Raw genomic sequence first — 57,671 nt, forward strand, 5'->3', positions numbered from 1 at the left:
TGCTACTGGTGATACTTGTTGATTCGGCTTTCCGGTTGCTACTGGTGATCCTTGTTTATTCGGCTTCCCAATTGTTACAGGCGATACTTGTTGATTTGGTTTTCCTGTTGCTACTGGTGACACTTGTTGATTTGGTTTTCCTGTTTCCACAGGCGATACTTGCGAATTCGGATTTGGTGTTGTTGGAGAAACCAATGATCCTGGGAAGTAGTTCTTTTTCTCTGACATGCTTTGTCCTCCCTTGGTATTCACATTTGATTTATTATCAATTGTCGGGATTTTAACTGCCACTGGCGAAACAACTTGCGGTTTGTTCGCATTTGGTTTTCCAGTTTGAACAGGAGATACTTGTTGATTCGCATTATTTGTCGCAGGTGATACAGTCGGTTTTGCAGGTGGAATAGGTACCTGAATTACTGGTTTTACTGTCGGTGAAACCTCTACATTAATATTAAGATTTTTTTCAGGCTTAGTAGTCGGTTGGACAGCAGGTTTTGGTTGTTCAGCTGCAGGTTGAACAACAGGCTGTGGTTGTTCAGCTGTAGGTTGAACAACAGGCTGTGGTTGAGCTACAGGTTGAACTTGTTTTTCCTTTTTAGAACCTAATGGAGCTGGTTTCTCGCTTCTTTCTGGCACTTTTATTTTCATGCCAGGATAAATCATATTTGGATTACTTAGTTGGGCATTTAATTTAACTAACTCTTCATATTCAGTATTATATTTTTGAGCAATGCTCTTAAGGGTATCGCCCTTTAGAACTATGTGAATTCTCACCTTTTCCCCTCCTGACCAATTGCCTCTACGTTGGATTGTACATTAGTACCTCACAACAATGTATGTCTGAATATTTATATTTATGATAGGAGGAAATGTAAATTGCATGAGTAGGCTCGTATAAATATTTACTTTTTTCTTGCTTTTTCTATTAAGAAAAATCGCCAATTGGCGAGCCTCTAAGCGAAGACAGAGGTATAGTTGCCCAAATACTTATAATTACAATTGGTAAAACGTCGATTTTTCTTTACCGCTATTTATTTAACTTTTTTAATTTGCAAAAAAAAATCATTTAGCTCAAATGAACTAAATGATCTTTACTTGATTGAAACTAATTATTATTTAAGCAAGCTCAAGCATTTTATCTAACGCTTTAATTGCATCTTTAGCAGTTTGTTTATCTACTTTAATAATATTTTGGATCGTACCTTTTTCGATATTTTCTAATGACCATAATAAATGTGGTAAGTCAATTCGATTCATCGTTAAACAAGGACACATAAATGGATTTAAAGAAATAATTTCTTTATCTGAATGATTTTTTATTATTCTTTGTACTAAATTCATTTCAGTTCCAATCGCCCATTTACTTCCAGCAGGAGCTGCCTCAATTTGGTCAATAATATATTTTGTTGATCCATTATCATCACTTGCTGCTACTACTTCTCTAGAGCACTCAGGATGCACAATAATTCTCATATCAGGATGATTCTTTCGCACATTCTCAATATTTTTAACGGTAAAGTTCTCATGAACCGAGCAGTGACCTTTCCAAAGAATAACTTTGATGTTATTAATATCACCATCATATTCTAAAGTGTCGTTTATCGGATTCCAAATCGCCATATGCTCTAATGGTACACCTAATTCAAACGCAGTATTTCGGCCTAAATGTTGATCTGGTAAAAATAATATACGCTCTTTTTGTGTAAACGCCCAAGAAACAACCTTTTTAGCGTTAGATGATGTTACAGTTGCACCATCATTTCGGCCAACAAACGCTTTAATTGCAGCAGTTGAATTAACATATGTTAGCGGTAAAATTGTGTCTCCGAACAGCTTTTGTAATTCTACCCATGCACGATCAGTTTGATGATGATCGGCCATATCTGCCATTGAACAGCCCGCTCTCATATCCGGTAAGATAACAACCTGTTCTTCTTCAGTTAAAATGTCTGCTGTTTCTGCCATAAAATGTACACCACAGAAAACTATATATTTTGCTTTTTTATTATTAGCTGCCACTTGTGCTAATTGAAGAGAGTCACCAGTTGAGTCTGAAAAAACGACAACTTCTTCTTTTTGGTAATGATGACCAGGAATGAAAAGTTCTTCACCTAATCTCTCTTTAATTTCTCTTACTCTTTTTTCCATTTCCTCAGTTGATAATTTATAGTACTCATCAGGAATTTGATATCCCTCATTTTTTTGAATCATATCTAAAACGTTCATTATCCCCACTCCAATCCCTTTTCTATTATAAATAGAAGCTTATATCTAATGCTTTTGCCGAATGTGTTAAACAACCTAAAGAAATAACATTTACACCACAGTTTTGAAAACTAGCTAAATTTTCTAACGTTATACCACCTGATGCTTCCGTTACAATTGATTCTGGTACAAGCTTAACAAATTCTTTAATTTCATCAGGAGTTCGATTATCAAACATAATTACATCCGCGCCAGCTTCAATTGCTTGAATTACTTGATCTTTATTTTCAGTCTCAACTTCAATTTTGACCATGTGACCTAATTTATTTCGTAATGCGTCAACTGCATTATTTATAGAACCTGCATACGCAATATGATTATCTTTAAGCATTACAGCATCGTATAGACCGAATCGGTGATTTGCTCCACCACCACAAGTAACTGCATATTTATCGAATAAACGTAAACCAGGCATCGTTTTTCTTGTATCTACTAATTTTATTTTCTCATCGTTCAGTGTTTCTACAGCTTGTGAAGTAAGTGTTGCAATTCCGCTCATTCTTTGTAAAAGATTTAGCATAACTCGTTCCCCAGATAATAAAACTTGAACAGGTCCTTCTACTTCAGCAAGCAATTGGCCTGCTTTAACTAACTCACCATCTTGTACATGTAGATTAACTGAAACATTTTCATGAAGTAGTTTATAAGTGATCTCGATTAATTCCGTTCCAGCAATTACCCCATCTGCTTTTGCAAGAACTTTTCCAGTTGTTCGTTCATGCATAGGAAAAATATGAATGGAAGATAAGTCGCCTTCTCCGATATCTTCTAATAAAAATTGCTCAATCATTTTTTTAGCTTTTAATGTATTCATTATATTCTCTCCTCAAATAGTAGCTGGTTGATCTATATATTCTATAAAATGTGAGCCGATGCTTTCTTTTCTCCCCAATGCCGCTTCTGCAATTAATTTTCCAGTAGTTAACATATTGTATCTTTCTAACTCATCTTTGCTCATTGGTCGAGAATCTAATGTTTCAGATTCTAAGTAATAAGAAAAGTACGAGATTGCCTTCTCTAAATCTACTTCATTTCTTACTATGCCGATGTATTTCATCATTTTTTCTTTAATTTCGTCCTTTGTTGGTAAGGACCTATGTCGTGGAATCATGTATTTTTGTTCATTCGCATTAGTAGAAGTAGACTGAAGGTTAGCAATAAACTTAGCAACTTTTTTCCCAAACACAATCCCTTCTAATAAGGAGTTACTAGCAAGTCGATTTGCACCGTGAACACCTGTACAAGCCACCTCACCCACCGCATACAATCCAGGAATTGTTGTTTCTCCGTTTGTAGATGTCTTTACTCCACCCATATGGAAATGTGCGCCTGGAACAACGGGAATTAAACCTTTTTTCAGATCAATTCCATTATTAATAAGATTTGATGTAATTGTCGGGAAACGTTTTTCAAATCCATTAATCATTTCGATTGATAAATAAATTTCTTCTCCATTTTGCATTTCATTAAATATTGCCCTACTAACAACGTCTCTAGGTGCTAAATCTTCAAAAGGATGTAGTCCTTTCATAATGCGACGACCAGATTTAGTGACTAAACAAGCTCCTTCTCCTCTAACAGCTTCTGACACAAGCCCTTTACATGCCCCGTTAATATAAAGCATTGTAGGGTGGAATTGAATAAATTCAAGATCTGCCATCTCGCATCCAGCTCGATAAGCCATCGCAATTCCATCCCCTGTTATGGACTTATTATTAGAACTAAATTGATACATTGCCCCAATCCCACCTGTTGCAAGTAGAGTCGTGCTAGCAACGTAAGAAATTATTTCACCAGCTTCGTTAAGAGTAAAGACGCCTTTGCATTTTCCATCTTGAATCATTAAATCGATTGCCATTTCATCTTCAATGATTGTAATTTTATCTTTTATCCGCTCATAAACAGTTTCAACTAAGTGCTTACCTGTAGCATCTCCGCCAGCATGTAAAATTCTATTTTTACGATGCGCTCCTTCTCTACCGAGATGAAACTGGCCAGTCTCATCTTTATCAAATACCATACCAATAGAAACAAGATCTTTCATAGACATTGTTCCGTTTTTAACAAGCTCTTCTACAGCTTCTATATTATTTACATTACAACCAGCAATGAGTGTATCTTCTTTATGAATTTCCCATGAATCGTCTTCTGACATGACTGCAGCAATTCCACCTTGAGCTAGCATAGAATTACTGTCCCAAATTTTCTTCTTTGTGAATAGAATCACATTTTTAGACTGACAAATTTCCTCAGCAGCCATTAAAGCAGCTATTCCACTGCCAATAATGACAACATCTGCATTTCGCATAGTTGCCCCCTCCATTTTCAGTACATCAATTTAACTTTTTATCATACAGATAAAAAAGCTGTCTTGACACCTATATTTACATATATTTAAACTAATGACAAGAAATATTTTTTTAATGTAAATAAAAGGAGGCTTCAAATTGATTTATTTAGACTATGCTGCTACAACTCCAATGAGTGACGAAGCATTGGAGACATTTGTAACTGCCTCTAAAAATTACTTTGGTAATGAGCGAAGCTTGCATGATATTGGCTCAAATGCATCACTACTACTCGAAGCTTGCCGCAAACAATTAGCGGAATTTATAAAGGCTAGCCCTGCATCAATTTACTTTACAAGTGGCGGAACTGAATCAAATTTAATTGCAATCCAAACACTGCTGAAAAGTACAAAAAAAGTCGGAAAACATATTTTAACAACAACATTAGAGCATTCTTCAATTGGTAATTATTTACAAGTTTTGAAAGAACAAGGATATGAAATAACTTATTTACCTGTTACAAATAATGGTAATATTTCATTAGAACAAATTTCAAACGCAATTCGTGAAGATACTATTTTAGGCATTTTCCAACATGTAAATTCTGAAATAGGTGCAATTCAACCTATAGACGAAATCGCTAATTTATTTAAACGCTCAAATATTTTACTTCATTGTGACTGTGTACAATCATTTGGAAAATTAGAAATTGATGTATCAAATTCAGAAATCTCTAGTATAAGTATTTCAAGCCATAAATTATATGGCCCAAAAGGTGTAGGAGCTCTTTATTTAAATCCTAAACTAACGTGCCAACCAATCTATCCTGGTACATCTCATGAGAGCGGAATCCGTCCAGGTACAGTTAACGTGCCGGCGATCGCTTCATTTGTCACTGCAGCCGGTCATTTAATAAAAAATCGATCAGAAGAGCAAGCGAGATATCACCGTTTAAAAAAATTATTAAAATCTCAATTACAAGACGTTCAACATCTTGTGAAATTTGAAGGCTCAGATGAAGAATGTATCCCAAATATAATTGGAATGAGGATTATTGGACTTGAAGGACAATTTGTTATGTTAGAATGTAATCGACATCAATTTGCCATTTCAACAGGAAGTGCTTGTGCAATAGGTATGCAAAAACCTTCAGAAACAATGCTTGCTATAGGAAGAAATCAACATGAGGCTAAACAATTTTTCAGAATTTCAATCGGTAAACTTACAACGGAAGAAGATTTAAAGCAATTTTCGTCTGTATTAAAATTAATTATTAACCAAAATCTTTAATCGAGGAATTTAAAAATGAATAAGAAACTTTTAGGAGAAGAAAGAAGAAACAAAGTACTACAATGGCTAAAGGAATCTGAGGCACCCTTATCAGGCAATTCTTTAGCTAAAAGAGCCAATGTCAGTCGGCAAGTAGTTGTAGGTGATATTACACTATTAAAAGCGAAAAATGAGCCTATATTAGCAACTGCTCAAGGATATATTTATATTCATCCTAATAAAGAAACTGACAAAATTACAAAAGTGATTATTTGTCACCATACATCTGAAGATACCCAAAGAGAACTAGAAATTTTAGTCGATCATGGCGTAACTGTTAAAGACGTAATGGTTGAACATCCTGTCTACGGATACATCACAGCCCAATTACAAATTACAAATCGTTATGATATTAACTTATTTCTTCAAAAAATGGCAGAGACAAGGTCCGTCCCTCTGTCTAACTTAACAAACGGAACTCATCTTCATACAATCGAGGCAGATAGTGAAAATCAGATAGAAAGTGCGATCTTACAATTGAAAAATGCAGGTTTTTTGGTAGATATGCCTTAGAGGTAATTAGGAGAAGTTGTCCTGAGTAGCAGGTTCTTAGGAAATTCTGCTTATTATGATATAGCTGGTACTTAGTACGACGAGTTCTGATCAATTTAGGAATTTTAGTTCATTTAGAATGGGGCGTCTTGTAGGTCAGAGTCATTGACTACGAGTGCCCTTTTTTAATTGTAATAGTAGCTTGAGCGGGGGTATCTCTGCGTTGCACTTTCTTTTGAAGTTAATATTTTACACAATTTACATGTCATAATCCCCTAACCGGTATGGGTATTACTTCAATTTATTTGCGATTCCCGAGGTTTTAATTGCGATTTTGTGGTTTTAATTGCGATTCGATAATTTTATTTGCGATTGATCATTATTTAATTGCACCAAAACCACACTTATTTGCAGTTCTACTTCCTCCAATTTGTAGCTTGATTCCACTATACTTCACTTTTCTGAGATACTAATAACTCCATTTGCAGTTTCTTATTTGTAACTAAAAAAAAGAAGGTATCTTTTAAGACACCCTCTTTTAATATTGAAATGATTAATCGATAAACTCGAATTCATATTCAGAAATTTTAACGATATCTCCATTTTTCGCACCGCGCTCACGTAATGCTTCATCGATACCCATACCACGCATTTGACGAGCAAATCGACGAATCGATTCTTCACGTTCAAAGTTAGTCATTTTGAATACCTTCTCAAGTTCTTCACCTTTAACGACAAACGTTCCATCACTTTCACGAGTAATTTCGAAACTTGGCGCTTCTTTTTGGTATTTATAAAGAACACGTAATGGTTTGTCTTCCTCTTCATCATGAAGTGGGAATTCTGGAGTTGTTTCAACTAAATCTGCAACAGTAAATAATAAGTCACGTAATCCTTGGCGTGTTACTGCTGAAATTGGGAAAATTTGAACCTCATCCCCAACTTGTTCCTTAAATTTAGCTAAGTTTTCTTCAGATTCTGGAATATCCATTTTATTTGCAACGACTACTTGAGGTCGTTCAGTTAAACGTAGATTGTATTCTTTAAGCTCTTGATTGATTGTTAAGTAATCTTCATAAGGATCTCTACCTTCAAGACCTGACATATCAATAACATGAACAATTACACGTGTTCTTTCGATATGACGTAAGAATTGATGTCCAAGTCCTACACCTTGATGGGCTCCTTCGATTAATCCAGGTAAATCAGCCATTACGAAGCTACGACTATCTTCAGTTTCGACTACACCTAAGTTCGGAACAATTGTTGTAAAATGATATTCAGCGATTTTTGGTCTAGCAGAACTTACAACAGATAATAATGTTGATTTACCAACGCTTGGGAAACCAACTAATCCAACATCAGCTAAAACTTTAAGTTCTAGTTGAATGTTTCTTTCTTTACCTGGCTCACCATTTTCAGCAATTTCTGGAGCTGGATTTGCAGGAGTAGCAAATCGACTATTCCCACGGCCTCCACGGCCTCCTCTTGCAATAATAGCTGTTTGACCATCCATTGTAAGGTCGGCTATTAATTCGCCAGTATCAGCGTCTGTAACGATTGTTCCAGGTGGTACCTTTACAATCATATCATCTGCGCCTTTACCATGTTGACTTTTTGACATACCGTGTTGACCACGGTCTGCTTTAAAATGACGTTTATAACGGAAATCCATTAATGTTCTTAATCCTTCATCTACTCTAAAAACAACATTAGCACCTTTACCACCGTCGCCACCAGCTGGGCCACCTTTTGGTACATACTTCTCACGACGGAAGGCTACCATACCATTTCCGCCGTCACCACCTTTTACATATATCTTGACTTGATCAATAAACATAAATCCACCACTCTTTATTTTTCCATTTTAAATTCGATACTGCACTCATCTGTTTCACAAAAATATGACATCATTCTTATTTTCGAGCTGTCATTTGATGATGAAACAATCCACTTCAACATTTCTTCTTTCTTAGTTAGTTTACCTCTGAAGTCAAAAAAGAAACTAACTGTTTTATCATTTATTTCAATTGTTAAACTAACAAAATTTTCCTCATAAATATGTACCCAAGATTCTAGCTTTTCTAAAAAAATTTGAATCCATTCTGTCATCACTTGATCCAAATTTTTTAGCGAACATGGTTCACCTAAAATTTCATAATCTAGCACAATTGTACGAGGCTTCCAGTTATACGTAATAATAAATTCTGCAAACTCTGGAATTTTTAACGAACAAATTTTTGCTTCATTTAAAGAATCAGCGACTATTTTCGTCATCGTTTCTTCTAATTGTTCGGCTTGACCAGTGGCCATATATCCTTTTATTAATTGAATTCGATTTAACCAATCATGACGTGAATGTCTTAATACCTCTAGAACGTCCCATTTCTCCTGCATTGTATTTCTCCTATAGGTTTACATTTTTGGTATTTATGAAGGTAAAATTATTAAATAGACTCGGCATTTTGGTAATTCATTTTGAACGTCCCAAACTAGTTTTTAACCAGTACAATGCCGAGTCTCGGAGCATATTGTTTGAGAGGTTGCTGTGATCAACTCTTTTTGAAGTTGAAAAGCAATTTATTAGAAATTAAGAAATTAAAATTTCTTGTGTAAAGAAAAACTCTAACCTAAAAGGTTAGAGTTTCTAAGTTAGTTTCTTAAGCTTCTTGAGCTACAGGGTATACACTTACTTGTTTGCGGTCACGGCCTAAACGTTCGAATTTAACTACGCCATCAACCTTCGCAAATAATGTGTCATCTCCACCACGACCAACGTTTACACCTGGATAAATCTTAGTGCCGCGTTGACGGTAAAGAATTGAACCACCAGTTACGAATTGTCCATCAGCACGTTTAGCGCCAAGACGTTTTGACATTGAGTCACGACCGTTTTTTGTAGAACCTACTCCCTTTTTAGAAGCAAATAACTGAAGATTTAATTTTAACATGGTTACACCTCCTGTTTTACTCGTTTATAGTGACAAAGTCACCGTAACTTGCAGCGATAGTTTGTAAAGATACGATCATCGCTTCAAGGATAAGTTGCGCTTTTTGCATATTTTCATCGTTTAAATCAATTGGTAATTGATACTTCAAGATTGCTCTCTTTTCATCAATAACCGTATTTAATTCAGAAGCTATATGACAAATTGCTTCCAATGCATTAATAGTTCCAATCGAAACTGCTGAAATACCCGCACAGACAATGTCAGTACCAGAATCAGCAAAAAATGCATGTCCACTTATTTTAAAGGACCCTATACGTCCATCTTTTAAACGTTCAATTGTTATTTTAGTCATCACTTAAAATTAAGCGTTGATTTTTTCGATAACAACTTTAGTGTAAGGTTGACGATGACCTTGCTTACGACGGTAGTTCTTTTTAGATTTGTATTTGAATACAAGAATCTTTTTAGCTTTACCGTTCTTTTCAACTTTTGCAGTTACAGTAGCTCCTTCAACAGTTGGGCTACCAACTTTGATGTTTTCGCCACCTACGAATAAAACTTTGTCGAATGTTACAGTTTCACCTGCGTTAGTATCAAGTTTTTCGATGTAGATTACTTGACCTTCTTCAACTTTGATTTGTTTACCACCAGTTTCAATAATTGCGTACATAATTGCACCTCCTCAATAGTCTAAGACTCGCCAAAAGTAGGCATGCTATAAAGCAATTTAATACCCACAATGAGCGGTTGTAGCACGGGTGCGCTACAAACAATAACATTATGATGTTACCATGATGCATGTCGAATGTCAATAACTTCTTTAACTATTAGCTGCTTCTAAATAAAGCTTCATTTCATTGGTCGTACCTGTTCTAACAATTTCGTAAAATGGTGTTTTAGAAGAACTAATCTTTAAAAATATCTTTAGAAACATTGCTTTTTCTAGTCTTTGAATATGATTATTTTGCTCTCCATTCAACGCATTTGCAACTTCTTCGTTACATTCAACAAGTATTGCCTCTACATCGTTTGCTGAAAGTTCCCAAAGTGCTCTTTCTAGTTCAAAAACAGTCTGTACTGTATTTTTCACAAGTCCACTTCCGTTACACACAGGACATTTCTGATGTGTTGCTTCAATATGTGAATGTGCCGTTCTCTTTCGAGTGAGCTCAAATAAGCCGAGGTCAGTAAATCCAAATAGCTTCGTATATGCTCGATCACCTTTAAAAGATTCCTTTAGTAGATCAAAAATACTTTTTTGTTTCTCGGTAGTTTTCATATTTATAAAATCAATAATAATCATTCCGCCAATATCTCGAAGTCTTAATTGGCGAGCAATTTCAATCGCAGCAAGCTGATTCGTTTTGTATACAGTATCTTCCCGATCATTTTTCCCACCAAACTTACCGGTATTAACATCAATAACTGTCATTGCTTCTGTTTGTTCTATTATTAGAAAGGAGCCATTCTTTAACCAGACTATTTGTTTAAATGATTTTTCGATTTGATCCTCAATCTTGAATGCCTCGAATATATTTTCGATCCCTCTATAACTTGTAACTTGTATTTCGGCTGGCAAATAATTTTGGTAAGAGACTAGATCATCAATTATCAATTCACATATCGTATCTTTAGGATGCAGTTTAAAAAATTTTGTAAATAGCGAATTTGCTTCCCATACACAAGAAATTTTTTTATAATCTTGGCTTTTTAGTGACTCATATAATGACTGAAAAGCTTTCAGTTCGCTTAATATTTCATCCGTTATTGCATTATCACAAGAAGATCTGAAAATCACTCCGTCATGTTCATTTGTATACTCTCTACCTAACGAATATAATTTATTTCGTTTTGATTCTTTTTTGATCTTATTTGAAACTGCTACTTGTTTTGTAAGTGGAAAATAAACTACATAATCACCTGAAATCTCTATATTATTAGTTAACTTTGGACCCTTCTCATCAAATGCATCCTTAATGACTTGAACTAAAATATATTGACCTTTGTGGAATTTTTGTCTAATTACGGATTCGATCTTTATGTCAGATTCCATACCTTCAATTGTATCTTCAAATCGCAAAAAACCGTTTTTATTTAAGCCTATATTTACAAAAATGGCATTCAATTTTGGCATTACTTCTTGGACTTGCCCTATATATATATTTCCTACATGTGTATTCTTATCTGCTGATGAAAACCATTCTACTAGCTGGTCATCCTCAATTACAGCAATTCTCTTCTCTGAATGTTTAACATTCATAATAACTTTCTTCAAACTCATCTTCCTAACTATGTATAGTATCTATCATTTTATTCATTTAAATAGAAAAAAGCTAGTTAATATATTCCAAATTGTCTACTCACATGAATATTAAAAATTGAATATTATATTTCTATATAACTGAAGTCATATTTTAATTTTGAATTCCTAAACTTAACAAGAATTGGAGTGATTAAATGAATATTGTTCTTTCAATTCTTATTCCAACTGTACCTGAAAGAATGGACTATTTGAAGCGTATTGTTGACGAATTGGAAAATCAGTGTAAACCATATCCTGTTGAAATATTGGTTCTTTTAGAAAATAAAAAAAGAACTACTGGAGAAAAAAGAAATGTTTTAATCGAGCAGGCAAAAGGAGAATACGTAGTATTTATCGATGATGATGATCGTATTGCATCAAATTATATAGAATTATTATGCCAAGCAATTTGTGAAACACCAAAGGTAGATTGTATCGTTTTTGATGTTTTAGTAAATTTTAACAACCAATATTCAAAGATTTGTAAATATGGGAAAGAGTTTGAACATGGGGAAGATGACAATTATTATTACCGGAAACCTAATCATTTAATGTGCTATTCTAAACAGATCGCATCTTCACATAAATTTCTCAATATCAGTTTTGGAGAAGACGATGAATGGGGAAGAAGAGTTTCAAATGATATAAAAAATCAAAAAAGAATAGATTCTATACTGTATTATTATGATTATATTCCAAAAGACCCTTCTTGGTATGTTTAGCTATATAAAAAAATGGCCTCACGTAGAGACCATCTTTTTTGTTTAAACTTATCTTTTAGGAAATAGTAATTGTGCCAAGAGTCTATAACTAACTGATCAGTTCTTCAAGCGAATAAGTTGCTTTCTTCTCGGTAAAGTACGCATGTAATAATTCATTTTCATCTAGCATTTGTTGGTTCTTTCTATCTAATGTAAAAACCACATTGTATTTATAGCCTTTTTGAAAATTAGAAAAGACTTGAAATAATTTTGTTTCTTTATTTAAGGAAATTGATTTAATTTTTTGGATATATGGTTTGTTTCCATAAAATCGTTCCATTAAAAAACGAATAACTACAAAATGCCTATTTTTCCATTCTCCCCATAAAGAAACAATTAAAAATAATAGACAAACCCATATTGTAATATTCATTGGTTGTATTAAAATTGTAATGATTGAACTTAAAACTAAAAAGACAAATGAAGAGTATAAACTATATAGATGAGCTTTTACGAATGGAAAAATTAATGAAAATAACTGATTGATTAATTTTCCACCGTCCAATGGCCAAATTGGTAATAAATTAAAACAAAGAATACTAACATTAAAATTAATAAAAAGATTATATAAATTTTCAGGCAGAAAATTCATTTGAAAAAGTATGTTAGCAATAATATATAACGTTAAATGTTGAATAGGTCCAGCGATTGTAACAATAAATTCCTCGTAGGTTGGTCTATTTCCGTGTTCATCTAGATCGACGACACCTCCAAAGGGAAGAAGTGTAATTTTGTTAATCCGCCAATTAAATGAAGTAGCTGCTATTGCGTGTCCTAATTCATGACAGAAAATAATAATCGAAACAAACAATACGGACCAAAAGTTTGCGGTCAAAATTCCAATACATGCTATTAATAAATAGAGTGGATGAACTGAAATTTTAGATGGAAGAGCAAGCCATTTATTCAAATGGAATCACCTGTTTCGGATCAATAAATTTTTCCCCCATTTTAATTGCAAAGTAATAAGTTCCTAGATTCCCATCATCATTAGTAGATACCGTTCCGATCACTTTTTTACTATCTACTTCATCATAAACTTTTACATTTGTGGAGCCCAACTTTCCGTACCATGATTCTGAGCCATCTGCATGTTGAATGATAACTGTATTTCCTAAATTATCTTTCTTTCCTACAAATATAACCCGACCTTTTTTAATTGAATCTACCTTTTGATTTGCTTCTGTTTGAATTAATATTCCTTGACCATCCGTTTTAAAACTTTGTAGTACTTTCCCACTAGCGGGAACAGCGTAATTATCACTACCAACATTTTCTTTTTTATCATTTAATTGGGGTAAAAAAGCTAGTGGAGTTCCAAAACGATCTTCGTACCACTTTTGTAGTGAAGCAAATTGAAATTCACTATTATAAACTTGTGAAAGACCTTGCCGAACCTGAGAGGCAATAGGTGAGCTACTTTTTAAAATGATTGCTAAAGCAAGTACTATAATCGCAGCTAACAAACTCCTAAACATAAAGTTCGAGTTTGTCATTATCTTTTTCCCTTGCTCTTCTACCAAATCATCATAAGTGTAAGTGTATCCGCCCTCAGCATTTTGTACTTCCTTTACCGGAAATTTGTTCATCATTTGATTCTGATTTCCCCATTTTTCCTCTTGTTCTCGCCGTTTAGCGATCCGCTTTCTTATATCGTCTACGCGCTTACTCAAAGTGTGTGTCACCTCTCCTCGTAATCTTATTAATTCATTTATATGAGTCGATAGGACAACTTATGAGTAGATAATTTGAAAAGTAATCCAAGGCGTAAAAGCATAATTTCTTAGTCGGTAAGGGCTAAAAAAAAGAAAAACACTTCGCATGTTTACGAAGTGTTATCGAATACCAAATAATTTTTTTACTTTAAAGAAAATACTCTTATCTGTTTCTAATGATTGCAATGGTACCGACTCACCTAGCACTCTTCTTGCGATATTTCTATATGCAATTGAAGCTTTTGAATTTGGATTCATTGCAACAGGTTCACCACTATTAGTTGCCTTAAGAACGTTTTCATCATCTTGGACAATACCGATTAAATCGACAGCTAACATTGATGTAATATCATCAACATCTAAACTATCTTTATTTTCCATCATGTGGCTTCTAATACGGTTGATTACTAGTTTTGGAGGTTCAATATCCTCTTGATCTAATAATCCTATAATACGATCTGCATCACGAATTGAAGAAACTTCTGGCGTCGTGACAACAATCGCTTTATCCGCACCTGCTACTGCATTTTTATATCCTTGTTCAATACCAGCAGGGCAGTCTATTAATATATAATCATAGTCTTTTTTCAATTCATCAACTAGCTCTTTCATTTGTTCAGGAGAAACAGCAGTTTTATCACTTGTTTGAGCAGCAGGTAATAAGTATAAGCATTCAAAGCGCTTATCTTTTATTAGTGCCTGGTGCGTTTTACAGCGGCCTTCAACAACGTCTACTAAATCATAGACAATACGATTTTCTAAACCCATTACAACATCTAAGTTACGTAGGCCTATATCAGTGTCAATTAAACACACTTTTTTACCAAACATTGCTAAAGCTGTTCCCAAATTTGCTGATGTTGTTGTTTTACCAACTCCACCTTTACCAGATGTAATTACTATAGCCTCTCCCACAGTTACATCATGCCCCTTTCTAACCTTGTCAAACTAGGTCTAAGATGAGTCAGAAATTGTATGCGATCGACAATGATTTGGCCGTCTTCATTTATATAAGCACATTCCATTTCATTGCCTTCATCACCATAATGATCCGGTGCTCTGTTCATTATGCTGCAAATTCTCAACTGCATTGGCCTCATTATTGATGCCGCAATGACTGCCTCCTTATTACCATTAAAACCGGCATGAGCAGTACCTCTTAGAGCACCCATAATAAAGATATTTCCACCCGCAATAACAGTTCCACCTGGGTTAACATCACCGATTAACAGTAAATCACCTTTCACTTGGAGAATCTGACCGGATCTTACCATTCTACAAATAGGTACAATTTCCTCCCTTTTCATCCATTCAATAGCATCTTGCTTCGAAATAACATTACTTTCGATTGTCTCGACAACAAGATTATTCTTTTTACGAACAATTGAACGAATTATTTCATCTTGTTCGGGAGATAAAAAACGATTTCCTATTTTTAAACGAACTGCAAGTAAGGGACGATCATTGCTCTCAAACAAGTGGGTAGACAGTCTTTCTTCAATTTCATCTACTAAAATCTGAAAAGAACATGTATCATCGAGGTGCAGTGTTAGACCATCTTTCGTTCCTTTAATTGTAACATATTGTTGCCTCTGTTCCATGATAAGTGTTCACCCCGATTGTATAATTCGACATGCACCCGAAAAATCCTTTATTTTTCCTCATTATTTTCACGAATCGTTCTTAATAATGATGAGAAAGGATAAGCAAAAATTAATATAAATAGTGCATTCAGTAATAATGTCGGAAATAATCGATGATTCATAAAGTATGTATTATTCATATTTGTAAATCCGAATAAAGCATTTAACCCGTATACTAAATATTCTAATGCTGCAGTCCATATTAAAACAAGAATACTTCGAACGAATAAATTCGCGTATAGTATTTTCATCGCTTGACTTATTAAGAAAATAAATAAAGGAAAAGCAGCCAAATAAATACCAATAACCTCTGTATAAACAATATCATAAACAAATCCAAAGATAACACCATAAATCAGTGCTTTTTTCGGATTATAATATAACGTCATAAATAATAATCCAAAAAATAAAAAATGTGGAACAACTGTCGCATCGTGACCAAGAATATTTGGCGATACAGTTGAAACATAAATATTTTCTAATATAAAAAGAAGTGATAAAAGCAGAGGTAAACCATACTTACTCATTTACTCCCTACTCTCCTTTCTTTGGCTGATCGATTGAACGTTTAACAGCAAGTACGTGATCAATATCATTAAAATCCGCTTGTGGCTTGATATACGCTGTTTGTGTTAGCCCATGTTCATCAGGAACAACCTCTTCAACTTTTCCTATTACTAAATTAGCCGGAAAAACACCACCTAGACCCGAAGTCACGACTGTTTGTCCTTTTTTTACTTTTGCAGTTGAAGGAATTCGTTTGAATAATAAAGCCTGTTTCTCAACATCATAACCTTCAATCAAACCAAAAACCGTGTTTTTGTCTTGGATTTTAGCAGAAATTCGATTCGTTCGATCTGAAGAACTTAATAATTGTACAGTTGATGAAAATTTAGAAACATTCTTCACTTTTCCTATTAAGCCTTTTGCAGTAATAACAGCCATTTCTTTTTCTATTCCGCTTAACGATCCTTTATCAATTGTTATTATTTGTTGCCATTTATCAGGATCTCTAATCGTTACAGTAGCTTGAAATGTATCATAATCGCTTAGACTTTTGTCAATTCCCATCATGTCTTTTAATTCTTTATTTTCTTTTTCTAAAGCCTTCTCATGTACAGATAATTCAACATACTTATCAAGTTTACTTTTCAACACTTTATTTTCATCGTATGTATCTTTTAAATCCGCAATATTATTAAAGAAACCCGCAATAAGTTGTGCGGGTTTATTAAATACTTTTTCAGTCAAACTTACTGTATCTTTAATAAACTGCTCGGGAATTGAAAGGTTTCTGTTACTTCTTAAAGAATAGCCTAAAAGTGCCACTAGTAAGATAATAGCAGCTAGGACAATCATTAAACGTTTATTTTGAAAAAATTGTGGCATTCTTACACCCTCTTATAACATTTCAACTTTTATTCCAATGTATTCATGCGTGTAATCCTCACTAATACTAGTGAGGATTACACATTTTTTGCTAATCTTCTTATTAAAGAACTTTCTTTAGGAGCTATTTCTTTTAGAAAACTAGCGAATTTTTTAACACTGCCACTAAAAATTTATCGATATGAATTTGAAGTAAAATTCTTTTTGAATATATCGATATTGTCTAATGCTTTACCTGTACCCATTGCTACACAATCAAGAGGGTCTTCCGCAACAATTACAGGCATATTTGTTTCTTGTGCAATTACTTTATCAAGATTACGAAGAAGTGCTCCGCCACCTGTTAAAACAATTCCACGATCAATAATATCAGCTGCTAGTTCAGGTGGAGTTTTCTCTAAAGTATTTTTCACAGATTCAACAATTGCATCAACTGTATCGCTTAATGCAGCCGCAACTTCTTCTCCATGAATCGTAATTGTTTTAGGTAAACCTGAAATTAAGTCTCGACCACGAATATCCATTTTTTCATCTGTATCAGTATTGATAGCAGAACCAATTTCAAGCTTTAATTGCTCGGCAGTTCGTTCACCGATTGATAAGTTATAGTTCTTTTTAATATATTGAATGATCGCTTCGTCCATATCATCACCGGCAGTACGGATTGACTGACTTGTAACAATTCCACCAAGTGAAATAATTGCAACTTCAGTTGTTCCTCCACCAATATCAACAACCATACTTCCAGTCGGTTCCATAACTGGTAAATTAGCTCCAATTGCAGCAGCAAAAGGTTCTTCAATTAAGAATGCATCACGTGCACCAGCTTGTCTAGTCGCATCAATAACAGCTCTTTTTTCAACAGCAGTAATACCTGAAGGTACACAAACCATTACATAAGGTTTACGTGAGAAAAATCCGTTACTCTTTTGAGCTTGATCAATATAGTGTTTCATCATCGTTGCTGTTGTTTCAAAATCAGCAATTACCCCATCTTTCATTGGTCTAGTTGCAACAACATTTCCTGGAGTACGACCAATCATAAGTTTTGCTGAATTACCTACAGCAACAATTTGTTTTGTATCTGTCTTTAAAGCAACAACAGATGGTTCTCTAACCACAATTCCTTTTCCTTTTACAAAGACTAAAGTATTTGCAGTACCTAAGTCTATTCCTAAATCTCGTGTAAATCCGCCTAATCCAAACATATGTATCTTCCTTTCTAAAACGTACAACTTAAATTCATATTTAAAGTATCTATACTATATTTTCTTATCGTTAGTAAATAACAGGTTTTTATCCATAACTTACATTATAAAACAATTAGCCACTAATGAACACCCTTAAAAGCAACCTTTTTCTTTTAAACTGACATACTTATGTTCACCAATTATGATGTGGTCTAGTAATTCAATTCCAATTATTTTTCCACATTCGACTAATCGTTTGGTCACTTCAATATCTTCTCTACTTGGAGTTGGATCCCCACTTGGATGATTGTGTAGACAAATAATCGAGCTTGCTGATCTTCGGAATGCTTCTTTAAATATTTCGCGTGGATGAACAATTGAAGCATTTAAACTCCCCTTAAAAATTGTTTCGCGGGCAATAACTTGATTTTTCGTATTTAAGTATAAACATACAAAATGCTCTTGTTCAAGAAATCTCATTTCATCCATCATAAATTTAGCACAATCATCTGGACTTTTTATCATAAATCTTTCGTCGTATTGAAGTCTATTTATTCTTTTTCCTAACTCAAAGGCAGCAATTAATTGAACAGCTTTCGCTTCACCGATTCCTTTAATATTAGAAATTTCTTCTACAGACGCGTTCATTAATAATCTTAGTCCATCAAATTTTAATAAAAGTTCGTTCGAAACGTTTAAAACCGATTCATTTTTTGTTCCAGTTCTTAACAAAATTGCCAATAATTCTTGGTTTGTCAAACTACCTGGACCAAATTTCAACAATCTCTCTCTAGGCCGCTCATCTTTCGGAAAATCTCTAATGAGAAGCGAATTTGACATGGTACCACCTCAAATCAATAGTTAAAAATTTAATTCCTTAAGTTTTTTCTTAACCTTATTGATCGGAAGTCCTACAACAGAGTAATAGTCGCCGTCTATTTTCTCTACGAATGTACCACCATATCCTTGAATGCCGTAAGCGCCAGCTTTATCCATCGGTTCATTTGTATTGATATAATCAATTATTTCTTGATCACTAAGCTCACTGAAAGTAATTTTTGTACATTGATAAAAACTACTATTTATACCTTCATTTATAATTGAAACACCAGTATAAACCTCATGTGTATTTCCTGATAGCATTTTTAACATCGCAAAAGCATCTTCTTTTGACGTAGGCTTACCTAGTTTTTTGTCTTTATAAGTAACGATTGTATCAGCACCGATTATAACAGCATTTGTAAATTTAGTTGATACATCTGTTGCCTTTTCTTCCGCCAATTTTAATACAATCTCTGAAGACGACAAGTTCTGCTCCATTACTTCTTCAACATCACTAGTTTCAATGATAAAAGGGATATTTAACATACTAAGAAGTTCTTTTCGTCGAGGAGATGCAGAGGCCAATATAAGTTTTTTCATTTCATTCACCTATTATTTAATTTTAAAAGGAAGGATACAAGACTATCCTACCCAGATAATCACTATAACACAAATTAGCAAAAAACACTTTCCGTTGCCTATTCGTTACTAAAATGTAATATTAATGAAAGTTTTGTTATGTATTAAAATACCCTAATATTAAAATTTCATTTTTAAATGTTTTATTGCATAATTCCTATGTTTTCTATGTAAAATTAGCATTAAATTTAATTAAAATTATATTGCAGTAAGAAGTTTTTAACTAAAATAGTATTTCTTTTAATTCAACTTGTAATAAAAAATACACTAACAAAAATTAATTTGTCAGTGTATTTTTTTGTTCTTTTAATATTTTAAATAATGATAATAGATTATCTTGAATTGCTTCAGTCGTCTTATTTAAACTTTGCTTGTTATTTGAGGACAAGACTTTTTCGATATTTTGTAGATATTTAAGCCCCTTTAATAATTGCTTATTTTTGATATAGACTTTTTGCTTGCTCAAAATTAGCATCGTTGAAGTTATTTGTTCTAGTTGCTTCGCATTATTAAAATTCTGATCTGTTAAATATGATAGCATAAAATTAAATGTTTCAACTTCTGCCTTATACATATCAACGGATTGTTTAGGACCTTTATAAGTTTGTCCAGCAATTGTTTCTTCTTTTAAATACGCGCTATTAAGTTTTGTCTTTACCTCATCTGCTAAAAATGTACTTTCTTTCCCACTCAATGCAATAACAACAAATAAAGCATTATTCTTTTCATAAATAACAGGTTTATAACCTAATTTTGAAACTTCTTTTTCATTTTTCTTTGCAGCTGCCATCGTTTTATACATCCCTACTTGTGCCAAATCAAATTTCACAGTTGGGATATTTGTTTCCACCTGAGTAGTTGTACCGGCAACTTTTTCAATAATGCTTGTTGGAGTAGTTGCATCTGGTTTTGCTTGTTTAAAAATACCTAAAAAAACAAATCCAAAGCATAATCCTATTAGACTTGCACCAATAATTGAAATAATAATACTTTTTGAAGGTGATTTTTTCACGAAAAAAGAAGCCTTCTTTTTCGACTTTTTCGTCTTGACCTTCTCAACTGGTTTCATCTTCTTCTTCTTTTTAACATCATCCAAAACAATTACTTTTTTACCTAATCCATCTGGAGTAGGTAAAACCCAACCGAATTCTCCATCTTTTTCCACCTGATTTTCGTTAGGTGTGACAGCACCTTCCGCAAATTTTTTTTCCTCACCATTGATTTTAATCGATATCTTTGAGGACTTGTCCATATGAATCCTCCTAATACTTTATTTTAAAACGTAAAAAAATACTAACATATAATTCCAAAAAAACTCGCCGACATTTGTCGAGGACAACCATGTATCGTGCAACAAAAAATTACAAAAAGCCTGCAAATCCTGCCTTTTCTATAAAAATAAATAGACCACCGAAGTCTATTCCTCGGTGGTCATTTACGATAGATTGCTACTTTATTTCTTCCTGCATTTTTTGCTTTTGAATACATAGCTCTGTCTGCGCAACGAATTAAGTCAGCTGGCTCTTCTGCTACAAATGGTGCAACTGCTGCTCCAATACTCGCCGTGACAGTTAATTTAATTTGTTGATGATCATTAGTCAGATAGTTTGTTATACTAAATGGAATATTTTGAAGTGATTTTCTTATTTTCTCGGCTAAATCATATGTTTCACCTTCGTTATTATTAACCGTCAATACTGAAAATTCTTCACCACCAAAACGCGCAACTAATCCATTATGGCCTACTATCTTTTTAATTCTTTGTGCAACTTCGAATAGAACTTCATTACCTGCTTGATGACCATATTGGTCATTTATTCTTTTAAAATAATCTAGATCTATTAATAATAATGAAATTGACTTAATTTTGGAAGAATTCAAACGGACAAATTCATCTTTTATTTTAGATTCGAGATATTCAAAATTATAAATGCCAGTTAAAGAGTCTGTTTCGCTTCTAGTTTTTGTTTCTAAGTAATACCTCGTATTCTCAATCGCAATTGCAAGATATAGTGCTAAAATTTCGATCATTACGATTTGGTATTTTTTATAGGCATTTTTTTGTTCTGATGCAATTGTTAGTACACCAACTACTTCTTGATTCTTTATGATTGGAATTGATAATAAGCTTTCAGCATCAATACAGTTTAAAAGATCATTTGTTATCCATTGTGTTCGCCTATTAAAATTATATCTTATTTTTTCATAATACACTTTCTCAGTTATCGAGCCTTCAAGTGTATCAAAGTAAGGACAACTAAATCTTTTTTCATCAAACTTATTTTGAAAATACCTTTTTAATTTGAGTGAAGAATCTTCAACTAAAAATAAATTCCCATTAGAAATAGGAATTATTGTGCTTAATTGTTCAAAAAACTCGTCTATTACATCATCTTCTTCCATTTTTTGAGACAGTTTTTGACTTATTCTCATCGTCTTCTTTAAATATTTATTCATATTTAAGGTTGATGACAAAGTATTTAAAATAATCATTAAGATTATATAGTAAATAGAAATATAAAATAGAGTAATATATCCCCTAGTTTCAAGCATTAAGTATAGACTAATTCCAATTGGGAACATTAGTAGATTTATAAATAAATCCCACTTAAATTCTCTATTAAATAATTTAGTGTCTATTTTATATAAATTAATTGTTACAAAATAAATAACGATTTGATTAATCCAAAATGATGCAATCGTGTATATGAAAACTGGAAAAATACAACTTACAATTTCCTTCGTACCAGTAGGAGTAATTTTTCCTCCTGCTAAATCATAAAATAATGCACTTCCAATTGAACATAGTGCAAACATCATCGAATTAAGTGGCATACGATAAAGAGTTTTTTTAGTAATACTCAATCTAATATATAAAATGGCATAAGCTAATTGACTTATTAATAGCTCTGCAAATAATCCATACGATAAAAAAACTAAAATCGAGATTCCGAAAATAAATGAGAAAGTAGCGTCATTTATTTTTATCGGCATATTTGAAACAATTAAAAAAAGAGCTATTATAATCAAAAAATTAGAACGTTCGATGTGTTTAAGAGGGCTAACCATATAAGCATAATAAAAAATGATAGGCATAATTACAATCCATGTAATCCATATAAACCTATTACTTTTCTTACTAAGCATGAATGGTAGCCCTCCTTTACTAATCTAGACGTATTTTTTTATTAAATAACTTCTTACGACTGAGATAAAATATAACGAACCCGTTATTAATAATATTTCGTTTTCTCGAGTATTCTTTACATTCTCGTCTATTGCAGTCTGTAAATTGCATTCGTAATTTATATTTAGACTATTAGCATTAGAGATTAATTCATCTCTATTCATCGCTCTAGGAAAATCAAAAGTTGTCATTACAATATTATTTGTCATTTCTCGTAATTCTTTTGCCATTTCCTCAACATTTTTATCTTTTAAAGCTGAAAATAAAATTTTTATTTCCTTATCTTTAAAATGAACATTCATCGTTTCCACTAGATTTTTTATTCCTTCAACATTATGAGCACCATCAATATAAATAACCGGACTAGAAACTATTTTTTCTAATCTTCCGGCTTTTTGAGCTATTTTTAATCCATGTTTGATAGTAGGTTCACTAATTCTCATTCCATAATGTTTTTGTAATAGCTGAATTGCTGTAATAGCACATGAAGCATTCCTAATTTGGTGTTGGCCAAGCATTGATAACTCGATATTTTCAATTGCATTGCCAAACCCTTCGTAACAAAATTGTTCAGTCTGTTGATCTTTCATTGAGGAAGTAAAGAAATGTTTTCCATATTCGAAATAATCAGCTTCACTTGTTTTCGCTTTATCACGGATAATATTTAATGCTTCTTCTTTTAACTCTGCAGTAACAATCGGAATCCCTTTTTTAATAATTCCGGCTTTATGCTTAGTAATTTCTTCTAATGTTTCACCGAGAATTTGTTGGTGATCGTGACCGATACTTGTAATGATACTAATTAAAGGGGTTACTACGTTTGTACAATCCTCTAATCCACCTAAGCCTGCCTCAACGATAAAAATATCGTTTTCTTTTACCTTACCAAAAAAGTAAAATGCCATTGTTGTAATAATCTCAAATTCAGTTGGAGCACCACATGGCAATTGTTCAACTTCTTCAACTACAGGAATCATGCAATTTACTAAATGAATAAACTCATCCTCACTAATCATTTCTCCACAAAACATAATTTGTTCACGATAATCTAATATATATGGTGATGTAAAAGCTCCTACAGTATACCCTGCGTCTAATAATATACTTTGCAAAAATGTGATTGTGGAACCTTTCCCGTTTGTACCTGCTACATGAATTGCTTTTACGTTAAGATGTGGATTACCTAGTCGAACGAGCATTTCTTCCATTCGCTGTAACCCAGGTACAATTCCAAACTTTGTTCTGTTATGCATCCATTTCAGTGCTTCTTCATATGTACTAACCATCTTACCCCCACCTTTATAGTAAAAAACGACGAATCATTAAACTCAATTCGTCGTTTTAACTTTCTAATTTTTATAACAGCCCATTACAATGTTATTATTTGCTTAATTCTGCAATTCGAGCTCTTACAGATTCTTGTTTTTCAAGATAATCTTTTTCTTTACGACGCTCTTCATCAATTACCGCTGCAGGAGCTTTCGCTACGAATCCTTGGTTACTTAATTTCTTTTGAACTCGTTCAACTTCACTAGTCCATTTTTCTAATTCTTTTTCTAAACGTTTTTTCTCTTCATCTAGATTGATTAATCCTTCAAGAGGAAGATAAAGCTCAGCTCCACTAATAACAGCTGACATGCTTTTTTCTGGAGCCGTTAAATTAGTAGAAATTGTTAACTCTTCCGGATTACAGAAGCGTTCAATATAAGAACGATTTGCTTCTAATGCCGCTGCAATCGTTTCGTCCTTAGCAGAAATCATTAGCTGAACTTTTTTGCTCATTGGTGTGTTTACTTCTGCACGAATATTACGTACTGAACGAATTAGTTCAACTAATATTTTCATCGTTTCAGAAGCTTCTTTATTCGTTAATTCCTCTTTAACTGTCGGCCAAGCAGATACTGTAATAGATTCTCCTTGGTGAGGTAGAGATTGCCAAATTTCTTCTGTTACGAATGGCATAAATGGATGTAAAAGTTTCATCGTACTTTCTAACACATGTGCTAGAACTGAACGAGTCATATTTTTTGCATCTTCATTGTCACCGTATAAAGGAATTTTCGCCATTTCAATATACCAGTCACAAACATCATCCCAAATGAAGTTATAAAGTACACGGCCAACTTCACCAAATTCATAGCGATCGATTAAAGATGTAACACTTTCAATTGTTTCATTTAAGCGAGTTAAAATCCATTCATCAGCAACAGACTTTTCTTTCGTTAAATCAATATTTTCATATGTGAAGCCTTCCATATTCATTAATGCAAAACGAGAGGCATTCCAAATTTTGTTTACAAAGTTCCAAGTAGCTTCAACTTTTTCAATACTGAAACGTAAATCTTGACCTGGAGAACTTCCTGTTGTTAAGAAATAACGTAATGAGTCTGCCCCGTATTTCTCGATAACATCCATCGGGTCAACACCATTACCTAGGGATTTACTCATCTTACGTCCTTGTTCGTCACGTACTAATCCATGAATTAATACATCGTTAAATGGGCGTTTACCAGTAAATTCAATCCCTTGGAAGATCATACGTGAAACCCAGAAGAAAATAATATCATAACCTGTTACTAATACATTTGTTGGGAAGTAAGCTTGGAAATCCTTGCTTTCTTCGTTTGGCCAACCTAATGTTGAGAATGGCCATAATGCTGAACTGAACCAAGTATCTAATACGTCATTATCTTGATTCCAATTTTCAATATCAGCTGGTGGCTCTTGGTTTACATAAATTTCACCAGTTTCTTTATGGTACCAAGCTGGAATACGATGTCCCCACCATAATTGACGAGAGATACACCAGTCACGGATATTTTCCATCCAACGTAGGTAAGTTTTTTCAAAACGATCTGGTACAAATTTTACGCTGTCATCAGAGTTTTGTAATGCTACTGCAGCATCTGCTAGTGGTTGCATTTTAACGAACCATTGAGTTGATAAATAAGGCTCAACAACTGCGCCACTACGTTCACTATGACCTACAGAATGCATATGCTCTTCGATTTCAACAAGAACACCCATCTCTTGTAAATCTTTAACGATTTGTTTACGGCAATCAAAGCGATCCATACCATTGTATTTTCCAGCTTTTTCATTCATCGTACCATCTTCATTCATTACAAGAATGCGAGGTAGGTCATGACGGTTACCAACTTCAAAATCATTTGGATCATGTGCAGGCGTAATTTTTACTACCCCAGTACCAAATTCCATATCTACATAATCATCGGCGATAATTGGAATCTCTCTATTTACGATTGGTAGCATTACTGTTTTACCAATCATTGATTTGTAACGGTCATCTTCTGGATGTACAGCAATTGCAGTATCACCAAGCATTGTTTCAGGTCGAGTAGTTGCAATTTGAATTTTTCCTGAACCATCAGTTAATGGATATTGCATGTGATAGAATGCACCTTGAACATCCTTATAAATTACTTCGATATCTGATAAAGCTGTTTTTGTCGCAGGATCCCAGTTGATGATGTATTCACCACGATAGATTAATCCTTTGTTATAAAGCTTAACGAATACTTCTTTTACCGCATCTGATAGACCCTCATCTAGTGTGAAGCGTTCGCGTGAGTAATCTAAGCCTAAACCAATTTTTTCCCATTGTGAACGAATATGTGAAGCATATTCTTCTTTCCACTCCCAAGCTTTTTCTAGGAATTTTTCACGTCCTAAATCATATCTTGATAAGCCTTCTTCACGTAATTTGCCTTCTACTTTAGCCTGAGTAGCAATACCAGCATGGTCCATACCAGGTAAGTATAATACGTCATATCCTTGCATACGTTTTGTACGAGTTAAAATATCTTGTAAAGTTGTATCCCAAGCATGACCTAAGTGTAATTTTCCAGTTACGTTTGGTGGAGGAATTACGATTGTATATTTCGGCTTTTCCGATTCTACTTGTGCTTCAAAGAATTTCCCATCTAACCAAAATTGGTAACGATCTTTTTCAACTAAATTCGGATCATACTTTGTTGGTAATGATTTTTGTGTTGTTTCCATTCGGAATCATCTCCTCTAAAATTATTGAAAAATAAAAAAACTCCACTCATCCTTGAAAAGGACGAATGGAGTTGGATTCGCGGTACCACCTTTTTTTGTCAGTAAAAACTTGTGTTTCTCTGACACACTTAAAAAAGATAACGGATCATCCGGTAACTTCTAATCACAAAAAAGTTTTCGAAGCCACTGCTCAAGGGCGACATTCCAACTCTATTTTCTAGAAACCTCCCACCAAATGGTTTCCTCTCTGAAGAATTAGTTCGTTGTACTCTTCCCTATCATTGCATTTCATTATGAATATATGTAATAGTCTACAAAATTTCCTTAAGCTTAGTCAACAGTATTTCTAATTTCTTTCTAGAATATTCAGTAGTTGTCAATAAAGTACCTCATTTTTTAATACATAAAAAAAATACGAAAAATAATTGTAATGATTATTTAACATTCTGGTATACTAGTACTTATTTAATTATGCGATAATGATATAGTATGTAGATATAACTTTTTAGGGGGATATTCATGGGTTTATTTAAAAATACATTAGCTCGTGTACTCGGAATTGGAGGAACGAGAATAGATACAATGCTTGAAAAAACAGAATATCAAGCTGGAGAAAGAGTAAAAGGTGAATTACACATAAAAGGTGGAAGAGTAAAACAAGAATTAGATTCCGTCTTTTTACATGTAATGACTGAATATAAAGTTGAATCCAATGATAAAACAGTTAGTAAGAATGGTACTTTACAAAAATTTATCGTATCAGTTGATCGTATAATAAATGCAAATGAAGAAGTGACTATTCCTTTCTTTTTCACCTTATCTGAAAATACTCCAGTATCACTACACAAATCCCATATTTGGATTAAAACTCATTTAGAAATAGAAAAAGCTGTTGACCAATACGATGCAGATGGCGTTCAAGTTATCCCTTCAATTGGTTTAAAAACAGTAATCCAAGCACTTCAAGAAGAAGGATTTGTATTAAGAGATAGTGAAAACAAAAAGAAATACGGAAAGATCATTCAAGAGTTTGAATTTTATCCAATGAATGGCGAATTTCGTGGTAAATTAGAAGAGATTGAAGTTAATTATTTAAGTTTTGACAAAACAGTAGACTTAATTGTACAACTTGATCAAAATCAAAAAGTAACTCAAGGCAAGTTTTCAAAGTTATTTGGATCTGATGAAAATAATGTTAGAATTTCTTTCTCAAAAGACCATATTACGGACAAGGATTTTGTACGCAAAAGTTTAGTAAACGCGATTAAACGTCATGTGAAATAAATAGCTTTAAAAAGAGGGTTTCCAAAAAAGTTGTATCGCTTTTTTAGGAACCCCTCTTTTTTATCATAATTGGTAAGTCTCACAAATCTTCAATTGCCTTCGCCGCTTCTACATCTTCTTGTATTTTGGATACAAAGTATTCAATATTTATCATATGCCAGTATGCACTTAATAAATCTCTTACATTATCTTTTTCAGTGCTTCCATCAGAACGCTTCAAGTAGCTATTAATTTTGGAAGAAAACTGAGTTGGATATGCCATATAGCTTAAAAATAACAATCTTTCTTCTTCTCTTAATGAAAAGTTCTTTTCATACATTTTAAGCCAATTATTACGATCGGGCTGTTGAATTGGATACGTTTTAAATGAACCTTTATAGTAGTTTGTTAGATCTTGTATTGGTGTCGTTTCTTGTGCATTTTCTAGATTAATAAAAACCCCTTCTCCTCTTTTATTTACAAGAAAATGTGAGATGGACAAGTTTCCATGGTTCATTACAACCCTAGTATTTTCAGTATCCTTCATTTTTTTAAACCACTCATCTAATTGACCTCTTGCGAATTGATGTGCACTTAATATTTTATGAAAGTACGTGCAGTAGCTTAGTTCGTAAGGTGACATATACCAATTTCCTTCAGCAGCTTCAATAAAATTTTCTAGCACATCTTTATCCTTGCTCCACCTTTTAGTTAATGTATCATAGTGTACTTGTAATTGATCTTTATCAACTTTTTTTTCCTTTTGTGTACTGCCATGCATTTTGCCTAAAGAAGTAAACATTCTTTGAAAATGTAGATTTTCATCTGATCTTGCATCAACACTTTCGATCCAGGGCATTAGGTAGTAATGCTTTGTATTAAATTCAACAATATATTCTCCATTTTGGGTATGATAAATTGGTACAACACTACGAAAGCCCTTATCTTGTAAGGAACGAACATTTTCAACCAAATTATTCCGATAAACTCGATCTACATTTGCTTCTTTTAGTGCAAAGACACCTTGGTTTGTATAAACTTTTACTACTTTTCCAACCGTTTCAAAATAGTTTGGTACTATATGGTACTGTGCTAAAATGACGCTTATTTCATCTTTTGGTTTTGAATACAAGATGCGTCACTCTCACTTTCTAAATGCGTAAAAGCCTTGTATTAGTAGACAAGTATCTAACTAATACAAAGCTCTCACCATATAATTATTGTTTTATAGCAGCTACAGGGATATAAATAATTTGCCCTTCCGACAAGAATTCATCGTTCAAATTATTAACGCGATTTAACTGTTGGGTTTGTAAATTATATTTTTTAGCGACGGATTCGATTGTATCTCCATTTTGAGCTAAATATAATTTTAATTTAGAATAAGATTCTTCTCTTCCTTCACCAGTAAATAAGCTTGAAAGAAGATTGTCACTTTTAACACTTCTTACTTCCTTCACTTCTTCTGCTTCAGCCTTTACCTCCACTTTAGGTAACTCCGGTGGTGGCGCAGCCTCTACTTGGGCTTGATAATATTCTGCGTAATAAGGAGGTGTTTGACGAACATCATTTGGATTTGCGTAAGAATTTTCTTGATTTGCTTGAGGATATGGATTTTGATAGAATGGCTGCTGATTTTGATTATATGCAAATGGTGCTTGTTGGTATTGCTGGTTAACATATGGTTGATAACTTTGCTCCAATGTCCGTTTGTATTCTTCTTCATATTTTTCTATTTCTTTTTGTGCATTATTTTCAGTATTGCCTTGGCTTTGCAAATTACTATAATCATTATTTAAGAAGTTAGGTTGACTATTTAAAGTATTATTTAAATAATTGTGCACATTAAAATCATTATTTAAAAAGCTAGGTCGTTCATTATAGGCAGTATTTAATTGATTAGATTGCTGGATATTATTTTCACTTTGAACTGTTTGCTCATGATTTTGTTCGTTCATTAAGAAGTCAGGTTTAACATACTCAGTTTGTGGCTCGATTGCTTCTGCTGATATATTAAAGCCTCTAAATACTTCCTCAAACTGTTCTTCTTCTTGAACTTCTTCTTGAGCTTGCATTTGAACTTCTTCTTCAAATTCTTCTTGATCTACTTGTTGTTCATTAGACTGAACTTGAATTTCAAAATCAGCTTCTTCTTCTTCTGCATTGTAATCATTATTTTCTTCTGCATAATAGTGTTCAGCATCATTTTCATTCTGTTCAATTCCACCTTCAGCTACTTCTTCAGGGCGGAAAACCTCTAAGTAAGTTGGCTGCCCTGGATATGTGCTGTCTTGTTCTTCTTGCTCCTCTTCCTCTTCAAGAGATTGAATCCAATCACTGCCGTATAAATTATCTTGTTCATTCGTTTGTTGCTCAGCCACTGGTTCATTAAAGAACTGGAATTGTTCATTTTGTTCTCTATCTTCTTGATGTTCATATGCTTCGTTACTTGCACGATAGCCATTGTCGTATGCTGCTTCATTATTTGAGCGATAGTCATTGTCATATGCTGCTTCATTATTTGGGCGATAGTCATTGCCATATGCTTCGTTACTTGGGCGATAGTCATTGCCGTATGCTTCGTTACTTGCACGATAGTCATTGTCGTATGCATAGTTATTGTACTGTTCATAGGCTCTTTGTTCATGATAAGTATCTACTGCCCTATTATTATCATGTAGACCAGAAATACATAAATCAGCAGCAATTTGAATGCTACCTTTTTCTGCTAATTGATAATCAAAAGTCTCTACAGTAACACATAGATTCTCTAAATCAGTAATTCTTGTTAAAGGAATCGAAATATCTACAGGGAACTGATGATTTAAATCACAGCTTCCATCCTCAAGAACGATTACATTTTCAACTAATCTAGAAGGAGCTAATTCTCTTAATGAATAATAATCACCTTGATTTGCCAAATCAGGAGCGTAATTCCCTTCTAAAGTTAAGACACCCTTCACTTGAACATATTCATCAAATTGCTGTATAGTAATGTCTGGATTTAACGAGAGTGATCTTACCTCTTTAACTTCCTGTCCTTTTTGGAACCAGACAGTTTCTTTCAATGAAAAGCGAATATTTGTTTGATTTTCTGAAGACACCTTAATGTCCTCCTCTCATCGTCCAATTTGGTCTATGACATTACATTTTTATGAAAGAAACGAAAAATTTATGAAGAAAAGATTGTTAATTTCTCTTAAGAATGGTTTTAACATGTGTGGGACTAGAGAAATGCATGGGTTTAAGGAATAAGAAAACTTAAATGTAAGGTTTAAGAAATTTAGAAACAAAGAGTTAAAACAGTATATATTATTACGTTTTGTCTCTTTACATTCCAACTAAAAAAAGATGCCCCTATAAAATAGGGACACCGAATCTTTTTTATACTAATTGCGAAAATGCGTATTCTGCAGCCGCAATCGTTTTTTGAATATCTTCATCTGTATGTGATGTTGATAGGAATAATCCTTCAAATTGTGAAGGTGGTAAGAATACACCTTGTTCAGCCATTAGTTGATAGTACTTAGCAAACATTTCTAAGTTAGACGTTTTTGCAGCTTCGTAATTTTCAACTTTTTCGTTTGTGAAGAAGAATCCAACCATTGAACCTGCACGATTAATACAATGTGGAATATTGTACTTTTCAGCTGCAGCTTTATAACCAGCTTCTAACAAATCAGCTTTACGATTAAATTCTACATAGTCTTCTTCAGTTAACTGACTTAATGTTTCGTATCCTGCCGTCATCGCTAAAGGATTTCCTGAAAGTGTTCCCGCTTGGTAAATTGGGCCACTTGGTGCGATTTGATTCATGATTTCAGCCTTACCACCATATGCACCTACTGGAAGACCTCCACCAATAACTTTTCCTAGACAAGTAAGATCAGGTGTTACACCAAAATGACCTTGTGCACAATTGTATCCTACACGGAATCCAGTCATTACTTCATCAAAAATTAATATTGTACCATATTGAGTAGTAATTTCTCTTAAGCCTTCTAAGAAGCCTTCTACTGGTGGAACAACTCCCATGTTTCCTGCAACAGGTTCAACAATAACTGCAGCTAGGTCATCTCCATATTGTTCAAAAGCATATCTTATACTTTCTAAATCGTTATAAGGTACAGTGATTGTATTAGCTGCAACGCCTTCTGGTACACCAGGGCTATCTGGTAATCCAAGTGTAGCAACACCAGAACCAGCTTTAATTAATAAAGAATCTCCATGACCATGGTAGCATCCTTCAAATTTTAAAATTTTGTTACGACCAGTAAAGCCACGTGCAAGACGTAAAGCACTCATTGTAGCTTCTGTTCCTGAGTTTACCATTCGGACAACTTCAATCGAAGGTACTCTTTCAATCACAAGTTTAGCTAATTCTGTTTCTTTTAAAGTTGGTGCTCCAAAGCTAGTACCAGTTTCAGCAGTACGTTTTAAGCCTTCTACTACTCGCTCATTTGAGTGACCTAAAATTAGCGGTCCCCATGATAATACATAATCAATATATTCATTACCGTCAATATCATAAATTTTTGAACCTTTTCCATGGCTCATAAAAATAGGTGACATATTAACACTTTTAAATGCACGTACTGGACTGTTTACTCCACCAGGAAGTACTTGTTTCGCTTCTTCAAAAGCTTCAATAGACTTGTTATATGATCTCATAAATTCTTACTTCCCTTCTGATAACCATCTGCAAGCATCTTTAGCATGGTAAGTCATAATCATATCCGCACCAGCGCGCTTCATACTGATTAATTTTTCCATTACAACTTTTTCTTCCTCGATCCAACCATTTATTGCAGCAGCTTTAACCATTGCATATTCTCCGCTAACATTATAAGCAACGATTGGTTGGTGATAGTTATTTCGGATGTCACGAATGATGTCCAAATATGAAAGAGCTGGCTTAATAATTAAGAAATCTGCACCTTCAACTGTATCTGATTCTGCTTCACGGAATGCTTCTAAACGATTTGCAGGATCCATTTGATAAGCTTTACGATCACCTTGTCCTGGAGCACTTTGAGCTGCTTCACGGAAAGGACCGTAGAATCCAGAAGCGTATTTCACTGCATAAGACATAATAGGAATATTATCAAATCCAGCTTCATCTAATGCATGACGAATTGTAGCTACGAATCCATCCATCATGTTTGAAGGAGCGATAATATCTGCACCAGCTTGCGCTTGACTTACCGCTGTTTTTGCTAATAGTATTAACGATTCATCATTATTAACATACCCATCTTCTAATACTCCACAATGTCCATGGTCTGTATACTCACATAAACATGTATCTGCAATAACAATCATTTCAGGATATTGTTCTTTTGTTTGAGAAATTGCTCTTTGGACGATACCAGTAGCACAGTAAGCTTCTGAACCTACTGCGTCTTTTACATCAGGAATTCCAAAGAAAATAACAGATTTTATACCTAATGATACAATTTCATCCATTTCTTTTCTTAATTCATCTAAAGAAAATTGAAATACACCTGGCATTGAACTAATAGGATTTTTTACGCCTTGTCCTTCAACAACAAAAAGTGGGTAAATAAAATCTTCTTTATGCAAATGATTTTCTCTAACCATTGAGCGTAATGCTGGTGTACTTCTTAAACGACGGTGACGATCAAACGGAATTGAATAAGTCATTTTTTTCTCCTTCTTTTCTATAGGACGATATTATTTTTAAATATCATCAGCTATTTTTTTTAATAAAGATTCAATTGTATATTTATCAGGAACAATCATATTATTAAAGCCTTTTTCCTTAGCTTTTTGTGCAGTGACTTCACCAATACAAGCGATTTTAATGTTCTTTAAATCTTCCATACAAATGATATTTTCAATTAAAAAACAAAACTGCTCTACACTAAAAGGATTCAAAAAAGTAATCACATCTAGCTTATCATTCTTTAGTAACTTAATTAGATCATCTTTTATCGTTACATTAGCAATCGTTTCATAAACAGTTAGTAAGTTAACTAGATTGCCATTTTTTTCAAGTATGCTTGGTACATTATCACTCGCTAAAGAACCGCGTATAAATAAAAATTTTGTTCCTTTTTCTACTATGTAACTTAACTCAGAAGCAAATGTTTTGCCAGTAAATTGACTTGGAAGAAAATTCACTTGAAGTCCTTCTTCATTTAATCGACTTTTAGTTTTCTCTCCAACAGCACCAATTTTTTTTTGATTCATTTTTACTTTCAATTCATATGTAATATATTGCACAAAGTAATTTACCGAATTAACGCTAGTAAATAAGATCCAATCTGTTTCATCAATTAAGTATTCTAATTCATTGATTGAAATATTACTTTTAACAATTTTTTGAAGTGGAAGATTAATAGGACATCCACCAAGCTGATGAATTAAATGATTAAATTCATCAGCTTGATGCTCTGCCCTTGTCACTAAAATGTTTATTCCATTTAAGGAATTATTCATCCGCTGCCTCTTTTACAGAATCAATAATATCCTTAGCTCCACGTTCAGTTAATAGTTTTGCAGCTTTTTCACCAATTTCTGTTGGATCAGTACCTTTAACTGTCTCTTTTAAAATGATTGATCCATCTGGTTTTGCTACTAAAGCTGTTAACGAGATTTCATTTTGTTCGTTGATCGTTGCAAATCCTGCTATCGGAACTTGGCAACCACCTTCCATTTTATGAAGAAATACACGTTCAGCTTCTACTGTTGTATATGTTAAATCATCATTTAGTCTATTTAATAGTTCACGGATTTCGGCATCATTTTCACGACATTCGATAGAAAGAGAACCTTGACCTACTGCTGGAACACAGATTGTTTCATCGATATACTCTGTAATGCTTTCTTCAGCCCATCCCATTCTTTTTAAGCCAGCTGCTGCTAAAATGATCGCGTCATATTCATTGTCTTTAAGCTTTTGAATACGCGTATCGATATTTCCACGAATCCATTTAATTTGTATATCTGGGCGTACTGCCTTAATTTGAGCACTTCTTCTTAAACTACTTGTCCCAACGATTGCTCCTTCTTCTAGCTCCATTAATCCTTTTCCACTATTTGAAAGTAAAGCATCACGAGGATCAACACGCTTAGGAGTACAGCCTATCATTAAACCTTCGGGTAAAATTGCAGGCATATCCTTCATACTATGTACAGCTAAATCAATTTCATTCGTAAGCATTGCATGTTCGATTTCTTTTACGAATAAACCTTTCCCACCAACTTTTGAAAGAGTTACGTCAAGTATTACATCACCTTTTGTAACAATTTCTTTTAACTCAAATTCATAATCAGGCGCAACTTCCTTAAGCTTCTCAACAAACCATTTCGTTTGTGTTAATGCTAGTTTACTTCTTCTTGTACCAACTACTATTTTTCGCATAGTTTACAGCTCCTTACGTACTCCATAAATGAAACGTTGAATATAGATTTGAAACAACATAATTTCCGAACAATACTAAAAAGCAACAGATGTTAAATATGCAAAGAGATTTGCCATAGAAACGGTTGCTTACTTTTAAATACATAAATGTACTATACATGATTAAAACGAAAACTGAGCCTATTACTTTCATATCATACCAAACAAATGTGTGTAATCGAATACTTGCCCCTAAAATAAGGGAAGTTAGCATAAGAGGGACACCAAATAAGTTAAATGTAATAAACATTTTTTCCAACTTACCTAAACTCCCCAATTTCTTTAAATGCGTTGACCATTTCTTCTTTTTTAATAAAACGTATTGAAAAATGTACATTCCTGAAAAAATAAAGGACAGTGTAAAAGCACCGTACGCTAAAAAAGCTAACCCAATATGGGTATATAATAATTCCGATTTTAAGTGTTCAACTGATGTAGCCGTTTTCCCAGCCTTTGGAATTAGAATGGATAATGAAAATACTAAAAATGAAACAACATTTGTAAAGAAAACTAAATACTCTAGTTTTACTAACCAATTAATAATCATTGATAATGAGATAATGATCCATACATAAATATATAGACCTTCTCTAGAAGTGATAAAGGAATATAAACTATAATAGCTAATCGTATAAATCATTAAAATAGTAGAAAACACCCAAACAATTGCAAGCAAATAAAATGCCACTTTACTTGCCATTCTGTTTGAATCTATAAAATCTATAAAAGAAAAAACGATACTCCATGCAAACAATAATATTAATAAGTGGTAAATAAAACTACTTTCCAAAAGCGCCATTATCTAAACCTCATAAATACCCTAAGCTTTGTTTTAAAGAAATCGTCTCTTTTTCTTGTTTAGTTTGCATGTATTTTTCATCATTAGCTTCTTCTAATATTTCATCTAAATTAAATATTTCTTTAAAAAGTGAAATTTGTGCTTCTGAGTGTTTAGATGTACCCATTTCTTTTGCTTTCATAATTGGGTCACGTAAAAGTTGATTCACAATACTCTTCGTGTGCTTTTGGATAATTTTTAAGTCTCGATCAGATAAATGAGGTAATTTTCGTTCAAGACTGCACATAGTATCTGCCTGAATATCCAATGCTTTTTCACGTAAAGCAGAGATAACTGGAACGACACCTAACATTGATAACCAACATTGGAAATTATCAATTTCTTCATTGATTGCCTTTTTAACTTCTACTGCCTCTCGCTCACGTTCGGCTAAATTCTCTGCAACAATCCCTTGAAGATCATCAATATCGTATAAAAACGCACTATCAATATTATGAATTGATGGCTCGATATCTCTTGGTACTGCGATATCTACTAAGAATAAAGCTTTACCTTTTCTTGCTTTTTCAATACGGTTTATCATTTTCTCAGTAATCACATATTCTTTTGAGCCAGTTGAACTAATAACGATATCTGCTTCTTTTAAGGAGTTTTCTAGTGATTCTAATCCTTTTCCGATTCCATTAAATTGATCAGCAAGCTTAATCGCATTTTCAACAGTTCGATTAATTACTGTAACTTTCCCTACACCTTGAGAATATAGGTTTTGTAAAGCTAAGTTACTCATTTTTCCAGCACCAACGATTAGAACGTTACAGCCTTTTAAATTACTAAAAATCTTTTTAGAAAGTTCAACAGCAGCATAACTTACAGAAACTGCATTTTCACCGATACCAGTTTCAGAATGAACTTTTTTTGCAAATGTAATTGCTTGTTTAAATAGCTGATTAAAAATAGTACCAATTACATTATTCTCTTGAGCAAGTAAATAACTATCTTTTACTTGTCCAAGAATTTGAGTTTCACCAATTACCATTGAATCTAAGCCACAAACTACGTTAAATAAATGGCTAATTGCATCATTTCCTGTTCTAATAATTAAATATGGTGATAATTCCTCATCTTTTAATCCAAATCGTTGTAATAGAAAACGTTTCATATAATATTGACCTGTATGAATTTGGTCAACAACTGCATAAATCTCTGTACGATTACAAGTAGAAACAATAATGTTTTCCAAAATGCTTTTTTCATTTTTTAATGAATCCATTGCATCTTGAAGTTCATTTGGAGAAAACGCTACCCTTTCCCGCACTTCAACCGGGGCAGTCTTATAATTTATCCCTATTGTAATGATGTGCATCCCTAAAGCCCCCCTAAAAAAAACTTGTACAAACGATGTTTTATATCTATATTTACTTAGCAAAATATCATATCATAAATATGTTCCACTTCAATATGCTATCATAAATGTAATAAATTGTAGAATTTTTAATCCGAATTATAATATGAACTATATCCAAAGTTTATTATACATTAATTTTTAAATAAAAGTGATTACAAATAATGTTAAACGGGAGTTACTATGAAAAAAAATCGATTATTTATTGGAATCTTATTAATTGGCTTTGGCACTTATTATCTTGTTTCAAAATGGCATGTCCCTGCACTACATTTTTTTACTTATTGGACTACACCGATCGTCATAACAGGTATTGCACTTCTAGTTCAAGCCTTTAAAGGACGAGAATTCCAATATGTATTCCCAGGGGTTGTAGTTCTTGGTTTTGGAATTCATTTTTATGCAATAAAACATTTTCAAAGTTGGCCTAACCATTGGTCCGTTCTTACACTAATTATCTCGTTTGGTATGATATTGCAATCCCAAAAAAGCCGAAGTGACTTATTACCTGGTTTACTATTATTTATTATGTCTTTATTTTTCCTTTTTAATGATAAGCTTTCATCAATGCTTAGTTCACTTCAGTCACAAGTTTCTTATTTTCAACAATACTGGCCAATTTTCATTGCAGTAGTCGGATTATATCTTTTATTCTCTAAAAAATAAGATGCTAAGAGTGTCCTTGTTATACTTCCTTACGTTTGGGAGAAAATTTTTATTTTTTAATTATGTTTCCATATTAATTTTATCTATTCTAATTGTTTCATTCAGTTCAATAACTATACATATTACTTAAAAAATTTATTATCTTTTTTACATAAATAAAAAATGCTGGTGGNNCCACCAGCATTTTTTATTTACACGCACGCTCTATTGCAGACCATGCTTTTTCTTTACCAAGACCAATTTCAGATGAGAATAAAATTAATTCATCCCCTTCTTCAATCTGTAACGTTTCACGTACAACTTTCGCATGTTTCTCCCACTTACCCTTAGGGATTTTATCTGCTTTTGTTGCTACAACAATTACTTGAATACCGTAATGCTTTAAGAAATTATACATCATTACATCATCTTGGGTTGGTGAATGACGTAAATCTACTAATAAAATGACAGCTCTTAATTGTTCACGAGTTGTAATATATGTTTCAATCATTTTGCCCCATGCTTCTCGTTCCTTTTTAGAAACTTTAGCATAACCATAACCTGGAACGTCAACGTAAAACAGCTGTTCATTTATTAAGAAGAAATTTAATGTTTGCGTTTTTCCTGGCTTTGATGACGTACGAGCTAATGCTTTACGATTTAACATTTTATTTATAAACGAAGATTTCCCAACATTTGAACGACCTGCTAAAGCGATTTCGGGAAATTGAGTATCTGGATATTGATTTGGTCGGACTGCACTAATGACAATATCCGCTGTTGTTACTTTCATTTTTTCACTCCTACTATTGCATGTGCCAGCACTTCATCTAAATGGGAAACAGGTATAACTGTTAAACCTTCTTTCACCATTGGCGGCACATCTTCTAAATCTTTTTCATTTTCTTTTGGTATGATTACTGTCGTTAAACCTGCACGATGCGCACTAAGCATTTTTTCTTTTAATCCTCCGATAGGTAATACGCGACCACGTAATGTGATTTCTCCCGTCATCCCTACTTCTTTTCGGATTGGTTTATTTGTTAATGCTGAAATCAATGCAGTTGCCATCGTAATACCTGCTGAAGGACCGTCTTTTGGTACAGCACCTTCTGGAACATGGATATGGATATCATATTTCTCATGGAAATTTTGTTCAATATTTAGTTCTTCAGCCTTAGAGCGAATATAACTAAACGCAGCCTGTGCTGACTCTTTCATTACATCCCCTAGCTTACCAGTTAAGGTTAGCTTACCCTTTCCAGGATATAGTGATACTTCAATAGAAAGTGTGTCTCCACCAAATGCAGTATACGCTAAACCTGTAGCTACACCGATTTGATCTTCACTTTCCATTTGACCATATGAGAATGTTTTCTTACCTAAGAATTCTTCAATATTCTTGTCAGTAAAAATTATTTTTTGTCTTTCATTTGAAACAATCAATTTAGCAGCTTTTCTACATAATGTTGCAAGAACTCGTTCTAAAGACCTTACTCCTGCTTCACGCGTATAATGGCGTATTATTGAGCTCAATGCACTTTCGCGAATTTGAACAGTTGATTTATTTAAGCCATGCTCGGCTAATTTTTTAGGGAATAAGTGCTTTTTGGCAATATTAACTTTTTCAAGCTCAGTATAACCAGATAAAGTAATAATTTCCATTCGATCTCTTAATGGCCCTGGAATAGTTGATAAATCATTTGCAGTTGCCACAAATAAAACTTGAGACAAATCGAATGGCTCTTCAATATAGTGATCACTAAAAGTATTATTTTGTTCTGGGTCAAGTACTTCTAGCATCGCTGAAGATGGATCGCCTCTAAAGTCACTAGACATTTTATCAATTTCATCAAGTAAGAATACAGGATTTTTTGTCCCAGCTTTCTTCATCCCTTGAATAATGCGACCTGGCATTGCCCCGATATACGTTCTTCTATGTCCTCTTACTTCTGATTCATCTCTTACACCACCAAGTGAAACGCGTACAAAATTTCTAGACAATGCATTTGCAATTGATTTAGCTAAAGAAGTTTTACCAACCCCTGGAGGTCCAGCTAAACATAAGATTGGGCCACGTAATGAATTTGTAAGTTGTTGTACAGCTAAATACTCTAATATTCGCTCTTTAACTTTATCAAGACCTTCGTGCTCGTTATTCAGTATCTTTTCTGAACGATGGATATCTAGTGTGTCCTCTGTTTGTTTAGACCATGGTATAGCTACCATCCATTCTAAATATGTACGAACTACTCCTGCTTCTGCAGCATTTGGAGGTAATTTTTCATATCTAGCTAATTCTTTTAAGACAACTTCTTTTGTTTCTTCAGGCATATTTGCTTCTTCAATTTTCGTTAAAAACTTATCAACTTCTTCTGTTTTACCTTCGCGATCGCCTAGTTCACGTTGAATAACTTTTAATTGCTCTCTTAAAAAATATTCTTTTTGTGTCTTATCAATATTTTTCTTTACTTGAAGACCAATTTTCTCTTCAAGCTTTAATAATTCCTTTTCATCCTGAAGGAAATTTAAGATAATATGTATTCTTTCGGTAACGTCAATTGTTGCTAATATTTTTTGTTTTTCTTCTTCTCTTAATGGAATTGAATCAATCATTGCATCCGCAAGATTACCCGGGCGTTCTTGTTTAACAATAGAAGCGATTGTCTCAGGCAAAATCCGCTTAGATAATTTGCTATATTGTTTAAAATGCTGCAATAAAGTTCTCATTAAAGCACGTAACTCTTTAGATTCATCTTCTACATCTGGGTATTCTTCTACCTTCGCAGTTAAGAAATCATTTTGATCAATAATTGATTTAATCTTTCCTCTGTGTAATCCTTCGACTGTAATTCGAACCGTGCCATTTGGAAGCGTAATTTTTTGCGTTAATTTAGCTAGCGTTCCAAATTGGTACAATTCGTCGATCTTTGGATTTTCAGTATCTGCATCTATTTGAGTAACAACAAAAATTAAATGATCTAACTCATCAGCTTCTTGTATTGCTTTAATCGACTTCATTCTTCCTACATCTAGATGTGCAATAGTGGCAGGAAATACACTAATTCCTCTTAAAGGTAGGAGGGGTACAACTTTTTCTTTTGTAACATTCATTTACGTTACACCTCCAAGTTTTTCATTCTATCTAGTTATTTTACCTTAACACTCATATCATTTACAATGATATGCATTAAAAGAAATGTGGAAAAGAAATAAACAGTCAATATCGGCCTAGAACACAACCTATTAATATGATTTCATAACGATTATCTTCTATTAACTATAAAACGAGTGAAAACCAAATAAAAAGTGTTCGCACCACTTCATTGATAAAAAGAATACAAAAAGAGTTTGTATTCTTTATTTATTCAAAATGAAATGATTCGAACACTTATTTTTATCTACATAGATTGCGATTGATTCTCTTCAAACAATGTTAATTGCTGGAAGTCATTTTTAGTTTGAGTTGGTATGTCAAATTTCCAGTTATCTTTAAAGACCTCATGAAGAACTTTTTCAATGCGATCAACAGCTAAAATTTCTACATCTTTAAATTGATGTAATGAAGCTTGATCGTTCTCTTTTGGAACAATAATTTTTGTAGCTCCTGCTTTTATAGCCGCCTTAACTTTTTCTGGAACGCCACCTACAGGCTTCACATCACCTTGTATGCTCATTTCTCCAGTCAAAGCAATCGTATTTAATACTGGAACATTATTAACTGCTGAAAATATTCCGACTACCATCGCAATCCCAGCAGATGGTCCATCAATTAGAGCACCGCTTGGAAAATTGATGTGAATTGTATAATCATCGATCGGTACACCAATTTTACGTAAGATTGTTGTAACATTTTCTAAAGAGCCTTTTGCCATACTTTTTCTGCGAATTGATTTAGATTGATTACCCAAGCTTTCTTCTTCAACAATTCCTGTTATCGTAATTGAGCCTTTACCAATTTCTTTTGCCTTCATTGCACTTACTTCTATTGGTAATAAAGCACCAATATTTGCTCCATAAACCGCTAAACCGTTTACTAAACCAACTGTTGGAGCTTCTGGAATTTTGTTTACTAATCTAGGTGATAATCTACTTACAGAAACTACCCACTGAATATCATCCTCTATTAATTCTTTTCTTCCAGAAGTTAAAACCATTCCACCTGCTAATTGAATTAGATTAATTGCTTCTCGACCATTTTTAGCATATGTACCAACTAATTCTAAAGCTTTTTCTGAAATGCTTATTTCAATTTTTTCTGCTGAGCGTTTAGCAACAGCTTGAATTTCATCCTGTTCTAACTCTCTGAAAAATATTTCTAAACAACGTGAACGTATTGCTGGAGGTATTTCATCAGGTGATCTTGTAGTAGCACCAACTAATCTGAAATCCGCCGGTAAACCATGTTTAAAAATTTCATGAATATGTGCTGGAATCGATGGATTCTCTTCTTGATAGTAAGCACTTTCAAATTTAACTTTACGGTCTTCAAGAACTTTTAGCATTTTATTCATTTGAATTGGATGAAGTTCCCCAATCTCATCTATAAATAAAATACCTCCATGTGCATCCGTTACAGCACCTTTTTTAGGCTGCGGAACTCCTGCTTGCCCCATTGCACCTGCACCTTGATAAATTGGATCATGTACTGAACCAATTAAAGGATCAGCAATCCCTCTTTCATCAAAACGAGCTGTTGTTGCGTCTAATTCAATAAAGACCGCATCTGGTTTAAATGGAGTATTCGGACTCTTTTTAGCTTCCTCTAATACAAGTCTAGCTGCTGCCGTTTTCCCTATACCAGGTGGTCCATAAATGATTACATGTTGAGGATTTGCACTGCATAATGAAGCTTTTAAAGCCTTAATTCCATCCTCTTGGCCAACAATATCATCAAAAGAACTCGGTCTAACTCTTTCTGCTAATGGTACAGTTAAAGAAATTGATTTTAACTTACGTAATTGTTCCATTTCTTTTTTTGATTCTCTGTCGATTGAAACTTTTGTTGTCCGTTGACCTTTTAATAAATGAATAAAATACAATGCAACGATTGTACCTAATGCAAGTTGAGCTAATAATATAATTGTTGTAAAACTCATTTTTTACCCCTCCACTGAAGTAGAAATTACTTTTAGTATCGCCCGTGAAATGGAAGGATAAACCATAATTTAAAATTAACTTATCTTTAGTCTAAGGTTTTAAAGACACTACAACGCGAAAGGTTACTCAACACTCTTTAGGAGAGTCAGTATTTTTTACATAACTCCAAAATAAAAAACCAAATGCAAAGTGCATTTGGTTTTTCATTTACGCTAATTTATTTTTCTTTTCTTTATTTTTTAAATCTAACTCTGTTCCATCTTCTAATACAAGCTTTGGAGCTGCACCAGATTTAACAGTTTCTGCAGAGATAATACATTTTTGAATATCTTCGCGAGAAGGTAATTCAAACATAATATCTAACATAATACCTTCAATAATAGAACGTAGTCCACGAGCCCCAGTTTTACGCTCAATTGCCTTTTTAGCAATTTCAGTAAGAGCTTTTTCCTCAAACTCAAGATCAACTTGGTCTAGTTCTAGTAATTTTTGGTATTGCTTAATTAAAGCATTTTTTGGTTTCGTTAAAATTTCAACCAATGATTCTTCATCAAGTTGCTCTAAATTAGCTAAAACTGGTAAACGACCAATAAATTCAGGGATTAACCCAAAACGTAATAAGTCTTCTGGTAATACGTGGTTTAAGATTTCTTTTGAGCTTAAATCGCTCTTTTCAGAATCGCCACTAAAACCAATTACCTTTTTACCTAAACGACGTTTGATGATCTGTTCAATTCCATCAAATGCTCCACCACAAATAAATAAAATATTTGTTGTGTCAATTTGAATGAATTCTTGATGTGGATGCTTACGACCACCTTGTGGAGGTACGCTTGCAACAGTTCCTTCAAGAATTTTTAAAAGTGCTTGCTGAACACCTTCACCTGACACGTCACGTGTAATTGAAGGATTTTCAGACTTACGTGCAACTTTATCAATTTCATCGATATAAATAATACCTTTTTCAGCTCGTTCAACATCATAATCAGCTGCTTGGATTAATTTAAGAAGAATGTTTTCAACATCTTCCCCAACATATCCCGCTTCTGTTAATGAAGTTGCATCAGCAATCGCAAATGGTACATTTAAAATACGCGCTAAAGTTTGAGCTAATAATGTTTTACCACTACCAGTTGGCCCAATCATCGCAATATTACTTTTTGATAGTTCAACCTCATCGATTTTGCTGTTTGAATTAATACGTTTGTAATGATTGTACACAGCTACAGATAACGCTTTTTTGGCATTGTCCTGGCCGATTACGTATTCATCAAGAATTTCACAAATTTCTTTCGGTTTTGGAACATCTTTAAACTCTACTTCTTCTTCTTTTGCTAATTCTTCTTGAACAATTTCAGTACAAAGCTCAATACACTCGTCACAAATATAAACACCAGGTCCAGCAACTAATTTTCTAACCTGAGACTGTGACTTTCCACAGAACGAACATTTTAGCTGTCCTTTTTCTTCATTAAACTTGAACATATGTTCACTCCCTCTAAAATTTCTAAAACCACTCAATATGTATGTAATCCAAAAAATATGTATCTTGTAGCTATATGATAGCATACAAAATAAACAATGCAATTATTTACTGCTCTAAAATTATTTAAATTTTTAGAATATATATATTCTAATGTAAAGTAGATAATCCTTCTTTTAAAGAATTATTTTTAGTATAGCCACAAAAAATTTTAAAAATCTGTATAACAGATTCTAACATATGTATATGTGTGTTTTAAAGGAAACAGTTCTTATTACCAAATATTTCATTTTATTTAAAAACAAGGCACGAAAAAATTTCGCGCCTTGTTTGAATCATTATATGTTTATATAACGCTTATTTTTTTCTGCTATCTACTAATAACTCAACAGCTTTACGGATTTGGATATCATCACGTACTGCATCAGTTCCACCAAGCATAGTTACTAATTGCTCAGAAGGAATGTTGTACATTGCAGATAAACGAGTTAATTCTTCGTTCATTTCTTCTTCAGTTGCATCAATTTTTTCAGCTTCGATGATTGCATCGATTGTTAAGTCGATTCTTACACGAGCTTCAGCATCTTGACGCATTTGAGTGCGAAGATCTTCTTCTTTAGTACCAGTGAATTGGTAGTAAAGCTCTAAGTTTAATCCTTGACCAGAAATGCGTTGTTCAAAATCTTTAACCATACGGTCAACTTGGCTTTCGAACATTACTTCTGGGATTTCAACTTCAGCATTTTCAGCCGCTTTTTGAACTAAAGCATCACGTAAGCTACCTTCAGCTTGAGCTTTTTTAGACTCTTCTAAGTCAGCTTTGATTTTAGCTTTAAGAGCTTCTAAAGTTTCAACTTCATCGTTTACATCTTTAGCAAACTCATCATTTAACTCAGGAAGTTCTTTCGCTTTAATTTCATGAACAGTTACTTTGAAAGTTGCAGATTTTCCTGCTAACTCAGTACTGTGGTATTCTTCTGGGAATGTTACATTAACATCAGTTTCTACACCTGATTTTGCGCCGATTAAAGCTTCTTCAAATCCAGGAATGAAAGAACCAGAACCGATTTCTAGTGGATAGTTTTCACCTTTACCACCTTCGAAAGCTACGCCATCAACGAAACCTTCGAAATCAATTACAGCTGTATTGCCGTTTTCAACAGTACCATCTTCTTTAACTACTAACTCAGCTTGTTTCTCTTGTAAAGCAGTTAATTCAGCTTGTACGTCTTCTTCAGATACAGTTGCTTCCATTTCTTCAACTTCTAAGCCTTTGTATTCGCCTAATTTTACTTCAGGTTTTACAGTTACTTTTGCTTTGAAGATTAAAGTTTTACCTTTTTCCATTTGCTCAACGTCAACTTCTGGACGGTCAACTGGCTCAATACCAACTTCTTCAATAGCTTTGCTGTAAGCTTCTGGTAAGATTACATCTAAAGCATCATTGTAAAGTGCTTCAACACCAAATTTTTGTTCGAACATTGGACGTGGTAATTTCCCTTTACGGAATCCAGGTACGTTCATTGTTTTTACAACTTTTTTGAAAGCTGCATCTAAACCTTTATCTACTTCAGAAGCTTCAACTTCTACAGTTAATAGACCAACGTTAGCTTCTAATTTTTCCCATTTAGCAGTCATTGTTAGTTCCCTCCAAAATTATCTAAAAATATATATGTGTTTACGTATTTTCGTACTATACATGCCTGTCCGTTTTCCCAAGATCATGCAGGTATAATTAAGTAAATAGTCGCTACAACCATTCTATTATAACACATTACTTTTTTGTTTCAATATTTCCTATTTTGATATTTCAAATCTAAAGCAAAAATATTAGGATTTTTTAATCTCAGTCTTAAGATCAATGGTTACTAGATCATCGAAAATACTACAACTCATAGTCAAAGACCTATTTGAAAGCTTTAACTAATTCGTTATGTTAAAATATCCTTCGTCCTCAAAACGCTTTACTAAAGCAATTGCACTTTTTACTGGAAAGTATTCTACATTAAATAAGTCTTTTAGTTCTTCTTCGTCTACATCGTGATCAAAATATTGTTGAACAATGTAATAAAAGCATGCTGCCCATGTATTTACTTCAGCCGGCATTGGTACGAAAGGAAAGTAGATCGTCATAAAATGTCGAAAGTGTTCTTTTGCAATTTCAAATGCTGAAGGGTTTTCACTTTCTAATATTTCACTTAATTTTTTTAAAATTGCATCTACAAAAGAGTTGTGTTCATCTACTGAAATTGTTACATTCCAAGTCATTCGTTGGTTTACTTTGTTGATTTCAAAGTCTTTTTCAATGGATTGTTCTTGTAATATAAATAAAATAAAACTTTGAATTAAAGGGTTAGCTTTAGAGCTTTTTAAAATATCACCAATTTGATTTAAAACAAGCGTACAATCCGTTGCTCGTAATTCATTAATTAGTTCTAGTTGTTTATTAATCGGCTCTGAATTTTCGACTAAATTATGTAAATCAAGCGTTTGGAACTTTCCGCCTTCACGATCTGAAACTACTTTTTTAGACAATGTTAGCATCGCTTGAAATTTATCCATTTGATTTTCATCAATGCGATTTTGAGTAAGCAGTCTTTTTATACTTCTTTGTAATTCTTCGTATTCTTTTATTTGAAACAAAATACTTATGTATATTTCAATCGCTTCATCACTTTCAAATGGACCGAAAACTAATTCCTCGCATCTTTCTCTAGCTTCCTTAGCCCGATTACCTTCCAATAAGCATGCAACTGCAGCTAGTTCTGTTTGTGAATTATGCTGATTCATTTCCTTTAATTGATCACATAACTTTAACGCTTTAATAAAATCTTTTTCTTCTAACGCTTTCTTACCTAAATTTATTATCCGATCCTTTAGTTTAGGAAAAAAGACAATATTGTCTTCCATACTACTCTCCCCCTAACATTTGTTATTCTCTGCACAATCTAGTTATGAAAAAGTGTATCATGAATTAATTTTATTTAAAATATGAAAGATACTTATATTAACAGTCTAATTAAATTCTTTATTCAATCCACTTTCTGACTGAATCTATTTTACCCACATATTAATGTCCTAATGGCTTTTGACCAAATCGTTTCCATAAATTTGGAAATTTACTTTTTAATTCGTCATTCGACTTCCAATCCACTGTTAATTGTTGTTCTGGGTAATGATAACCCTTGCTTTCTATTAGTGAATTAAACTCATTCCACAACTGATCATCCCAATCTTCATCGCCTTTACGCTTTATCGTAAATGCTTGTAATGCCAAATCTAGCATCTCCTCTAATTCTGGAGTCAGTCCCTCTTCTTCATAAATTGGGAAGATATATTCAGCTAAATAATCCGGTTCATTTAACGTTTTCTTATATACTTGTTCACCCTGACCAATTAACCAAGCTCTAAATTGAGCAAATGAATCTTCAGAACAACCTCCCATAGTAACCCATGCAGCTCCTAGTAACTTTGAATTATACGCATTAGAAAACGCGGTTTCAAACTGAATTTCAAAACCAGCTATTTCCTCATCTGACTGTTTCGCTAAATGACTTATTACCCACTCATAAGGTTCTTCAACAATATGCATTTTTGAAATTAAACCCCAAAATTCTTTTTCGTTCATTTATATCACTCCACACTTTTTTTATTTTAGAATATCATATCTAAATACTATTAGAGTCTATTTACAAATCATTCACTTCTGTTATGGATCTCTAATACTTTTTGTTTTATGTAGTATTATTGTTACACTTTTTTTAAAATAATTCGTCATTCTTCAATAATTTGGAAATTGGTTAAAATACAAAAAAAGACACTTATTTTACATTACGTAAAACAAGTGTCTTTTGGACGTCCTGGGAGGGATTCGAACCCCCGACCGACGGCTTAGAAGGCCGTTGCTCTATCCTGCTGAGCTACCAGGACATATGGAGCGGGTGATGGGAATCGAACCCACGACCGAAGCTTGGAAGGCTTCTATTTTACCATTAAACTACACCCGCATATTTTTTGTTTCTTTGCGACATCCCCTGTCGACATAACTTAGTATAGTCGCTAGGCAAAATAAAGTCAACACTATTTTTAAACTTTTTTCCAAAATAAAGGAATTTTTTTAAATCACCTAGAATTACCTTATTTTATTAAGGCTATATGGCTTTTAGTACTTACAAATTTTTCGCTTTTAAATAAGGTTAGCAGCTAATAGCTACTAACCTCCATTTTTTATTATATTTCAAACGAAGTAGTGATAAGTTCCGTGCCGTCAGTATTATAAAACGTAACATTTACTTTCTTATCTATTGTTTCAAGAATTGCATATGTCTTTTCTTTCCTCATTCTAGGTAAAAGAATACTACCAGGATTGATAAAAAGTACCCCTTCAATTACCTCGGCTCCTAATACATGTGAATGACCGAAACATGCGATTGTCGCTCCAACTTCTTTACAACGATAATATAGCTTTTGTAATGACTGCTTTATTCCATGTAAATGGCCATGAGTAGCAAAGATTGTATGTTCATTTCCATGATGAATAAATTCTTCAGGGAATTCTCCTCGAAAATCACAATTACCTCGAACTACATTGTAATCTTTTAATTCTTTAGCATTTAACTCTAATTCCGAATCTCCACAGTGGATCATTAAATCTACACTGTCTCGATATCGGTCAGCGATTTCTTGCAACGGTTTCGTCAATCCGTGACTGTCACTTACAATTAATACTTTCATTAATTTGTTCCTCTAAATAAAAATTCTTTACCTTCATTATTTATCACATTCATTAATGATTTAATTGCATTTGCTCGATGGCTTAAGCCACCTTTTTCCTCTGTTGTTAATTCAGCCATTGTTTTATCTAATTCGGGCAAAAAGAATATCGGATCGTAGCCAAAACCGTTTGTTCCTCTTTTTTCATTGGCAATATACCCCTCAACTGTTCCATTTACAGTGATTGTTTCTTTACCAGGAACCGCTAAAGCTAAGGCACAATAAAATCGCGCAGTTCTTTTACCAGGGTAAACTCCATTTAGCTCGCTTACTACTTTTTGTAAGTTATCTTCATCACTCTTATGTAATCCAGCATATCGAGCAGAATAAACACCAGGTCTACCTTCAAGTGCATCAACTATTAAACCAGAGTCATCCGCAATAACAGGTGTTTTTAACTCATTAGCTAAATACTCAGCTTTTAAAATCGCATTCTCTTCAAATGTAGTTCCTGTCTCCTCAACTTCTTGAATTCCAGGAAAGTCTTTTAAAGATTTAACTTGAAATCCCATTGGGTTAAAAAGAGCTTCAAAGTCCTTCACTTTACCCTTGTTATTAGTCGCAATAATGATCGTATCCATCCTTAAAGTCTCTCCTCGAAATTATGATTGGAACTTAATGCCTTCTTGTAATAATACTTCTTTTTGTTTTTCAATTAGAGAATTAACACCTAACTCCCCTAATGATAGTAATTCATTTAATTCTTCTCTAGAAAAAGTCGCTTCTTCACCAGTACCTTGTAATTCAACAAACTGACCTTTCCCAGTCATTATAATATTCATATCGACACTTGCAGCTGAATCTTCTACATAATACAAATCTAGTACTGGTCCAACTTCTTCTAAAATACCAACAGAAGTTGCCGCCAAATAATCTTTTACTGGATAAGATTTTAATTTATCCATTTTAACTAATTTATCAAAGGCAAGCATCATTGCAACAAACGCTCCAGTAATAGAAGCAGTTCTAGTTCCTCCATCTGCTTGTATAACATCACAATCAATCCAAATTGTCTTTTCACCAAGTGCTTCTAAATCAACTACCGCTCTTAAAGCTCTACCGATTAAACGTTGAATTTCCATCGTACGACCAGTAACTTTTCCTTTAGATGACTCGCGAATTGTACGGTCTTGCGTAGCCCTAGGTAACATAGAATATTCCGCTGAAATCCAACCTTTTCCACTATTTCTTAAAAATGGAGGTACACGGTCCTCAACAGTAGCATTACAAATTACTTTTGTATCACCAACGCAAATAAGCACAGAGCCTTCAGCATGCTTCGTATAATGAGTAATAATCTCAATTGGTCTTAGTTCATTATTTAATCTTCCATCTGTTCTTGTCATGTTTGTTCCTCCTACAAAATCTTCCAATTACTAGTATAGACAAAAATACGATTTCATTTCTACTAATTAAATGTAATTAATAAGATAAATGTAAAGAAAACTCGCTTAATGTGAAAAAACCTTGAACAAAATGTTCAAGGCTTTAAATGCAGGTAAATAATTCGTAAAGGAATAAGGAATAAGGAATATGCAATGGGCAGTAAAAAACTGTCTTTTGCTTATTCACCAAATCCTATTAACTGATCTCTTTTGCTTTATAGTTTTTTCGTATTTACGTCTTTAGGTCTAGATACTGGTTGGCTTAATGGTTTGCCTTGTTGGTCTAAAGCAGTTAGCTTGCCATTAATTTGAATCTCAATGGATTTAACTCCTTTTTGCTCTGTTAAAGAAAGAACGAGTGGCTGTAATACGTCATTATTGATCATACTTTTTGCAATATTGCCATAGATTCCTTCGTTAAAGTTAAGCACTAGCTTGCCACCTTTAAAGACAGGTTGACTGACTAATTTCGTATCTGCACCAAAATCTGAAATTAAATTTGAATATTCTGAAGGCCCTTGTATTAGTTCACTTACTATTGCTGAATAAGAATCTGATTCAGCATTTGAAATTCTTGTTGTAACAGGGACATAATAAGTGTCTCCCATTTCACCTTGAGAAACATAGTATAAAGTAACTGGGCGAGAGTTCATAATATCCACGATGTTGCCTTTATCAAAATTAATCCCATCATCTCTTGTCAGCCCATCGCCAATCTGTGCTTTATTTACTGGCATAGAAGCTAGTTCTTTCCCATTTACTCGAATCTTTACTTTTGTAACATTATCAAACTGAGTTAACGTCCAAGTGACCGCTTGGAATACTTTTAATTCATCTTCAGCACGATATTGCTTAAACTCCGGAGAAAAATCAGCAATAATAGTTCCATCTTTTTGCGTAACCCCCAACACTTCCGTATTAGGAGGTAAAACTGCTTGGAAGCCATTCGGTAGTTCATCAGTAACAGGACCATCTTTTACTAAATACTCTAACGCTTGCTTCGCCAAGCTTGTAGATTTTGGTAATTGGAAGGTTTGCGGTACGACATATCCATTACGGTCAATTAAATACAATTCCCTTTTTACCATTTCCTCTTTCTTTGCTTGTACTTGTTTTGAAGGCTCATCACTTTTATAAACTACAGTTTTTGGCGGATCAATATCTGTAGAAGATTTAGTCGGAAGTAAACTACATCCACTCATTGTCGCAATTCCACAAACTGCAGCAGCTGTTACTAACAATCTTTTTTTCATCACCATACTCCCCCCACGCTTTTTTATTATTTATACGAGCATGTACATTTTTTAGAACAAGCTAAAAAGAAAAAAATAAATAATTTAAATCTAGTTCTAAATTTACTGGAAATATTCACCTAATACGCACATCGTTCATATGATAAAAAGACTAAATGAATACCCATCCGAAGAACAGCTCGGTCAAGCAAGGAGGGTTAGCACAGTTGAAGGATAGAGACTATCAAACAAAGCACACACTCACAAAGCGTGAAAAAGAAGTATTCGAGCTTCTTGTTCAAGATAAGACTACAAGAGAAATTGCTGAAGAACTTTTTATAAGTGAAAAAACTGTGAGAAATCATATTTCAAATGCAATGCAGAAGCTTGGGGTTAAGGGGCGATCACAAGCAGTTATTGAGCTTCTTCGTATGGGAGAGCTTGAACTGTAGTTACTTGTAGAATTCTTCTACAAACCAACATACTGCCGGCATTCTAACCGACATGCCGGTTTTGGTATTTACATTGAAATTAATGTTTACATTTCACTATTTTCTTGCTCGTAAAATATCTGATTATCTTAAAATAAAAAGCTTACATTTATATCCCTGCTTATAGTAGTTTAAAAAGCCTATCTTAAAAACAGGATAGATTTACTACTAGAGGGGGATTTATTTTGTCTTTTTTCATCTCTCGTTCATTATACTCCCAAGTTTTGAGTGGTTTTTAGTGATTATGGCTCGGTTTGACGATCAAATCGCAATATATCAATCTGTTTTTGTAATATATCAACGAGAAATTACTATTTATCAACGAGAAACAGCAATATATCAACGGAGTTCACAGGTTTATCAATATAGTTCACATAGTGTTCGTGTTTTTCTATTATTATGTTAAACCACATACTCTTATAAAAATGGACAAACAAAAAGGTTGCCCCATAAGAACACTTACGAGACAACCTCTTTCATGCGATCAATATTTGCCTAAATTTCTATTCCATAAAACCTTCTAGTATTTTCATACAAAATTTTATAAACACTTATTAAATCTAAATTTTTCAACTCTGCAATCTTTTCAATCGATTGATGCATAAATTTAGGATGTGTCCACTCATTTTCAAAAGGTCCTTCAAATGGCCACGGTCCATCTGTTTCAACCATCATCAACTCGATCGGATACTTATTTACTAGATCTTGTATTTCTTTCTCATATAATACATCTGGTGTAATTGAGATAAAATACCCATTTTTTATCATCCGGCTAATTGTAAGATCGTCACCCTTGAACCAGTGAAAATGAGCTTTTTGAATAAAATATTTTTCTAATAAATTACATACGATTTCGGCGTCTTCGTATACTGCATGTAATACAATCGGCTTATTTAACTCGTTTGCAAGTGAGATAAATTTTTCTAGTAATTGAATATAAGGATCATAGTCAATTAGTTCTTCTAAATTCTTATAATAAGGTAATCCAACTTCCCCGATCGCGACCATTTCATGCTGATGTTCTTTCATCCATTCGATCAATTCTTCAACCTCATTATCAGAAGGGAGCTGTTGTTCAGGATGAAATCCGAATGCTGGATAGACATTATTATTTTGTTTTTTAAAATCTAAATTTTTCTTACTAGATTTTAAGTCCATTGAAACTGAAATGATTGCTTCGATTCCGTGACTTTCCGTACTATTTACTATTTCTTCTCTTTGACTAGCATCATAAGAATCTAAATGAATATGAGCATCTATCATTTTCATCGTACTACTCCTTCTCTAAAGCCAAATAGATTTTTCTTTTCCACGCCGTAAATTCGTCACTTAATAATAATTCTTTTTTTCGTGGTCTTGGAAATGGCACAATGATTTCTTCTTTGATTTTGGCGGGCTTGTCAGAAAATATATAAATCCGATCAGACAATAACAGCGCTTCATCAATATTATGGGTAACTAATAAAATAGATCGTCGTTGCTTTTCCCAAATGGATAAAAGCCATTGTTGCATTTCAAGTCTAGTAAACTCATCTAAGGCTGAAAAAGGCTCGTCCATACACATAAATGATTGCGGTGCCAGTAATGATCTTAAAAATGAAACTCTTTGTTTCATCCCACCAGATAGTTCATGAGGGTAAGCATTTTCATAGTTTTCTAACCCTGTCTTTTTAAGCCAATCTCTCGCTAACGTTTCGTCAGGTTTATGCTTTAATTCCTGCGACAAAACAATATTTTTCAATACCGTTCTCCAAGGTAGAAGCGCATGATCCTGTGGCATAAAACTAATGTGACCAAGCTCACCATTTATGATTGATCCATTTAACTTTATTTCTCCAGAATCAGGTTTTAATAAACCACCTATTAGATGGAACAATGTACTTTTCCCACTACCAGATGGACCTAAAATCGATACAAATTCTCCTTCATTTACATAAAGAGAAATATTGTCTAGTACTTGTTGATTACTACCATAACCCTTTGATAGCTGTTCCACTTGTAATGTCATTTCTGTTTCTCTCCTTTAATTTTCCATTTAACAGTAAATCGCTCAATCATTACAATAAGGAAGAAGAACAGCATACTTAAAAACATAATGACAAAAATGGAAACAAATACTCGATCTGTTCTAAATGACGATGAAGCTAGAGTCATATATACTCCAATTCCTGATTTTGCTCCAAGCCATTCTGATATTACTGCTCCCATTACACTATAGGTAGCTGAAATCTTTAAGCCTGAAAAGATTGAAGGTAGAGAAAACGGAAATTCAACTTTCCAAAAAATCTGTGCTTTGGATGCTCCTGCCATTTTCATATAATTTATTAACTCACTTGGTGTTTGTCGAAATCCATCCAATGCTGAAACAGTTATGGGGAAAAAACACACAAGTGAAATGATGATTAATTTTGGTAGTACTCCAAAACCGAACCAAATAATTAAAAGTGGTGCCAATACAATAATTGGTACATTTTGCGAAAGAATTAATAATGGATAAAAAGCTTTTTTTACACCTGGTATTAAATGCAATAGAAACGCTATTAAAAGTCCTAGTAAGCTCCCTATTAACAATCCGATAATCGTTAATTGAATTGTAGAAGTTATATGTGGAAGTAAAGAATCCAAAGAATGAATTCCTTCTTTAAAGATTGCAATTGGTCCTGGCAATAGCCAAGGCTCTATTTTCCAAATTTTAATACTGAGCTGCCAACAGATTAAAAAAAGCAGGATGACAACAAATGGCTGCCATCCTTTCATATTTTTTCGTTTCATTAACGGTACTTCTCCGTTAACACATCCATTGTAATCCCTTGTGGTTGATAAAGGATTTTCATTTGAGTTATAACATTGTGGCAACCTATTTCGATCATTCTTTCATTCATTTTTTGAACAACTTGTAATAATTCATTCAAATCACCTTCCATTGTTGTTTCCAATGGTTGTACTTGATATTTCACACCTGATTCATCAATAATCTTAATCGCTTCATCAACTGCAGGAATGACATCCTCAATATTATTTGTTTTTGGTATTATTTGAACACTCATTAATGTAGTTTTCATTTTTACTCCTCCTTATTTTGGTAAGAATTCATTTGTAAAAGCTTCTTCTGGCTTAAATTTACCTTCTAATAATTTATTTTCAGCTAAAAAATCTGCATAGTTTTTCCAAACCGTTAACTTTTGCTCACCCCAACGATTTGCATCGTCTTTATATTTAGATGCTAACCACTCTTGGCTTTTTTCTACTAATTTTTTATCTAGATCTGGATTATCTTTAAGTAAAATCGCTGCAGCTTCCTTCGGGTTATCAATCGCAAAGTTATATCCTTTGGATGCAGCGGCAACAAACGCTTTTACTACTTTTGGGTTTTTACTAATCATTTTTTCGTTTGTAGCTAATACTGGCGTATAGTAATCTAGTTTTTTACTATAATCTGTTAAATAAATCATATTTAACTTCTCTCCACGAAGCTCAGCTTCAATACCTGTCCATCCTTGATAAATCCAAGCAAAGTCGATATCTCTTTTTACAGCTGTAAAGAAATCAGCATCGCCCATATTAACGATATTTAACTTATTAACATTCGCATGTTCTTCTGACATAAGTGATTTTAAAACGGCTTTTTCAACCGGTGAACCCCATCCACCATATGTTTTACCAACGAAATCTTTTGGAGACTTAATTTCTTTTTTCGCAGGCGATGCAAAACCAGAAGTATTATGTTGAATAACTGCTGCAATTGAAACAAGTGGTACATTTTGAACTCTAGCCTGTGTAATTGACTCTTGATAAGAAACGCCAAAATCCGCTTTACCTGAAGCAACTAATTGATCTGCTCCTGTTTCTCCTGGACTGATAATATCTACATCAAGTCCTTGTTCCTTAAAATATCCTTTTTCTTTCGCAACAAATAGCCCCGTATGATTTGTATTTGGTGTCCAATCTAGTACGACAGTCACCTTTTTTAATTGCTTGCCCTTTCCACTAGTCGCGGTTTTACTTTGACCACACCCAGTTAACATTAAACAAATAGCTACTAAAAAAACTACTAATCTTTTCATTTACTAATACTCCCTTTTGTTTTTGGTTTATACAAAAAGAAAACGCCCGGATAATAACCCGGGCGTTAATGCGCTGTAAAAAACATATCTAAAAGGAGATACTGTTCCCTACGCTGGCATCACCCAGATCAGGTTCTAAGAGTCAACATCTTAAGGATGTTATCTCAGCCAGCAACACTGGCACCTCCACATTTTTCTCATATAAACTTTTCATCATAAATATAACAGATAATGATTGAATTTACGAACTATTTTTAACTTGCGCTTAATTGTTTTAATAGTCTGTTAATACAAGCTATTTAACGATAAGATTTTGTCATACTTTAAATGAGATTATTAAACAAAAATATCATTTCTTATAGTAAAATCTTACTTGAATATCGAATATACTACATCATCAAATTATGATTAAAATGAGGGGATTTTTTGAATAAACCAATCGGAGTCATTGACTCAGGAGTTGGGGGCTTAACAGTTGCCAAACAAATTATAAGACAATTACCTAAGGAAGATATAGTATACCTAGGCGATACTGCTAGATGCCCATATGGATCACGACCATATGAGGAAATCAGGGAATTCACTTGGGAAATGACTAATTTTCTTTTAGAA

53 protein-coding genes, 2 tRNA genes, 1 pseudogene, 1 riboswitch and 2 other annotated features (1 of these 59 running past the window's edge) are annotated in these 57,671 nt (G+C 33.4%); of the genes and pseudogenes, 7 read left to right on the top strand and 49 right to left on the bottom strand.

Features of this window, described 5'->3' with window-relative positions; translation table 11 throughout:
- The 4 genes from CN601_RS13705 to nadB form a co-directional block, all read right to left on the bottom strand.
- Positions 1–774, bottom strand: a 774-nt coding sequence (locus CN601_RS13705; protein ID WP_142317351.1) for a LysM peptidoglycan-binding domain-containing protein, incomplete at its 3' end; no start/stop codon positions are given.
- Between the two features lie 342 nt (positions 775–1,116).
- Positions 1,117–2,226, bottom strand: coding sequence for a quinolinate synthase NadA (gene nadA, locus CN601_RS13710; RefSeq protein ID WP_098120228.1), 1,110 nt, complete (start codon positions 2,224–2,226; stop codon positions 1,117–1,119).
- Between the two features lie 25 nt (positions 2,227–2,251).
- Positions 2,252–3,079: a carboxylating nicotinate-nucleotide diphosphorylase gene (gene nadC, locus CN601_RS13715; protein ID WP_098171351.1), complete on the bottom strand. Its 828-nt coding sequence runs from the start codon at positions 3,077–3,079 to the stop codon at positions 2,252–2,254.
- Between the two features lie 12 nt (positions 3,080–3,091).
- Complete coding sequence (gene nadB / locus CN601_RS13720) at positions 3,092–4,573, bottom strand: L-aspartate oxidase (RefSeq protein ID WP_098171352.1); 1,482 nt, start codon at positions 4,571–4,573, stop codon at positions 3,092–3,094.
- A gap of 139 nt (positions 4,574–4,712) precedes the next feature.
- Here nadB and CN601_RS13725 point away from each other — a divergent pair, with 139 nt between their 5' ends.
- Both CN601_RS13725 and CN601_RS13730 read left to right on the top strand, forming a co-directional pair.
- Positions 4,713–5,843 (top strand): IscS subfamily cysteine desulfurase, encoded by a 1,131-nt coding sequence (locus CN601_RS13725; protein ID WP_098120231.1) that lies wholly within the window; start codon positions 4,713–4,715, stop codon positions 5,841–5,843.
- 15 nt (positions 5,844–5,858) lie between these two features.
- The gene (locus CN601_RS13730; RefSeq protein WP_098120232.1) at positions 5,859–6,395 is read left to right on the top strand and encodes a transcription repressor NadR; all 537 of its coding nucleotides are present in this window, start codon (positions 5,859–5,861) and stop codon (positions 6,393–6,395) included.
- Positions 6,396–6,927: 532 nt separating this feature from the next.
- Here the strand turns inward: CN601_RS13730 and obgE are convergent.
- From obgE to CN601_RS13760, 6 genes are all read right to left on the bottom strand, one after another.
- Positions 6,928–8,214, bottom strand: a complete 1,287-nt coding sequence (obgE, locus tag CN601_RS13735; protein WP_098120233.1) for a GTPase ObgE — start codon at positions 8,212–8,214, stop codon at positions 6,928–6,930.
- A gap of 14 nt (positions 8,215–8,228) precedes the next feature.
- Positions 8,229–8,771, bottom strand: coding sequence for a Spo0B C-terminal domain-containing protein (locus CN601_RS13740; RefSeq protein ID WP_098120234.1), 543 nt, complete (start codon positions 8,769–8,771; stop codon positions 8,229–8,231).
- Between the two features lie 263 nt (positions 8,772–9,034).
- On the bottom strand, positions 9,035–9,325 hold the full coding sequence (rpmA, locus tag CN601_RS13745) for a 50S ribosomal protein L27 (protein WP_025672162.1): 291 nt from the start codon (positions 9,323–9,325) through the stop codon (positions 9,035–9,037).
- A 16-nt stretch (positions 9,326–9,341) separates the two neighbouring features.
- Positions 9,342–9,677: a ribosomal-processing cysteine protease Prp gene (locus CN601_RS13750; RefSeq protein ID WP_098120235.1), complete on the bottom strand. Its 336-nt coding sequence runs from the start codon at positions 9,675–9,677 to the stop codon at positions 9,342–9,344.
- 9 nt (positions 9,678–9,686) lie between these two features.
- The gene (rplU, locus tag CN601_RS13755; protein WP_098120236.1) at positions 9,687–9,995 is read right to left on the bottom strand and encodes a 50S ribosomal protein L21; all 309 of its coding nucleotides are present in this window, start codon (positions 9,993–9,995) and stop codon (positions 9,687–9,689) included.
- Positions 9,996–10,008: 13 nt separating this feature from the next.
- Positions 10,009–10,084 (bottom strand) — a sequence feature (ribosomal protein L21 leader region).
- 61 nt (positions 10,085–10,145) lie between these two features.
- On the bottom strand, positions 10,146–11,600 hold the full coding sequence (locus CN601_RS13760) for an Rne/Rng family ribonuclease (RefSeq protein WP_179865553.1): 1,455 nt from the start codon (positions 11,598–11,600) through the stop codon (positions 10,146–10,148).
- 182 nt (positions 11,601–11,782) lie between these two features.
- On the opposite strand from CN601_RS13760, the gene CN601_RS13765 reads away from it, so the two are divergent.
- On the top strand, positions 11,783–12,349 hold the full coding sequence (locus CN601_RS13765) for a glycosyltransferase family A protein (protein WP_098171354.1): 567 nt from the start codon (positions 11,783–11,785) through the stop codon (positions 12,347–12,349).
- 88 nt (positions 12,350–12,437) lie between these two features.
- Here CN601_RS13765 and CN601_RS13770 read toward each other — a convergent pair whose 3' ends face one another.
- The 13 genes from CN601_RS13770 to CN601_RS13830 form a co-directional block, all read right to left on the bottom strand.
- On the bottom strand, positions 12,438–13,298 hold the full coding sequence (locus CN601_RS13770; protein WP_098120239.1) for a site-2 protease family protein: 861 nt from the start codon (positions 13,296–13,298) through the stop codon (positions 12,438–12,440).
- A complete protein-coding gene (locus tag CN601_RS13775; protein ID WP_257131713.1) occupies positions 13,291–14,061 on the bottom strand; it encodes a M23 family metallopeptidase in 771 nt (256 codons plus the stop codon). Before CN601_RS13775 ends, CN601_RS13770 begins: the two co-directional genes overlap by 8 nt.
- A 162-nt stretch (positions 14,062–14,223) precedes the next feature.
- A complete protein-coding gene (minD, locus tag CN601_RS13780) occupies positions 14,224–15,018 on the bottom strand; it encodes a septum site-determining protein MinD (RefSeq protein WP_098120240.1) in 795 nt (264 codons plus the stop codon).
- 2 nt (positions 15,019–15,020) lie between these two features.
- Entirely contained in the window at positions 15,021–15,707 is a 687-nt protein-coding gene (gene minC / locus CN601_RS13785; RefSeq protein WP_098120241.1) for a septum site-determining protein MinC, read from the bottom strand.
- A gap of 47 nt (positions 15,708–15,754) precedes the next feature.
- Positions 15,755–16,273 carry a rod shape-determining protein MreD gene (mreD, locus tag CN601_RS13790; RefSeq protein ID WP_098120242.1) on the bottom strand — a complete coding sequence of 173 codons (519 nt, stop codon included), beginning with the start codon at positions 16,271–16,273 and terminating at the stop codon, positions 15,755–15,757.
- Between the two features lie 7 nt (positions 16,274–16,280).
- Positions 16,281–17,135, bottom strand: coding sequence for a rod shape-determining protein MreC (gene mreC / locus CN601_RS13795; protein ID WP_098120243.1), 855 nt, complete (start codon positions 17,133–17,135; stop codon positions 16,281–16,283).
- Between the two features lie 173 nt (positions 17,136–17,308).
- Positions 17,309–18,343 carry a rod shape-determining protein gene (locus tag CN601_RS13800; RefSeq protein WP_098120244.1) on the bottom strand — a complete coding sequence of 345 codons (1,035 nt, stop codon included), beginning with the start codon at positions 18,341–18,343 and terminating at the stop codon, positions 17,309–17,311.
- 135 nt (positions 18,344–18,478) lie between these two features.
- Entirely contained in the window at positions 18,479–19,165 is a 687-nt protein-coding gene (gene radC, locus CN601_RS13805) for a RadC family protein (RefSeq protein WP_098120245.1), read from the bottom strand.
- 21 nt (positions 19,166–19,186) lie between these two features.
- Entirely contained in the window at positions 19,187–19,747 is a 561-nt protein-coding gene (locus tag CN601_RS13810; protein WP_098171355.1) for a Maf family protein, read from the bottom strand.
- A gap of 316 nt (positions 19,748–20,063) precedes the next feature.
- A complete protein-coding gene (locus CN601_RS13815) occupies positions 20,064–21,038 on the bottom strand; it encodes a hypothetical protein (RefSeq protein WP_098171356.1) in 975 nt (324 codons plus the stop codon).
- A gap of 179 nt (positions 21,039–21,217) precedes the next feature.
- Positions 21,218–22,933 (bottom strand): sensor domain-containing diguanylate cyclase, encoded by a 1,716-nt coding sequence (locus CN601_RS13820; RefSeq protein WP_098171357.1) that lies wholly within the window; start codon positions 22,931–22,933, stop codon positions 21,218–21,220.
- Between the two features lie 24 nt (positions 22,934–22,957).
- Positions 22,958–24,259, bottom strand: coding sequence for a bifunctional folylpolyglutamate synthase/dihydrofolate synthase (locus tag CN601_RS13825; protein WP_098171358.1), 1,302 nt, complete (start codon positions 24,257–24,259; stop codon positions 22,958–22,960).
- A 94-nt stretch (positions 24,260–24,353) separates the two neighbouring features.
- Entirely contained in the window at positions 24,354–26,996 is a 2,643-nt protein-coding gene (locus CN601_RS13830) for a valine--tRNA ligase (RefSeq protein WP_098171359.1), read from the bottom strand.
- 54 nt (positions 26,997–27,050) lie between these two features.
- Positions 27,051–27,287 (bottom strand) — a binding site (T-box leader).
- A 228-nt stretch (positions 27,288–27,515) separates the two neighbouring features.
- On the opposite strand from CN601_RS13830, the gene CN601_RS13835 reads away from it, so the two are divergent.
- Entirely contained in the window at positions 27,516–28,280 is a 765-nt protein-coding gene (locus CN601_RS13835; protein ID WP_098171360.1) for a sporulation protein, read from the top strand.
- A gap of 79 nt (positions 28,281–28,359) precedes the next feature.
- On the opposite strand, the gene ysxE is transcribed toward CN601_RS13835, so the two are convergent.
- The 8 genes from ysxE to hemA form a co-directional block, all read right to left on the bottom strand.
- On the bottom strand, positions 28,360–29,391 hold the full coding sequence (ysxE, locus tag CN601_RS13840) for a spore coat protein YsxE (RefSeq protein WP_179865554.1): 1,032 nt from the start codon (positions 29,389–29,391) through the stop codon (positions 28,360–28,362).
- Positions 29,392–29,476: 85 nt separating this feature from the next.
- Entirely contained in the window at positions 29,477–31,363 is a 1,887-nt protein-coding gene (spoVID, locus tag CN601_RS13845) for a stage VI sporulation protein D (protein WP_098171361.1), read from the bottom strand.
- A 280-nt stretch (positions 31,364–31,643) separates the two neighbouring features.
- On the bottom strand, positions 31,644–32,930 hold the full coding sequence (gene hemL / locus CN601_RS13850) for a glutamate-1-semialdehyde 2,1-aminomutase (RefSeq protein ID WP_098120254.1): 1,287 nt from the start codon (positions 32,928–32,930) through the stop codon (positions 31,644–31,646).
- A 6-nt stretch (positions 32,931–32,936) separates the two neighbouring features.
- Entirely contained in the window at positions 32,937–33,923 is a 987-nt protein-coding gene (gene hemB, locus CN601_RS13855) for a porphobilinogen synthase (protein ID WP_098171362.1), read from the bottom strand.
- 36 nt (positions 33,924–33,959) lie between these two features.
- Positions 33,960–34,721, bottom strand: coding sequence for a uroporphyrinogen-III synthase (locus CN601_RS13860; protein WP_098171363.1), 762 nt, complete (start codon positions 34,719–34,721; stop codon positions 33,960–33,962).
- Positions 34,714–35,646, bottom strand: a complete 933-nt coding sequence (gene hemC / locus CN601_RS13865; protein ID WP_098120257.1) for a hydroxymethylbilane synthase — start codon at positions 35,644–35,646, stop codon at positions 34,714–34,716. The genes CN601_RS13860 and hemC overlap by 8 nt, the downstream gene beginning before the upstream one ends.
- Positions 35,647–35,659: 13 nt before the next feature.
- The gene (gene ccsA, locus CN601_RS13870) at positions 35,660–36,484 is read right to left on the bottom strand and encodes a cytochrome c biogenesis protein CcsA (RefSeq protein WP_098120258.1); all 825 of its coding nucleotides are present in this window, start codon (positions 36,482–36,484) and stop codon (positions 35,660–35,662) included.
- 10 nt (positions 36,485–36,494) lie between these two features.
- Positions 36,495–37,847: a glutamyl-tRNA reductase gene (gene hemA, locus CN601_RS13875; protein WP_098120259.1), complete on the bottom strand. Its 1,353-nt coding sequence runs from the start codon at positions 37,845–37,847 to the stop codon at positions 36,495–36,497.
- A gap of 222 nt (positions 37,848–38,069) precedes the next feature.
- On the opposite strand from hemA, the gene CN601_RS13880 reads away from it, so the two are divergent.
- Positions 38,070–38,552, top strand: coding sequence for a LiaF transmembrane domain-containing protein (locus CN601_RS13880; protein ID WP_098171364.1), 483 nt, complete (start codon positions 38,070–38,072; stop codon positions 38,550–38,552).
- 187 nt (positions 38,553–38,739) lie between these two features.
- Here CN601_RS13880 and yihA read toward each other — a convergent pair whose 3' ends face one another.
- From yihA to CN601_RS13945, 13 genes and pseudogenes are all read right to left on the bottom strand, one after another.
- Positions 38,740–39,324: a ribosome biogenesis GTP-binding protein YihA/YsxC gene (gene yihA, locus CN601_RS13885; RefSeq protein WP_098120261.1), complete on the bottom strand. Its 585-nt coding sequence runs from the start codon at positions 39,322–39,324 to the stop codon at positions 38,740–38,742.
- Entirely contained in the window at positions 39,321–41,645 is a 2,325-nt protein-coding gene (gene lon, locus CN601_RS13890) for an endopeptidase La (RefSeq protein ID WP_098120262.1), read from the bottom strand. The genes yihA and lon overlap by 4 nt, the downstream gene beginning before the upstream one ends.
- 380 nt (positions 41,646–42,025) lie before the next feature.
- A pseudogene (gene lonB, locus CN601_RS13895) lies at positions 42,026–43,630 on the bottom strand (ATP-dependent protease LonB); the annotation flags it as partial.
- Between the two features lie 208 nt (positions 43,631–43,838).
- On the bottom strand, positions 43,839–45,116 hold the full coding sequence (clpX, locus tag CN601_RS13900; RefSeq protein ID WP_098120264.1) for an ATP-dependent protease ATP-binding subunit ClpX: 1,278 nt from the start codon (positions 45,114–45,116) through the stop codon (positions 43,839–43,841).
- Positions 45,117–45,471: 355 nt separating this feature from the next.
- The gene (tig, locus tag CN601_RS13905; RefSeq protein ID WP_098171366.1) at positions 45,472–46,752 is read right to left on the bottom strand and encodes a trigger factor; all 1,281 of its coding nucleotides are present in this window, start codon (positions 46,750–46,752) and stop codon (positions 45,472–45,474) included.
- Positions 46,753–47,037: 285 nt separating this feature from the next.
- Positions 47,038–48,024, bottom strand: coding sequence for a DUF3196 family protein (locus tag CN601_RS13910; protein WP_098120266.1), 987 nt, complete (start codon positions 48,022–48,024; stop codon positions 47,038–47,040).
- 160 nt (positions 48,025–48,184) lie between these two features.
- Positions 48,185–48,742: a DUF4240 domain-containing protein gene (locus tag CN601_RS13915; RefSeq protein ID WP_098120267.1), complete on the bottom strand. Its 558-nt coding sequence runs from the start codon at positions 48,740–48,742 to the stop codon at positions 48,185–48,187.
- Positions 48,743–48,970: 228 nt separating this feature from the next.
- Positions 48,971–49,044 (bottom strand) — tRNA-Arg (locus tag CN601_RS13920).
- A gap of 3 nt (positions 49,045–49,047) precedes the next feature.
- A tRNA-Gly gene (locus CN601_RS13925) sits at positions 49,048–49,121 on the bottom strand.
- Between the two features lie 223 nt (positions 49,122–49,344).
- The gene (locus tag CN601_RS13930) at positions 49,345–49,848 is read right to left on the bottom strand and encodes a YfcE family phosphodiesterase (protein ID WP_098171367.1); all 504 of its coding nucleotides are present in this window, start codon (positions 49,846–49,848) and stop codon (positions 49,345–49,347) included.
- Complete coding sequence (locus tag CN601_RS13935; protein WP_098171368.1) at positions 49,848–50,468, bottom strand: XTP/dITP diphosphatase; 621 nt, start codon at positions 50,466–50,468, stop codon at positions 49,848–49,850. Before CN601_RS13935 ends, CN601_RS13930 begins: the two co-directional genes overlap by 1 nt.
- A gap of 21 nt (positions 50,469–50,489) precedes the next feature.
- On the bottom strand, positions 50,490–51,233 hold the full coding sequence (rph, locus tag CN601_RS13940) for a ribonuclease PH (RefSeq protein ID WP_098120270.1): 744 nt from the start codon (positions 51,231–51,233) through the stop codon (positions 50,490–50,492).
- Positions 51,234–51,487: 254 nt separating this feature from the next.
- Positions 51,488–52,531: a GerMN domain-containing protein gene (locus CN601_RS13945; RefSeq protein ID WP_098120271.1), complete on the bottom strand. Its 1,044-nt coding sequence runs from the start codon at positions 52,529–52,531 to the stop codon at positions 51,488–51,490.
- Between the two features lie 200 nt (positions 52,532–52,731).
- On the opposite strand from CN601_RS13945, the gene CN601_RS13950 reads away from it, so the two are divergent.
- On the top strand, positions 52,732–52,956 hold the full coding sequence (locus CN601_RS13950; protein WP_056472461.1) for a helix-turn-helix domain-containing protein: 225 nt from the start codon (positions 52,732–52,734) through the stop codon (positions 52,954–52,956).
- A 534-nt stretch (positions 52,957–53,490) separates the two neighbouring features.
- On the opposite strand, the gene CN601_RS13955 is transcribed toward CN601_RS13950, so the two are convergent.
- From CN601_RS13955 to CN601_RS13975, 5 genes are read right to left on the bottom strand one after another with little or no spacing between them, the layout of a single operon-like run.
- On the bottom strand, positions 53,491–54,264 hold the full coding sequence (locus CN601_RS13955; protein ID WP_098120272.1) for a TatD family hydrolase: 774 nt from the start codon (positions 54,262–54,264) through the stop codon (positions 53,491–53,493).
- A 4-nt stretch (positions 54,265–54,268) separates the two neighbouring features.
- Positions 54,269–55,003, bottom strand: coding sequence for an ABC transporter ATP-binding protein (locus tag CN601_RS13960; RefSeq protein WP_098120273.1), 735 nt, complete (start codon positions 55,001–55,003; stop codon positions 54,269–54,271).
- A complete protein-coding gene (locus CN601_RS13965) occupies positions 55,000–55,767 on the bottom strand; it encodes an ABC transporter permease (protein WP_098120274.1) in 768 nt (255 codons plus the stop codon). The genes CN601_RS13960 and CN601_RS13965 overlap by 4 nt, the downstream gene beginning before the upstream one ends.
- On the bottom strand, positions 55,767–56,057 hold the full coding sequence (locus CN601_RS13970) for a thiamine-binding protein (RefSeq protein ID WP_098120275.1): 291 nt from the start codon (positions 56,055–56,057) through the stop codon (positions 55,767–55,769). The genes CN601_RS13965 and CN601_RS13970 overlap by 1 nt, the downstream gene beginning before the upstream one ends.
- A gap of 12 nt (positions 56,058–56,069) precedes the next feature.
- A complete protein-coding gene (locus tag CN601_RS13975) occupies positions 56,070–57,059 on the bottom strand; it encodes an ABC transporter substrate-binding protein (protein WP_098120276.1) in 990 nt (329 codons plus the stop codon).
- 88 nt (positions 57,060–57,147) lie between these two features.
- Positions 57,148–57,257, bottom strand: a riboswitch (TPP riboswitch).
- A 228-nt stretch (positions 57,258–57,485) separates the two neighbouring features.
- Here CN601_RS13975 and racE point away from each other — a divergent pair.
- Positions 57,486–57,671, top strand: the start of a protein-coding gene (racE, locus tag CN601_RS13980; protein ID WP_098120277.1) for a glutamate racemase. Its footprint extends 606 nt past the window's final position; only the first 186 of its 792 coding nucleotides appear in the window; it begins with the start codon at positions 57,486–57,488; the stop codon falls past the right edge of the window.

The organism is Bacillus sp. AFS017336 (assembly GCF_002555445.1).
In the GTDB taxonomy this organism is placed as follows: Bacteria; Bacillota; Bacilli; order Bacillales; family Bacillaceae_G; genus Gottfriedia.

Excerpts from the sequence above, each read along its gene's own strand:
- nadA (WP_098120228.1), bottom strand. The coding sequence starts at position 2,226 with ATGAACGTTTTAGATATGATTCAAAAAAATGAGGGATATCAAATTCCT.
- nadC (WP_098171351.1), bottom strand. The coding sequence starts at position 3,079 with ATGAATACATTAAAAGCTAAAAAAATGATTGAGCAATTTTTATTAGAA.
- nadB (WP_098171352.1), bottom strand. The coding sequence starts at position 4,573 with ATGCGAAATGCAGATGTTGTCATTATTGGCAGTGGAATAGCTGCTTTA.
- CN601_RS13730 (WP_098120232.1), top strand. The coding sequence starts at position 5,859 with ATGAATAAGAAACTTTTAGGAGAAGAAAGAAGAAACAAAGTACTACAA.
- obgE (WP_098120233.1), bottom strand. The coding sequence starts at position 8,214 with ATGTTTATTGATCAAGTCAAGATATATGTAAAAGGTGGTGACGGCGGA.
- CN601_RS13740 (WP_098120234.1), bottom strand. The coding sequence starts at position 8,771 with ATGCAGGAGAAATGGGACGTTCTAGAGGTATTAAGACATTCACGTCAT.
- rpmA (WP_025672162.1), bottom strand. The coding sequence starts at position 9,325 with ATGTTAAAATTAAATCTTCAGTTATTTGCTTCTAAAAAGGGAGTAGGT.
- CN601_RS13750 (WP_098120235.1), bottom strand. The coding sequence starts at position 9,677 with ATGACTAAAATAACAATTGAACGTTTAAAAGATGGACGTATAGGGTCC.
- rplU (WP_098120236.1), bottom strand. The coding sequence starts at position 9,995 with ATGTACGCAATTATTGAAACTGGTGGTAAACAAATCAAAGTTGAAGAA.
- CN601_RS13765 (WP_098171354.1), top strand. The coding sequence starts at position 11,783 with ATGAATATTGTTCTTTCAATTCTTATTCCAACTGTACCTGAAAGAATG.
- mreD (WP_098120242.1), bottom strand. The coding sequence starts at position 16,273 with ATGAGTAAGTATGGTTTACCTCTGCTTTTATCACTTCTTTTTATATTA.
- mreC (WP_098120243.1), bottom strand. The coding sequence starts at position 17,135 with ATGCCACAATTTTTTCAAAATAAACGTTTAATGATTGTCCTAGCTGCT.
- CN601_RS13800 (WP_098120244.1), bottom strand. The coding sequence starts at position 18,343 with ATGTTTGGATTAGGCGGATTTACACGAGATTTAGGAATAGACTTAGGT.
- radC (WP_098120245.1), bottom strand. The coding sequence starts at position 19,165 with ATGTCAAATTCGCTTCTCATTAGAGATTTTCCGAAAGATGAGCGGCCT.
- CN601_RS13810 (WP_098171355.1), bottom strand. The coding sequence starts at position 19,747 with ATGAAAAAACTTATATTGGCCTCTGCATCTCCTCGACGAAAAGAACTT.
- CN601_RS13815 (WP_098171356.1), bottom strand. The coding sequence starts at position 21,038 with ATGGACAAGTCCTCAAAGATATCGATTAAAATCAATGGTGAGGAAAAA.
- CN601_RS13820 (WP_098171357.1), bottom strand. The coding sequence starts at position 22,933 with ATGCTTAGTAAGAAAAGTAATAGGTTTATATGGATTACATGGATTGTA.
- CN601_RS13825 (WP_098171358.1), bottom strand. The coding sequence starts at position 24,259 with ATGGTTAGTACATATGAAGAAGCACTGAAATGGATGCATAACAGAACA.
- CN601_RS13830 (WP_098171359.1), bottom strand. The coding sequence starts at position 26,996 with ATGGAAACAACACAAAAATCATTACCAACAAAGTATGATCCGAATTTA.
- CN601_RS13835 (WP_098171360.1), top strand. The coding sequence starts at position 27,516 with ATGGGTTTATTTAAAAATACATTAGCTCGTGTACTCGGAATTGGAGGA.
- hemL (WP_098120254.1), bottom strand. The coding sequence starts at position 32,930 with ATGAGATCATATAACAAGTCTATTGAAGCTTTTGAAGAAGCGAAACAA.
- hemB (WP_098171362.1), bottom strand. The coding sequence starts at position 33,923 with ATGACTTATTCAATTCCGTTTGATCGTCACCGTCGTTTAAGAAGTACA.
- CN601_RS13860 (WP_098171363.1), bottom strand. The coding sequence starts at position 34,721 with ATGAATAATTCCTTAAATGGAATAAACATTTTAGTGACAAGGGCAGAG.
- hemC (WP_098120257.1), bottom strand. The coding sequence starts at position 35,646 with ATGCGAAAAATAGTAGTTGGTACAAGAAGAAGTAAACTAGCATTAACA.
- ccsA (WP_098120258.1), bottom strand. The coding sequence starts at position 36,484 with ATGGCGCTTTTGGAAAGTAGTTTTATTTACCACTTATTAATATTATTG.
- hemA (WP_098120259.1), bottom strand. The coding sequence starts at position 37,847 with ATGCACATCATTACAATAGGGATAAATTATAAGACTGCCCCGGTTGAA.
- CN601_RS13880 (WP_098171364.1), top strand. The coding sequence starts at position 38,070 with ATGAAAAAAAATCGATTATTTATTGGAATCTTATTAATTGGCTTTGGC.
- yihA (WP_098120261.1), bottom strand. The coding sequence starts at position 39,324 with ATGAAAGTAACAACAGCGGATATTGTCATTAGTGCAGTCCGACCAAAT.
- lon (WP_098120262.1), bottom strand. The coding sequence starts at position 41,645 with ATGAATGTTACAAAAGAAAAAGTTGTACCCCTCCTACCTTTAAGAGGA.
- clpX (WP_098120264.1), bottom strand. The coding sequence starts at position 45,116 with ATGTTCAAGTTTAATGAAGAAAAAGGACAGCTAAAATGTTCGTTCTGT.
- tig (WP_098171366.1), bottom strand. The coding sequence starts at position 46,752 with ATGACTGCTAAATGGGAAAAATTAGAAGCTAACGTTGGTCTATTAACT.
- CN601_RS13910 (WP_098120266.1), bottom strand. The coding sequence starts at position 48,024 with ATGGAAGACAATATTGTCTTTTTTCCTAAACTAAAGGATCGGATAATA.
- CN601_RS13915 (WP_098120267.1), bottom strand. The coding sequence starts at position 48,742 with ATGAACGAAAAAGAATTTTGGGGTTTAATTTCAAAAATGCATATTGTT.
- CN601_RS13930 (WP_098171367.1), bottom strand. The coding sequence starts at position 49,848 with ATGAAAGTATTAATTGTAAGTGACAGTCACGGATTGACGAAACCGTTG.
- CN601_RS13935 (WP_098171368.1), bottom strand. The coding sequence starts at position 50,468 with ATGGATACGATCATTATTGCGACTAATAACAAGGGTAAAGTGAAGGAC.
- rph (WP_098120270.1), bottom strand. The coding sequence starts at position 51,233 with ATGACAAGAACAGATGGAAGATTAAATAATGAACTAAGACCAATTGAG.
- CN601_RS13945 (WP_098120271.1), bottom strand. The coding sequence starts at position 52,531 with ATGGTGATGAAAAAAAGATTGTTAGTAACAGCTGCTGCAGTTTGTGGA.
- CN601_RS13955 (WP_098120272.1), bottom strand. The coding sequence starts at position 54,264 with ATGAAAATGATAGATGCTCATATTCATTTAGATTCTTATGATGCTAGT.
- CN601_RS13960 (WP_098120273.1), bottom strand. The coding sequence starts at position 55,003 with ATGACATTACAAGTGGAACAGCTATCAAAGGGTTATGGTAGTAATCAA.
- CN601_RS13965 (WP_098120274.1), bottom strand. The coding sequence starts at position 55,767 with ATGAAACGAAAAAATATGAAAGGATGGCAGCCATTTGTTGTCATCCTG.
- CN601_RS13970 (WP_098120275.1), bottom strand. The coding sequence starts at position 56,057 with ATGAAAACTACATTAATGAGTGTTCAAATAATACCAAAAACAAATAAT.
- CN601_RS13975 (WP_098120276.1), bottom strand. The coding sequence starts at position 57,059 with ATGAAAAGATTAGTAGTTTTTTTAGTAGCTATTTGTTTAATGTTAACT.